The organism is Xanthomonas sp. LMG 8993, assembly GCF_009835065.2.
Lineage (GTDB): Bacteria > Pseudomonadota > Gammaproteobacteria > Xanthomonadales > Xanthomonadaceae > Xanthomonas > Xanthomonas arboricola.
This window is the reverse complement of the sequence record NZ_QVIF02000002.1, coordinates 461,372-519,042: the sequence shown is the minus strand read 5'-3', so window position 1 is coordinate 519,042 and position 57,671 is coordinate 461,372. Positions and strand designations below refer to the sequence as shown.

The 57,671-nt window shown below is 65.5% G+C and carries 45 protein-coding genes and 1 riboswitch (2 of these 46 running past the window's edge); of the genes, 24 read left to right on the top strand and 21 right to left on the bottom strand.

The window, feature by feature from the left end; translation table 11 throughout:
* On the bottom strand, window positions 1-267 hold the 5' portion of the coding sequence (locus tag DYQ94_RS05305; protein ID WP_126966165.1) for a hybrid sensor histidine kinase/response regulator. It extends 3,300 nt beyond the left edge of the window; only the first 267 of its 3,567 coding nucleotides appear in the window; its start codon is at window positions 265-267; its stop codon lies beyond the left edge, outside the window.
* 96 nt (window positions 268-363) lie between these two features.
* Between DYQ94_RS05305 and DYQ94_RS05300 the strand changes: the two genes are divergently transcribed.
* From DYQ94_RS05300 to DYQ94_RS05285, 4 genes are all read left to right on the top strand, one after another.
* Window positions 364-1,020 (top strand): YceI family protein, encoded by a 657-nt coding sequence (locus DYQ94_RS05300; RefSeq protein WP_126966166.1) that lies wholly within the window; start codon window positions 364-366, stop codon window positions 1,018-1,020.
* A gap of 2 nt (window positions 1,021-1,022) precedes the next feature.
* Window positions 1,023-1,586: a cytochrome b gene (locus DYQ94_RS05295; protein WP_046343717.1), complete on the top strand. Its 564-nt coding sequence runs from the start codon at window positions 1,023-1,025 to the stop codon at window positions 1,584-1,586.
* A 10-nt stretch (window positions 1,587-1,596) separates the two neighbouring features.
* The gene (locus DYQ94_RS05290) at window positions 1,597-2,166 is read left to right on the top strand and encodes a YceI family protein (RefSeq protein WP_126966167.1); all 570 of its coding nucleotides are present in this window, start codon (window positions 1,597-1,599) and stop codon (window positions 2,164-2,166) included.
* A 150-nt stretch (window positions 2,167-2,316) separates the two neighbouring features.
* Complete coding sequence (locus tag DYQ94_RS05285) at window positions 2,317-2,955, top strand: cold shock domain-containing protein (protein ID WP_311542034.1); 639 nt, start codon at window positions 2,317-2,319, stop codon at window positions 2,953-2,955.
* A 415-nt stretch (window positions 2,956-3,370) separates the two neighbouring features.
* Here DYQ94_RS05285 and DYQ94_RS05280 read toward each other — a convergent pair whose 3' ends face one another.
* Window positions 3,371-3,604, bottom strand: a complete 234-nt coding sequence (locus DYQ94_RS05280) for a glutaredoxin family protein (RefSeq protein WP_102256090.1) — start codon at window positions 3,602-3,604, stop codon at window positions 3,371-3,373.
* 85 nt (window positions 3,605-3,689) lie between these two features.
* On the opposite strand from DYQ94_RS05280, the gene DYQ94_RS05275 reads away from it, so the two are divergent.
* Together DYQ94_RS05275 and DYQ94_RS05270 are read left to right on the top strand one after the other, a co-directional pair.
* Window positions 3,690-5,072 carry an L-serine ammonia-lyase gene (locus DYQ94_RS05275; protein ID WP_047126978.1) on the top strand — a complete coding sequence of 461 codons (1,383 nt, stop codon included), beginning with the start codon at window positions 3,690-3,692 and terminating at the stop codon, window positions 5,070-5,072.
* A gap of 171 nt (window positions 5,073-5,243) precedes the next feature.
* Entirely contained in the window at window positions 5,244-6,239 is a 996-nt protein-coding gene (locus DYQ94_RS05270) for an alpha/beta fold hydrolase (RefSeq protein WP_104609311.1), read from the top strand.
* Window positions 6,240-6,439: 200 nt separating this feature from the next.
* On the opposite strand, the gene DYQ94_RS05265 is transcribed toward DYQ94_RS05270, so the two are convergent.
* The 3 genes from DYQ94_RS05265 to metX are packed head-to-tail and all read right to left on the bottom strand — an operon-like array spanning window position 6,440 to window position 9,770.
* Complete coding sequence (locus DYQ94_RS05265) at window positions 6,440-7,528, bottom strand: homoserine dehydrogenase family protein (RefSeq protein ID WP_160954746.1); 1,089 nt, start codon at window positions 7,526-7,528, stop codon at window positions 6,440-6,442.
* Window positions 7,525-8,742: an O-succinylhomoserine (thiol)-lyase gene (locus DYQ94_RS05260; protein ID WP_039519681.1), complete on the bottom strand. Its 1,218-nt coding sequence runs from the start codon at window positions 8,740-8,742 to the stop codon at window positions 7,525-7,527. Before DYQ94_RS05260 ends, DYQ94_RS05265 begins: the two co-directional genes overlap by 4 nt.
* Window positions 8,739-9,770: a homoserine O-succinyltransferase MetX gene (gene metX / locus DYQ94_RS05255; RefSeq protein ID WP_126966169.1), complete on the bottom strand. Its 1,032-nt coding sequence runs from the start codon at window positions 9,768-9,770 to the stop codon at window positions 8,739-8,741. Before metX ends, DYQ94_RS05260 begins: the two co-directional genes overlap by 4 nt.
* Before the next feature lie 71 nt (window positions 9,771-9,841).
* Window positions 9,842-9,962, bottom strand: a riboswitch (SAM riboswitch).
* Window positions 9,963-10,090: 128 nt separating this feature from the next.
* Between metX and DYQ94_RS05250 the strand changes: the two genes are divergently transcribed.
* The 4 genes from DYQ94_RS05250 (at window position 10,091) to DYQ94_RS05235 (ending at window position 15,485) form a co-directional block, all read left to right on the top strand.
* Complete coding sequence (locus DYQ94_RS05250) at window positions 10,091-11,011, top strand: M23 family metallopeptidase (RefSeq protein ID WP_126966170.1); 921 nt, start codon at window positions 10,091-10,093, stop codon at window positions 11,009-11,011.
* 135 nt (window positions 11,012-11,146) lie between these two features.
* Window positions 11,147-12,751 carry a peptide chain release factor 3 gene (locus DYQ94_RS05245; protein WP_024939243.1) on the top strand — a complete coding sequence of 535 codons (1,605 nt, stop codon included), beginning with the start codon at window positions 11,147-11,149 and terminating at the stop codon, window positions 12,749-12,751.
* 75 nt (window positions 12,752-12,826) lie between these two features.
* Window positions 12,827-13,471: a PAQR family membrane homeostasis protein TrhA gene (gene trhA / locus DYQ94_RS05240; protein ID WP_024939244.1), complete on the top strand. Its 645-nt coding sequence runs from the start codon at window positions 12,827-12,829 to the stop codon at window positions 13,469-13,471.
* Between the two features lie 49 nt (window positions 13,472-13,520).
* Window positions 13,521-15,485 carry an AsmA family protein gene (locus DYQ94_RS05235; protein WP_126966171.1) on the top strand — a complete coding sequence of 655 codons (1,965 nt, stop codon included), beginning with the start codon at window positions 13,521-13,523 and terminating at the stop codon, window positions 15,483-15,485.
* A 437-nt stretch (window positions 15,486-15,922) separates the two neighbouring features.
* On the opposite strand, the gene DYQ94_RS05230 is transcribed toward DYQ94_RS05235, so the two are convergent.
* From DYQ94_RS05230 to mtgA, 3 genes are read right to left on the bottom strand one after another with little or no spacing between them, the layout of a single operon-like run.
* Window positions 15,923-16,351, bottom strand: coding sequence for a CBS domain-containing protein (locus tag DYQ94_RS05230; protein WP_126966172.1), 429 nt, complete (start codon window positions 16,349-16,351; stop codon window positions 15,923-15,925).
* On the bottom strand, window positions 16,311-17,357 hold the full coding sequence (locus DYQ94_RS05225; RefSeq protein WP_102251543.1) for a glycosyltransferase family 2 protein: 1,047 nt from the start codon (window positions 17,355-17,357) through the stop codon (window positions 16,311-16,313). Before DYQ94_RS05225 ends, DYQ94_RS05230 begins: the two co-directional genes overlap by 41 nt.
* A gap of 2 nt (window positions 17,358-17,359) precedes the next feature.
* Window positions 17,360-18,100: a monofunctional biosynthetic peptidoglycan transglycosylase gene (gene mtgA, locus DYQ94_RS05220; RefSeq protein ID WP_126966173.1), complete on the bottom strand. Its 741-nt coding sequence runs from the start codon at window positions 18,098-18,100 to the stop codon at window positions 17,360-17,362.
* A 74-nt stretch (window positions 18,101-18,174) separates the two neighbouring features.
* Between mtgA and hslO the strand changes: the two genes are divergently transcribed.
* From hslO to DYQ94_RS05205, 3 genes are all read left to right on the top strand, one after another.
* Window positions 18,175-19,065, top strand: a complete 891-nt coding sequence (gene hslO, locus DYQ94_RS05215) for an Hsp33 family molecular chaperone HslO (protein WP_024939249.1) — start codon at window positions 18,175-18,177, stop codon at window positions 19,063-19,065.
* Window positions 19,066-19,218: 153 nt separating this feature from the next.
* Entirely contained in the window at window positions 19,219-20,052 is an 834-nt protein-coding gene (locus DYQ94_RS05210) for an XOO1806 family protein (RefSeq protein ID WP_024939250.1), read from the top strand.
* A gap of 240 nt (window positions 20,053-20,292) precedes the next feature.
* Window positions 20,293-23,064, top strand: a complete 2,772-nt coding sequence (locus DYQ94_RS05205; protein WP_160954747.1) for a TonB-dependent receptor — start codon at window positions 20,293-20,295, stop codon at window positions 23,062-23,064.
* 100 nt (window positions 23,065-23,164) lie between these two features.
* Here DYQ94_RS05205 and DYQ94_RS05200 read toward each other — a convergent pair whose 3' ends face one another.
* A complete protein-coding gene (locus DYQ94_RS05200) occupies window positions 23,165-23,773 on the bottom strand; it encodes a TetR/AcrR family transcriptional regulator (protein ID WP_016902764.1) in 609 nt (202 codons plus the stop codon).
* Between the two features lie 137 nt (window positions 23,774-23,910).
* Between DYQ94_RS05200 and DYQ94_RS05195 the strand changes: the two genes are divergently transcribed.
* Both DYQ94_RS05195 and DYQ94_RS05190 read left to right on the top strand, forming a co-directional pair.
* The gene (locus DYQ94_RS05195) at window positions 23,911-24,834 is read left to right on the top strand and encodes an alpha/beta fold hydrolase (RefSeq protein WP_160954748.1); all 924 of its coding nucleotides are present in this window, start codon (window positions 23,911-23,913) and stop codon (window positions 24,832-24,834) included.
* Window positions 24,831-27,305, top strand: a complete 2,475-nt coding sequence (locus DYQ94_RS05190) for an acyl-CoA dehydrogenase (RefSeq protein ID WP_024939254.1) — start codon at window positions 24,831-24,833, stop codon at window positions 27,303-27,305. The genes DYQ94_RS05195 and DYQ94_RS05190 overlap by 4 nt, the downstream gene beginning before the upstream one ends.
* Before the next feature lie 243 nt (window positions 27,306-27,548).
* On the opposite strand, the gene DYQ94_RS05185 is transcribed toward DYQ94_RS05190, so the two are convergent.
* The gene (locus tag DYQ94_RS05185; protein ID WP_126966175.1) at window positions 27,549-27,902 is read right to left on the bottom strand and encodes a DUF1304 domain-containing protein; all 354 of its coding nucleotides are present in this window, start codon (window positions 27,900-27,902) and stop codon (window positions 27,549-27,551) included.
* A 418-nt stretch (window positions 27,903-28,320) separates the two neighbouring features.
* Window positions 28,321-29,682 (bottom strand): NTP/NDP exchange transporter, encoded by a 1,362-nt coding sequence (locus tag DYQ94_RS05180; protein ID WP_024939257.1) that lies wholly within the window; start codon window positions 29,680-29,682, stop codon window positions 28,321-28,323.
* Between the two features lie 333 nt (window positions 29,683-30,015).
* On the opposite strand from DYQ94_RS05180, the gene DYQ94_RS05175 reads away from it, so the two are divergent.
* Entirely contained in the window at window positions 30,016-31,395 is a 1,380-nt protein-coding gene (locus DYQ94_RS05175; protein WP_039813429.1) for a serine hydrolase domain-containing protein, read from the top strand.
* A gap of 593 nt (window positions 31,396-31,988) precedes the next feature.
* Here DYQ94_RS05175 and DYQ94_RS05170 read toward each other — a convergent pair.
* From DYQ94_RS05170 to nudE, 9 genes are all read right to left on the bottom strand, one after another.
* Window positions 31,989-32,468, bottom strand: coding sequence for a hypothetical protein (locus DYQ94_RS05170; protein WP_039519650.1), 480 nt, complete (start codon window positions 32,466-32,468; stop codon window positions 31,989-31,991).
* A gap of 1,013 nt (window positions 32,469-33,481) precedes the next feature.
* The gene (gcvH, locus tag DYQ94_RS05165) at window positions 33,482-33,877 is read right to left on the bottom strand and encodes a glycine cleavage system protein GcvH (protein ID WP_024939260.1); all 396 of its coding nucleotides are present in this window, start codon (window positions 33,875-33,877) and stop codon (window positions 33,482-33,484) included.
* Window positions 33,878-34,022: 145 nt separating this feature from the next.
* A complete protein-coding gene (gene gcvT / locus DYQ94_RS05160) occupies window positions 34,023-35,132 on the bottom strand; it encodes a glycine cleavage system aminomethyltransferase GcvT (RefSeq protein ID WP_039526065.1) in 1,110 nt (369 codons plus the stop codon).
* Window positions 35,133-35,294: 162 nt separating this feature from the next.
* Window positions 35,295-35,729, bottom strand: a complete 435-nt coding sequence (locus DYQ94_RS05155) for an NfeD family protein (protein ID WP_039526063.1) — start codon at window positions 35,727-35,729, stop codon at window positions 35,295-35,297.
* 3 nt (window positions 35,730-35,732) lie between these two features.
* Entirely contained in the window at window positions 35,733-36,698 is a 966-nt protein-coding gene (locus DYQ94_RS05150) for an SPFH domain-containing protein (protein ID WP_024939263.1), read from the bottom strand.
* A gap of 214 nt (window positions 36,699-36,912) precedes the next feature.
* Window positions 36,913-37,248: a YnfA family protein gene (locus DYQ94_RS05145; RefSeq protein WP_024939264.1), complete on the bottom strand. Its 336-nt coding sequence runs from the start codon at window positions 37,246-37,248 to the stop codon at window positions 36,913-36,915.
* Complete coding sequence (mazG, locus tag DYQ94_RS05140; protein ID WP_126966177.1) at window positions 37,245-38,201, bottom strand: nucleoside triphosphate pyrophosphohydrolase; 957 nt, start codon at window positions 38,199-38,201, stop codon at window positions 37,245-37,247. Before mazG ends, DYQ94_RS05145 begins: the two co-directional genes overlap by 4 nt.
* 177 nt (window positions 38,202-38,378) lie before the next feature.
* Window positions 38,379-39,179 carry a 3'(2'),5'-bisphosphate nucleotidase CysQ gene (gene cysQ / locus DYQ94_RS05135; RefSeq protein WP_102251532.1) on the bottom strand — a complete coding sequence of 267 codons (801 nt, stop codon included), beginning with the start codon at window positions 39,177-39,179 and terminating at the stop codon, window positions 38,379-38,381.
* The gene (gene nudE, locus DYQ94_RS05130) at window positions 39,176-39,724 is read right to left on the bottom strand and encodes an ADP compounds hydrolase NudE (protein WP_016905001.1); all 549 of its coding nucleotides are present in this window, start codon (window positions 39,722-39,724) and stop codon (window positions 39,176-39,178) included. The genes cysQ and nudE overlap by 4 nt, the downstream gene beginning before the upstream one ends.
* 41 nt (window positions 39,725-39,765) lie before the next feature.
* Between nudE and bioA the strand changes: the two genes are divergently transcribed.
* Entirely contained in the window at window positions 39,766-41,184 is a 1,419-nt protein-coding gene (gene bioA, locus DYQ94_RS05125; protein ID WP_126966178.1) for an adenosylmethionine--8-amino-7-oxononanoate transaminase, read from the top strand.
* Entirely contained in the window at window positions 41,175-41,909 is a 735-nt protein-coding gene (locus tag DYQ94_RS05120; protein WP_126966179.1) for a 16S rRNA (uracil(1498)-N(3))-methyltransferase, read from the top strand. Before bioA ends, DYQ94_RS05120 begins: the two co-directional genes overlap by 10 nt.
* A 683-nt stretch (window positions 41,910-42,592) precedes the next feature.
* Here the strand turns inward: DYQ94_RS05120 and DYQ94_RS05115 are convergent.
* Entirely contained in the window at window positions 42,593-43,591 is a 999-nt protein-coding gene (locus DYQ94_RS05115) for a glucokinase family protein (RefSeq protein ID WP_024940219.1), read from the bottom strand.
* A gap of 717 nt (window positions 43,592-44,308) precedes the next feature.
* On the opposite strand from DYQ94_RS05115, the gene DYQ94_RS05110 reads away from it, so the two are divergent.
* From DYQ94_RS05110 to DYQ94_RS05085, 6 genes are all read left to right on the top strand, one after another.
* Window positions 44,309-46,969 carry a TonB-dependent receptor gene (locus DYQ94_RS05110; protein ID WP_054590992.1) on the top strand — a complete coding sequence of 887 codons (2,661 nt, stop codon included), beginning with the start codon at window positions 44,309-44,311 and terminating at the stop codon, window positions 46,967-46,969.
* 208 nt (window positions 46,970-47,177) lie between these two features.
* Entirely contained in the window at window positions 47,178-48,860 is a 1,683-nt protein-coding gene (locus DYQ94_RS05105) for an alpha-L-fucosidase (protein WP_126966180.1), read from the top strand.
* Between the two features lie 14 nt (window positions 48,861-48,874).
* Complete coding sequence (locus DYQ94_RS05100) at window positions 48,875-49,930, top strand: glycosyl hydrolase family 18 protein (protein ID WP_016903894.1); 1,056 nt, start codon at window positions 48,875-48,877, stop codon at window positions 49,928-49,930.
* 247 nt (window positions 49,931-50,177) lie between these two features.
* Window positions 50,178-52,664: a family 20 glycosylhydrolase gene (locus DYQ94_RS05095; protein WP_160954749.1), complete on the top strand. Its 2,487-nt coding sequence runs from the start codon at window positions 50,178-50,180 to the stop codon at window positions 52,662-52,664.
* Window positions 52,665-52,685: 21 nt separating this feature from the next.
* On the top strand, window positions 52,686-55,367 hold the full coding sequence (locus DYQ94_RS05090; RefSeq protein ID WP_160954750.1) for a beta-mannosidase: 2,682 nt from the start codon (window positions 52,686-52,688) through the stop codon (window positions 55,365-55,367).
* A 237-nt stretch (window positions 55,368-55,604) separates the two neighbouring features.
* On the top strand, window positions 55,605-57,671 hold the 5' portion of the coding sequence (locus DYQ94_RS05085; protein WP_126966182.1) for a glycoside hydrolase family 3 C-terminal domain-containing protein. 603 nt of this gene lie beyond the right edge of the window; 2,067 of the gene's 2,670 nt are visible here — the first part of the coding sequence; it begins with the start codon at window positions 55,605-55,607; its stop codon lies beyond the right edge, outside the window.

The window sequence follows — 57,671 nt, the reverse complement described above, 5'->3', positions numbered from 1 at the left end:
CAGCGCCTGGATCGCGTTGCAGGGCAACGATGTCGGGTCGGAAGGATCATGTCGCCAGGTCCTGAATCCTGCGCCGTCGTACCGCACCAAACCATCCAGGGTGCCAAGCCACAGATAGCCGGCGCGGTCCTGGTGGATCGCAACCACCATGGTCGATGGGAGTCCGTCGCTGGGACCCACGATCCGGAAACGCGGAATCTCCGGAATCTTCGCCACACAGGGCATTGCGCCCAGCAGCAAGACCAACAAAACAGCAAGCGCACGCATGTGGGCATCCTTTCCACGTCCAGCCCGCATGCTCGCAACGGATCGTTGCGAGCGCAAGCCAAGCGCGGTGCAGCGGGATATGTCTAGAATCCGCCCATGACAACCCTCGCCCGCCTGTTGCTGCTTCCCGCCCTGGTCGTGACCAGCCTTGCCGCGACCGCCGCGCCGGTGCGTTACGCGCTGGATCCGGTGCACACGCGGGTGCTGTTCGCGGTCGAACATGCCGGCTTTTCCAAGGCGTTGGGCACCGTTTCCGGGACCAGCGGCACGCTGGTGTTCGACCCGGACGACTGGGCCTCGGCACGGCTAGACGTGACCGTGCCGCTGCACCGCGCCGACCTGGGCGACGCCAAGTGGAACGAGGCCACCCTGGCACGCAACCTACTCGACGCCAAGCGCTTTCCCGACGCGCATTTCGTCTCCACGCAGGTGGAAGCCAGCGGCGAGAACCACGCCAAGGTCACCGGCAACCTGACCCTGCACGGGGTCACCCGCCCGGTCACCCTGGACGTCACCCTCAATGCGCTCAAGCGCCATCCATTGCCGCCGTTCCGCCGCACCGCCGGGTTCTCCGCCACTGCCACGCTGAGCCGTGCGGAGTTCGGCATCGACGCGTGGAAATCGATGATCGGCGATACGGTGGAACTGCGCATCGAAGCCGAAGCCGTGCGCGACGGCCGCGCCGACGACGACACGCCGCAACCCCAAAACGCACCCGCCGCCCCTGACGCTGCGCCCAGCCCGGAATCCTGAGCATGACCCTGAAGAACATCGAACGCTGGGGCGGTGTCAGCCAGACCCTGCACTGGCTGATCGCACTACTGATCCTGGTGCTGGGCATCGTCGGCCTGACCATGGGCGAATTGCCCAAGACGCCGAAATACTTCTGGGTCTACACCGCGCACAAGTCGGTGGGCCTGACCGTGTTGGCACTGGTGATCGTCCGGCTGGCCTGGCGCCTCTATGCGGGCGCGCCGCCGCCGGTGGCCGGCACCCCACGCTGGCAGGAACGCATCGCCGGGCTGACCCACTGGCTGCTGTACGCAATGATCTTTGCGATGCCGCTGTCGGGCTGGTTGTACGACTCCACCAGCGGCCTGCGCCCGTTCCGCTGGTTTGGCCTGTTCGCCGTGCCCAAGCTCAGCCCGCCGGACGAACAATTGCGTGCGGTTGCGCACTTCATCCACGAGTGGGGCTTCTGGCTGTTGATTGCCGTGGTGCTGGCGCATGCCGGCGCTGCGCTCTACCACCACCTGTTCCAGCGTGACGCCACCTTGGTGCGGATGTTGCCGCGCGGCTGGCTCTCTTCCAAACCCTAAAGGATTCCCCATGTCGTCCAGGTTGTTCGCCTCTCCCCTGCTGGTCGCCGCCTCGCTGGTGGCCACGTTCGCCACCGCCCCGGTCCTCGCTGCCGACTACGTGCAGGCGCCCGGCTCGTCGCTGGTGTTTGCCAGCAAGTACGACGGCGAAGTGTTTACCGGCAAGTTCCCCGGTTTCGACACCACGCTGAGTTTCGACCCGGCCAATCTTGCCGGCGCCAAGCTCGATGTGCGCATCCCGCTGGCCAGTGCCATCAGCGGCAACAACGACCGTGACTCGACCCTGCAGGGGCCGGACTTCTTCAATGTCGCCAAGTTCGCCACCGCGCGCTACCGCGCCGACAAGTTCCGCGCACTCGGCGGCAACCAGTACGCGGCCGACGGCACGCTGGAACTGCGCGGCGTCAGCAAGCCGGTCACGCTGACCTTCACCTGGACACCCGGCACGCAGCCGGTGCTGGCCGGCAAGGCGGTGGTCAAGCGACTGGACTTCGGCGTCGGCGGCGGCGACTGGGCCGACACCAAGACTATTCCCAACGAAACCGCGATCAGCACCAAGGTCGTGTTCAAGGCGAAGTAACGCCACCGGCCGCAACCGGACGCGGCCATTGAACGGCGGACTACCTCGTCGGGTCCGCCGTTTTTTTGTGCCTGACGGCCGGATGACACCGCGCGACAGCTAGACTCGGCATCCATCCCAGGGACGCCGCCGATGCGCACACATGGAATCTTGACCCGCTGGAATACCAATCGCGGCTTCGGCTTCATCACGCCGGCGCAGCCGGGGGATGATTTGTTCGTGCACATTTCAGCGTTTCCCCGCGGCTTTGAAACGCCACGCATCGGCGAGCTGATTTCCTTTGAGATCGAACCGGGCAAGGATGGGCGACGGCAGGCAGTGCGCGTGATGCGCGCTGGCGCGCAGTCAGCCGGACGTGGCGCACGCCGGCAGCATGCGGCAGCGCGATCACCATCGCCCCATCGCTCGCTCGGGCTGGGCAAGGTCATGTTGCTGCTGCTTGTGGCAGGTGCTGGCGGCTATGCGTATCTCAGTCGGGACGCGCTGCTGCCAGCCCCCGCCCCCACTGAAACTGCGTCAGCAGCACCGGCACCGGCAACGGCAACGGCAACCAGGACGCTGCCAGACCGCGCAGCGCTCCAGAGCTCGCCAGCGATAACGCCAGCTGCAGCAGCAGGCACAACGTCGGCCACAACCGCACCCACACCGCACTACAGCTGCGGCGGCCGCAAACACTGCTCGCAGATGACCTCCTGCGACGATGCCACCTGGGTGTTGCGCAACTGCCCCGACACAACGATGGACGGCGACCACGATGGCGTGCCCTGCGAGCAGCAGTGGTGCCATTGAATCAATACGGCTGACACCTTGAACGGGCGGCCGACACGATTCGTTCGTCAGCCCCATCGTGTTGGATGCAGTCAAAAGCCGAGGTCAAACGCTGAGTCGGTCGAGGGCGCGGTGCCCTCACCAGACAGATGCCGGTTGTGTTGTTGAAAACCCTACACAACGACCAGCTCGACGGGTCCTTGTCCGCCCACCGTCGCGGGACCTTACGCGGCCTCGATGCCGCGTAAGCGCCTACACGGACATACGTGCGGCGTGTCCCGCGAAGGTGAGCGGGCAAGCGCCCGGCAGCCAAGCAGCAGATCGGCCGCCTTGCAGCGAAGGCCCAGATCATCCGCTCCGCACCAGACGGGCACGAAGCCGTTTTCAGCCACTCCAGATCCAAAATCTGGCGCGCACCGGAGGCGAACACGCCGCTTCATCGCGTACCGGCATTCAACCACTCGCGCAACCGCCGGCTGTCGAATGGCCAATCCAGCTCGCGCCCGTGCGTATCGCCCACCACCGGCACACGCTCCCCGTAAGCGGCCTCAAGCGCCGCATCGCCGTCGATGAAGACACTGCCGAACTCGCCTGCGCGTGCCTGCGCCAGCACTTCCACGGCCTGGTCGCACAGGTGGCAGTCGTCGCGCTGGTACAGGATCAAGGCCATCGGGAACTCCCATGCTGCGCTGCAGCCGTGCCGCAAGCGCCGAGCGACTAGAATAGCCGCCTTTACGCTCACCTCTCCGGCAAGCATGGCTGTCAGCACGTTCGACCTGTTCAAGATCGGCATCGGTCCGAGTTCCTCCCACACCGTGGGGCCGATGCGCGCGGCCGAGCGCTTCGTGCATCGTTGGCTGCTGGATGCCGGCCGCCTGCAGGATGTGGTGCGCATCCGCGCCGAGGTCTTTGGCTCGCTGGCCCTGACCGGCCGCGGCCACGGCACCGACAAGGCCGTGCTGCTCGGCCTGGAAGGCCACCGCCCCAACCTGATCGACCCGGACATCATCCCGGCCACGCTGGAGCGCATCCGCACCAGCAAGCGCATCAGCCTGATGGGCCAGCACGTCGTCGCTTTCGACGAAAAGCGCGACCTGCCGATGAACAAGCGGCAGAAGCTGCCCTACCACACCAACGGCATGCGCTTTACCGCCTACGATGCCGATGAAGCGGTGATCGCCACGCGCGACTACTACTCGGTCGGTGGCGGCTTCGTGGTCAACCAGGACGATGCCGCCGACGACCGCATCGTGGCCGACGAAACGCCGCTGCCCTACCCCTTCCTCAGCGGCGACGAACTGCTCGCGCAATGCGCACGCAGCGGCCTGAGCATCGCCGCGCTGATGTTCGAAAACGAAAAGAGCTGGCGCAGCGAGGACGAGATTCGCGCTGGTCTGCGCGAGCTGTGGGCGGCAATGCAGTCCTGCGTGGAGCGCGGCATCCGCCAGGAAGGTACGCTGCCGGGCGGCCTGAACGTCTCGCGGCGCGCGCCGGCGTTGTATCGCGAGCTGTCGTCCAAACCGGAAGCGGCAATGCGCGATCCGCTGACCACACTGGACTGGGTCAATCTCTACGCACTGGCCGTCAACGAGGAAAACGCGGCCGGTGGTCGCGTGGTCACTGCACCCACCAATGGCGCAGCCGGCATCATTCCGGCGGTGCTGCATTACTTCGACCGCTTCTGCCCCGGCGCATCCGAGCAGCGCATCTTCGACTTCCTGCTCACCGCTGCGGCCATCGGGATCCTCTACAAGGAAAATGCCTCCATTTCCGGCGCCGAGGTCGGCTGCCAGGGTGAAGTGGGCGTGGCCTGTTCGATGGCCGCCGGCGGTCTGGTCGCCGCGCTGGGCGGCAATCCGGGGCAGATCGAAAACGCCGCCGAAATCGGCATGGAGCACAACCTGGGCCTGACCTGCGACCCGATCGGCGGCCTGGTGCAGATCCCCTGCATCGAACGCAATGCAATGGGCGCGGTCAAGGCGATCAACGCCAGCCGCATGGCCATGCGCGGCGACGGCAAGCACAAGGTGTCGCTGGACAAGGTCATCAAGACCATGCGCGACACCGGCCGCGACATGCAGGACAAGTACAAGGAAACCAGCCGCGGCGGCCTGGCGGTCAACGTTATCGAATGCTGAGCCGGGCGCGGCCCCGGGCCGCGCCATGTATTGCAGTCACTCTCCAGGCATCGCGAAACTGGGCAATGCATCCAACGGCAGCGCCCGCCGATGCAGTCGCATGCCAGCGCTGTACGTCCCCACCACATGCCGCCATGTACCGTCTGACGCTGGATTCCGACGGAGATCGCGATGCGACAGCTTGCCTGCACTCTCGCCCTGGCCCTGGCCTGCGGCCCTCTGATGGCACAGGAAGCCAGCTACGGCCCGCGCCTGGAAGGCTTCGATTACCCGTATCCGGTCAAGACCTTTGCGTTCACCTCGCAACGGCAGCCGCTGGAAATGGCGTACCTGGATGTCGCGCCCACCGGCAAACCCAACGGACACACCGCCGTGCTGCTGCATGGCAAGAACTTCTGCGCCGCCACCTGGGAACAGACCATTGCCGCGTTGAGCACCGCCGGCTACCGCGTCATTGCGCCTGACCAGGTGGGCTTCTGCAAATCCAGCAAGCCGGCCGCCTATCAGTTTTCCTTCGCGCAACTGGCCGACAACACCCAGGCGCTGCTGAAGAAGCTGGGTATCGAACGTGCGGTGGTGGTCGGCCATTCGATGGGCGGCATGCTCGCCATCCGTTACGCGCTGATGTATCCGCAGGCCACCGAGCACCTGGCCTTGGTCGACCCGATCGGCCTGGAAGACTGGAAGGCCGAAGGCATTCCGTGGCGCAGCGTCGATGCCTGGTACGACAACGAACTGAAGATCAGCTTCGAGCGCATCAAGAAGTATCAGATGGAGGTCTATTACGCCGGCCAGTGGAAGCCCGAGTTCGAGCGCTGGGCGCGCATGCAGGCCGGCATGTCGCTGGGCAACGGCAGGCAGGCAGTTGCCTGGAACCAGGCGCTGACCTACGACATGGTGTTCAACCAACCGGTGGTCTACGAACTACCCAAACTCAGCGTGCCGACCACGCTGTTCATTGGTCTCAAGGACCGCACCGCGATCGGCAAGGACACCGCACCGCCCGAGGTCAAGGCGCGTGTCGGCGATTACACCAAGCTGGGCAAGCGTGCGGCCGCGGCGATTCCGAACGCGAAGCTCGTCGAGTTCGCCGATCTCGGACATTCGCCGCAGGTGCAGGACCCGACACGGTTCAATGCCGCGTTACTGAAGGCGATTGCGCCGTAAGCAATGCCAGCGGCGGTGCGATTGGCATGACCAACGCATCCTCCGAAGCTGCAGCTTGCGCAAGGGCGAGCTGCAGCTGAGCCGTTTGCAAGGTGCAGAGCAGTCGGCAGGCCATCAACACGCGTGGCGATCCAATCGACAGCGCGCGCCCCCACAGCCGCGCTCAAAGAGCGCCGGCGCCTTTCCATGTCCTTAGCCGGCTACCCAGCCACAATCCGCAACACATCATCCAGCAACGCCGCCGCCGTGACCTCGGCACCCGCGCCCGGCCCCTGGATCAGCAATGGCTGCTGGCGATAGCGATCGCTGCTGATGGCGACACGGTTATCGGTGCCGGCGCCGCCGGCCAGCGGGTGATCCAGCGCCAACTCGCGCAAGCCGACGCTGGCACCATGTGCGTCCACACGGCCGACGAAGCGCAGGCAACGCCCCGCGGCACGTGCCTGCTGCCAGCGCGCGCCGACCACCGCATCCAGTGCGCCCAGCTGCGCATTCAAGGCATCAAGCGGCAGCCGCGCAATGCTTGCCGGCACCAGCGATTCCACATGCACCTGTTCGGCTTCCAGCTGCCAGCCCGCCGCGCGCGCCAGGATCAGCAACTTGCGCCGCACGTCCTCGCCCGACAGATCGATGCGCGGATCCGGCTCGGTATAGCCGGCCGCCATCGCCTCACGCACGCAATCGGAAAATGCGCCGGTACCGTCGTAGCGATGAAACAGCCACGCCAGCGATCCGGACAACACCCCTTCGATCGAATGGATATGGTCGCCACCCGCCACCAGTGCGCGCACGCTGCTCAGCACCGGCAGCCCCGCCCCCACGGTGGCGCTGTCGCCGTAGTGCGCACCGCTGGCGTGACGCGCCGCGTGCACGGCCTGCGCGCGCGACAACGCGGTGCCCTGGCCTAGCTTGTTGGCAGTGACCACGTGTACGCCACGCAGCAGCCATTCCGCATGCCAGTCGGCAACGACCTCGCTGGCGGTCGCATCCACCAGCACATCGCCGGCACGTAACGCCGTGGTTTCCGCCCACGGCTGCAGCACGGCCTGGCCCCGCGGCGCGGCATTGGCCTGGTGCAGGGCCTGTGCGGCGCTGGTGCCGCAATCTTGGGCAATACGCGAGTTGGCCAACCAGTCAAAGCGCGGCAACTGCAGCTGGCGCTCCTGCAGCGCGGTGTAGCGCGCCACGAACGCGCGCCCCACCGTCCCGGTGCCCAGCAAGGCCAGCCGTGGTGTCGGCGTCACCGCTGCCGCCGAAGCGCGGCGCGAAACAGGCAGCACGGTACTCACGCGTCGACCTGTTTGCGGCTTGCGCTGGTCAGCGTCGCTTCGGCACGCGCCAGGCCGGCGCGCAGATCGATCAACAGGTCTTCTGCCGATTCGATACCGATCGACAGCCGCAGCAGGCCATCGGAAATCCCGGCGGCAGCGCGGGCTTCGGCGGTCATCGCCGCATGCGTCATCGAGGCCGGATGCGCGATCAGGCTTTCCACACCGCCCAGCGACTCGGCCAGGGTGAAATAACGCAGACCATCGACAAACGCGCGCACCGCAGCCTCGCCACCGTCGAGCTCGAAACTCATCATCGCGCCAAAGCCCTTCTGCTGGCGCGCAGCCAGTGCATGACCCGGGTGCGACGCCAGGCCGGGGAAATACACCTGGTTGACCACCGCATGCCCGTCCAGCAGCTCGGCGATGGCGTCGGCGTTTTCCTGATGCACGCGCAGGCGCGCATCCAGCGTGCGCAGACCGCGCAAGGTGAGGAAGGCATCGAACGGCGAACCGGTCAGCCCCAGCGCATTGGCCCACCACACCAGCTGCTGATGCAGTTCGGCATCGCGCGCGACCACCGCACCGCCCACCACATCGCTGTGGCCGTTGATGTACTTGGTGGTGGAGTGCAGCACCAGGTCCGCCCCGAACTCCAGCGGCTTCTGCAGCGCCGGCGACAGGAAGGTGTTGTCCACCACGGTCAACGCGCCAGCCTTCTTTGCCGCCTCGATGACGAAGCGCAGATCGGTGATGCGCAACAGCGGGTTGGACGGGGTTTCGATCAGCACCAGCTTGGGCGACTGCGCCAAAGCATCTGCCAGCGAACGCGGGTCGGTGAGGTCGGCGGTGATCAGCGCGAAGTGGCCCTTCTTGGCCAGCGCGTTGAACAGGCGCCAGCTGCCGCCATAGGCATCGTGCGGCACCACCAGGGTATCGCCCGGCTGCAGCAACGCATTGAGCACCAGATTGATCGCGCCCATGCCGGTGGAGGTGATCACCCCGCCCGCACCGCCTTCCAGCTCGGCCAGTGCTTCGCCGAGCAGATCGCGGGTCGGGTTGCCGCTGCGCGTGTAGTCGTACTGGCGCTTGTTGCCGAAACCATCGAAGGAGAAGTTCGACGACAGCACGATCGGCGGCGTCACCGCACCATAGGCAGTGTCGCGATCGATACCGGCGCGGACGGCGGCGGTGGCGGCAGTACAGGGGGCGTCGGCGGGGTCACGAAAGCTCATGCGGTTTCTCCGGTGATGCGAAGGGCAGTGGCGAGGATCGCGTCGATGCGATCGATTTCTTTCAGGAAGGCGTCGTGGCCATACGGCGAGCGCAGCACGCGCAGACTGCCGCGCGGCCCCAACCCTTCGACCAGGCTGACCAGGTCGGCCAGCGGCACCAGGCGGTCGCCCTCCACCGCAACGACGACGGTGGGCACGCGCACCTGCGCCGGGTCGATGCGATGCAGGTCGATGGATTCGGACAGCCGCAAGTAGGCGGTCACCGGCGTGCGCGCGACGTACTGCGCGCCGGCGGCATCCAGATAGTCTTCGGCGGCCACGCGCACGCGGCCATTGATCACTTCCGGCGGCGCGTCGAAGCGCTCGCTGAATTCTTCCGGGGTGCGGTAGCTGAGCATGGCGAACTGCCGTGCCAGCGCCAGCCCATGGTTTTCGGCACATTGCAGCTGGCCCAGCGCCACCGCGCGGCGCTGCAATGCACGCCAGGCGGCGGCATAGGGATGGGCGCGATGCGCGCCACTGACCGCAACCAGGGTACCGACACGGGCGGCATGGCGGGTCGCGAACTGCAAGCCGACCAGCGCACCGTACGAATAGCCGACAAAGCCGTGCAAACGCGCGATACCCAGCGCATCCAGCAAGGCGGCGATCGCATCGGCCTGGTCGGCGGTATCGATCGGCGCATCCAGCGTGCCGTCGGCACCGAGAAAGTCGAACGCCAGCAGGCGGCGCGATGCCGGATCCAGCGCGCGGCCGGCACCCACCAGGCCATCCACCCAACCCTTCTCGGGGAACAGGTCGCTGGCGGCCAGATGGCGATGCGCGGAAATCCCGCCGGCCACGAACACCACCGGCGCATTGGCGGCGCCGATCAGTTCATAGCGCAGCCGCAGCTCGCGCATGCCGGCATGGCGCATCGGCAAGGCAATGACAAGCTCGCCGCGTACGGCAATCAAGCCGTCATCGGTGGTGGCGGGTGTCTCGGCGTAATCGGTCGGTGATGGCGATGCTGTATTCACGAGGCTCATGGCGATATCCGGGGTGGATCGGCCATCGAGCTTCGCGGGAGCTCGCGTTCGACGTGCGCAAGGCACGATTCGAACCATCTTTCGGCGGACGCGGAGGTCCCCGCAGGATTTGGCACCAAACGCGGGCGCTTGCGCGCTCCGCTGGCTGCCCCGGCATCAAAGGGCCTGTCCCTCCGCCGGTCTCGATGGTGAAGCCAAGATGCCACCACTTTTTTGCGGTGTCAATCTCTTCATGCGGATGGAAAGATATATTTTCATCCGATACCACTGCGGCCTGTGATGGACCGCATACTTGAGGTCCCTCCGTTCGAGCCGATCGCGTGCCCCACCACGTGCCTCGCAGCACCCTGCCCGCCCTCGCCTGGCCTTTCTTGCTCGCGGTTCTGGCGTGTGCCGCACCCGCCAACGCGCAGCAACGCTGGCATTGGCCCGGTGCCGCAAACACGGCTGCGAGCTCGCCATCAGTCGCAGCGGCACAGACGGCGCCCGCATCGCCCGGCACCGGCCCCTCATTGCAACTGGAATGGCAGGCGCCGGCCTACCTGGCCTGGGTCAGCAACCCGCTGGCCGGGCCCGCACAGGTTCAACTGAGCGCACCGCCCAGCGAGGATTACCGCGCCGTGCCGCAGTTGCCGTTGACGGTGCAACTGGCTGCGCACGAGCGACGCCTGCTCGCCCGGCTGTATCCGGTCAGTAACCAGCGCAGCCTGGGTGGGCTTGGACTCAAGCTCGACCTGGTGCCCGGCGATCCGCAGGCCCGCCCGCAGCAGCAAGTGCGCTACCAGCTCCCGTTCCGCGATGCGCCGGTCCAAGTGGACCAGGGCTTTGGCGGGGCCTTCAGCCATACCGATGCGCCCAACTGGTACGCGGTGGACTTCGCGCTGCCGCAGGGCACGCCGGTGCTGGCGGCGCGCGCGGGCACGGTCATGGAGGTGCGGCGCGATGTGAGCGAAGGCGGCCCGCATGACCAGGCCGCCGGCGCCGGCAACCTGGTGCGGGTGCTGCACGCCGACGGCAGCATGGCCATCTATGCCCACCTGGCGCCCGATGGCGTGGCGGTACGCCCGGGCCAGGTGGTGCGCACCGGCGAGCGCCTGGGCACCTCGGGCAGTACCGGCTTCAGCACGGCCCCGCACCTGCATTTTTCGCTCCAGCGCAACGCGGGCATGCGCCTGATCTCGTTGCCATTCCGGATGCTGGGCCCGCAGGGCGAGTTGCAGTTCCCCTCGCCGGCACCGTAAGTGGCGGCACCCAGGAGCGCCAACCTGCGGCCCGGAGAGCCCCTGACCGGCGCTACAGAGGCCGGCTGCGGCGAAGCCGCTATAATCTCCGGCTTCCTCAGTTTCCGCAGGCGTCCGACCGGGCGCGCTCAGCCCATGTCCGACGTCTCCAACGAAGCCGCGCGCCGCCGCACCTTCGCCATCATTTCCCACCCCGATGCGGGCAAGACCACGCTGACCGAAAAGCTGCTGCTGTTCGGCGGTGCGATCCAGATGGCCGGCTCGGTGAAGGGCCGCAAGGCCGCCCGTCACGCCACCTCGGACTGGATGGCGCTGGAAAAGGAACGCGGCATCTCGGTCACCTCCTCGGTGATGCAGTTCCCGTACGAGGGCAAGATCGTCAACCTGCTCGACACCCCCGGCCACGCCGACTTCGGCGAGGACACCTATCGGGTGCTGACTGCGGTGGACTCGGCGCTGATGGTCATCGACGTCGCCAAGGGCGTGGAAGAACGCACCATCAAGCTGATGGAGGTCTGCCGCCTGCGCGACACCCCCATCATGACCTTCATCAACAAGCTCGATCGCGAGGGCAAGAACCCGATCGATCTGCTGGATGAAGTCGAGACCGTGCTCGGCATCCAGTGCGCGCCGGTGACCTGGCCGATCGGCATGGGCCAGCGCCTGAAGGGCGTGGTGCACCTGATCACCGGCGAGGTGCACCTGTACGAACAGGGCCGCAACTTCACCCGCCAGGATTCGACCATCTTCCCGTCGCTGGATGCGCCCGGCCTTGCCGAAAAGATCGGCACGCAGATGCTGGCCGAGCTGCGCGACGAGCTGGAACTGGTGCAGGGTGCCAGCAATCCATTCGATCTGGACGCCTATCGCGCCGGCCAGCAGACCCCGGTGTTCTTCGGCTCGGGCGTCAACAACTTCGGCGTGCAACCGCTGCTGGACTTCTTCGTCGAACATGCACCGCCGCCGCAGGCGCGCGACACCACCGGCCGCCGGGTCGAGGCGACCGAAGCCAAGCTCAGCGGCTTCGTCTTCAAGATCCAGGCCAACATGGACCCGCAGCATCGCGACCGCGTGGCCTTCATGCGCGTGTGCTCGGGCAAGTTCACCGCCGGCATGAAGGCCCTGCATGTGCGCAGCGGCAAGGACGTCAAGCTGGCCAACGCGCTGACCTTCATGGCCTCCGACCGCGAAATCGCCGCCGAAGCCTGGCCGGGCGACGTGATCGGTATCCACAACCACGGCACCATCTCCATCGGCGACACCTTCACCGAAGGCGAATCGCTGTCGTTCACCGGCATTCCCAACTTTGCACCGGAGCTTTTCCGTCGGGCACGCCTGCGCGACCCGCTCAAGCTCAAGCAGCTGCAAAAGGGCCTGGCGCAGCTGTCCGAGGAAGGCGCCACGCAGTTCTTCCGGCCGTTGATGAGCAACGATCTGATCCTCGGCGCGGTAGGCGTGCTGCAGTTCGACGTGGTGGCCTACCGACTCAAGGACGAATACGGCGTGGATGCGATCTTCGAGCCGGTCAGCGTCACCACCGCACGCTGGGTACATTGCGACAACGCCAGGAAGCTGGAGGAGTTCCGCGAGAAAAACGCTGGCAACCTGGGCATCGACGCGGCCGGCCAGCTGGTGTATCTCGCACCGACGCGTGTGAATCTGCAGCTGGCGCAGGAACGTGCGCCGGACGTGCGCTTCTCTGCCACGCGCGAACACGCGCATGCCAAGGCGATCGATTGACCGCGGCTTGAACCGGCGCCTGCGACCGCACTTGCCGGCGATGCGAATTGCTCGCAATTGCGGTACCTTTTTGGCATGAACGCAGACGCCTCCCCCTCGACCGACCTGCGCGACGAGATAGCCAGCGCCGTGACCCACGGCCTGGGTGCCATTGCCGCACTGGCCGGTGGCTCGGTGCTGATCACGCTGGCCGCCGTCTATGGCGACGGCTGGCAACTGGCCACCTCGATCGTGTTCAGCGCCACCCTGGTGTTGCTATACGTCGCCTCCACGCTGTTTCATGCCATCCCGCACCCGGGCGCCAAGGCGCGCCTGCAGGTGCTCGATCACTGCGCGATCTATCTGTTGATCGCCGGTACCTACACCCCGTTTACGCTGATCAATCTGCGCGACTCCTGGGGCTGGGGATTGTTCGCCGCGATCTGGACGATCGCCGCCGCCGGAGTGGTCTTCAAGCTGTTTTTCACCGGTCGTTTCCGCCTGCTGTCGACGGTGCTGTATCTGGCGATGGGCTGGCTGATCGTGGTGGCGATCCAGCCCTTGCTGCGCTCGGTCGATACCTGGTCTCTGTGCTGGCTACTGGCCGGCGGACTCTTCTATACCCTTGGCACGTATTTCTACCAACGCGACACCCAGCGCTATTTCCACGCGATCTGGCATCTGTTCGTACTGGCCGGCAGTGCCTGTCACTTCGTTGCGGTGATTGCGCAGGTGATGTGAGACGCGATCTGCGGCACGTTCGCGCGCCGTGCACGAGGCATCGCCAACCATGGCCCGCGTGAACAACGTGACCGACACCTCAGCTGCACCATCGCCCCCCAGCCCACGTCGTCGACGCTGGCTGGTCGGGCTTGCCATCGTCTCCGCCGCCGTGGTGATCTTCGTGCTGCTGTTCCAGTGGAACTGGCTGCGCGGTCCGGTCGAGCGCGTGGTCAGCGCCAAGACCGGTCGCCAGTTCCATCTCGGCTATCTGGACGTGAAGCTGGGCCGCACGACCACCGTGCGCGGCAATCGGCTGAGCCTGGCGAACGCAGCATGGTCCAAGCGCGGGCCGATGGCCGAGCTCAACTCGGCCGAGATCGATGTCGAGTTGTGGCCACTGCTGCGCGGCAAAGTGCGTCTACCGGAAATCCGCCTGGATCACCCAACCCTCTTGCTGGAAGCCGGCGACGACACCCATCCCGGCAACTGGGTATTCGATCAGGACAGTGGCGATGGCACCATGCCGCGCCTTGGCCGCCTGCTGGTGAACAACGGGCGCCTGCAATACATCGATGCAGCCAATCGCTCTAACGTGGATGTGGCAATCAACAGCCTCGCACCACCGAGCAGCGACCAACGTGCAGCGCCGATCGGCATCGACGGCAAGGGCCGCTGGAAGGGCTATCCCTTTACGCTCAAGGGCAATACTGCCTCGCCGCTGGAACTGAGCCAGAGCGAGCACCCATTCCGCATCGATCTGCGCGGCAGCGCCGGCGCCACCCGCACCCACGTGCGCGGCACCTTGACCAACCCGTTCCAGTTCCAGGTCTTCGATCTGCAAATGGCGCTCAGCGGCCAGGACATGCAGGACCTGTATCCGCTGACCGGCGTGGCCATGCCGTCGACGCCGCCATACAAGCTAGACGGTCATTTGCGCCGCAACGGCCAGCTCTGGCGCTACGAAAAGTTCACCGGTACCGCCGGCGACAGCGATCTGTCGGGCACTGCAGAAGTGGACCTGCGCAACAAGCGTCCGTTCCTGCGTGCCGATCTAGCGTCCAAACGCCTGGACTTCGACGACCTGGCGGGCTTCGTCGGCGCGCCACCGAAGACCGGCGCGAACGAGTCGGCAAATGCAGAACAGAAAAAACAGGCGGCACAGCTCGCAGCCAGTGCACGCGTGCTCCCCAGCACCCCGTACGACTTGTCGAAGCTACGCGCGATGGATGCGCAGGTACGCTGGCGCGCGCAGCGCATCAATGCGCCATCGTGGCCGCTGGACGACATGGATGCCTCGCTGACATTGAAGGACGGCTTGCTGCAGCTGGACCCGCTGAACTTCGGCGTTGCCGGTGGCGATATCCGCTCCATCATCCGCATGGATGCGCGCAGCGAGGTGATCACCACGCACCTCAAGGCAGGTCTTCGCGGCATCCGGCTGGATCAACTCTTCCCCGATACCGCCCTCGCCAAGCAGGCCTCGGGTGCCATCGGTGGCGAATTCGATTTGCGTGGACGCGGCAACTCGATCGGCGCGATGCTCGGTACCGCCGACGGCACGATCGGCGTGGGCATGGGCCGCGGCCATGTCGGCAATCTGATCATGGAGCTGGCCGGGCTGGATATCGCCGAGTCGCTCAAGTATCTGGTCACCAAGGACCGACAGATTCCGGTGCGCTGCATCTTCGGCGACTTCGGCGTGCAGGACGGCCTGATGCAATCGCGTGCGCTGGCCTTCGACAGCACCGACACCATCATCATTGGCGAAGGCAGCATCAGCTTGAAGGACGAGACGCTGGACCTGCTGCTGCGCCCACGCCCGAAAGATCGCAGCATCCTGAGCCTGCGCTCGCCATTGCGGATTGGCGGCAGTTTCAAGGACCCGACCTTCCGTCCGGACTTCAAGGCATTGGGTCTGCGCGGCGCGCTTGCGGTCGGCCTGGGCATGATCGCTCCACCCGCCGCCTTGCTCGCAACCTTCGAACCGGGCCCCGGCAAGGACAGCGACTGCGGCGGCAAGTTCGCAAAGTAAGTGCACTACAGCACTTTGGGCCGCCAGCAGACCTGTCCAGCGCTGTAGCGATGTTGGCAAGGTGTCGATCACACGCAAGTGCATTGACGGATGCAGTGACCCCAAAACTGCAGTAATGGCCAGGATCGAAAGGAACTGATCAAACCGCAGTCCTCGAACGACTGCGCGGCCTGCACTGCTTGCACCATGCAGACCGCCCCTCTCGACAGGTCCTTGCCCGCTCACCGTCGCGGGACCTTACGCGGCATGGATGCCGCGTAAGAGCCTACAAGGACGTACTTGCGGCGTGTCCTGCGATGGTGGGCGGGCAAGGACCTTGCGACCAGGCCACAGATCAAACGCTCCAAAGCTGATCTATCGGCTCGCCACACTCCTCAAGCTATTGCGAGCAGCAGCGTCGTTCAAGACAAGACGCAGGGAACGTCGCCGGCACGGCCTTAGCTGGCGATGTAACGCTGCAACTGATCGATATCGCGCTGCTGGTTCTCAATCACCGCCTTGACCAGATCGCCGATGGAAATCACGCCCTGCACGCGGCCGTTGTCGACCACCGGCAGATGCCGGAAGCGTCCGTCGGTCATCAACTGCATGCAGCGCTCCACCGTGTCCGACGGCGACACTGTCACCACCTCGGTACTCATGATGTCGGCAACGCTGGTGGTCGATGAGGCGCGATCGCGCAGCACCACCTTGCGCGCGTAATCGCGCTCGGACACGATGCCGACCAGGCGTGGCCCGTCCATCACCAACACCGCGCCGATGCCCTTCTCGGCCATCAGGCGGATCGCCTCGATCACTGCAGCGTCTGCCGCTACCGCGAATACCTCAACCTGTTTGGTCCCCAACAGCTGTCGTACGGTCTGCATGGCCCGCTCCGCGCTTGGTCTGGTGGTCGCAGCCTACTCCCACCGCGCCGCAGTGGGTATCGACCAGGTAGAGCGGACGCTGCTTGGCCTCGTCGTACAAGCGGCCCAGGTATTCGCCGATCAGGCCCAGGGCGATCAGCTGGATGCCGCCCAGGAACAGGATCACCGACATCATGGTCGGCCAGCCGGCCACCGGGTCGCCCATCAGCGCCGCCTTGATCACCACCCAGCCACCGAACAGGAATGCCACCAGCGCGGTGAGCAAACCCAGATAGGTCGCCACGCGCAGCGGCACGGTGGAAAAACTGGTGATGCCATCCAGCGCGAAGTTCCACAGCCGCCACACGGTGAATTTGCTGCGCCCCGACAGCCGTGGCGCACGCCGGTACGGCAATGCCACCTGGCGAAACCCAACCCAACCGAACAGCCCCTTCATGAAACGGTGGCGCTCGCGCAGCTGCTGCAAGGCCTCCACCACCCGCGGCGACAACAGCCTGAAATCTCCGGTATCGGCCGGAATCGGTGTGCGCGACAACTGCCGGATCACCCGGTAGAACGCATGCGCCGCACTGCGCTTCAGCCAGCTCTCGCCCTCGCGGAAAATCCGCGTGCCGAAGATGTTGTCGTAACCGGCACGCCATAGTGCGACGAACTCGGGGATCAACTCCGGCGGGTCCTGTCCATCGGCATCGAGCAGCACCACCGCACCGGGCAGCACATGGTCCAGGCCTGCAGAAATCGCGACCTCCTTGCCGAAGTTACGCGACAGCCGCACCGCACTCACCTGCGCATCGGCATCAGCAAGTGCCTGCAACACGCTCCAGGTGCCATCGCTGCTGCCATCGTCGACATACAGCACATGCGTCTGCACCCCACTCAGGCCCGCCAGCACTGCGCACAGGCGCGGGTGCAGCTGTGGAATGCTGGTCTCCTCGTTGTAGGCTGCAATCACCACCGTCAGGCGGTCTCCTGCCACCGGCAGCTGCACGGGTCCGGACGTGCGCATGCTCACGGCGCCTGCAGATACGCAGGGCCACCCAGCTGGCGTGCCTGCCGCTGGATCCATGCCGTCCGCCGTTGCACATAGGCGCCGGGCCGACGCGCGTCATAACGGCGTGGCGAGGGCAGCACCGCCGCCAGGCGCGCCGACTCGGTCGGTGACAACCCAGCCGCATCCTTGCTCCAGAATTGCCGGGCAGCGGCCTGCGCGCCATACACCCCGTCACCGAACTCGGCCACGTTGAGATACATCTCCAGAATGCGCTGCTTCGGCCACAGCAACTCGATCAGCACCGTGTACCAGGCCTCCAGGCCCTTGCGTACCCAACTGCGGCCCTGCCACAGGAACACGTTCTTGGCGACCTGCTGACTGATCGTGCTGGCCCCGCGCACGCGCCCACCGCGCGCATTGTGATCGCGCGCCTTTTCGATCGCCTGCAGGTCGAAGCCGTGATGCACCGGAAACTGCTGATCCTCCGCAGCCACCACCGAAATCGGCAGGCTGGCGGCGATCCCGTCGTAGTCGCGCCATTGCTGGTGCAGCGAAAAATCCCAATCGCCCTCGCCCCAGGCTTCCAGATAACGCCCCACCATCATGCTGCTGATCGGCGGATCGACCACCCGCAGCACCAGCACCTGCAGCACGCTCGCGGCGGCAAACAGCAGCGGCGCTGCCAACAGCCAACGCAGCCAGCGACCCGCGCGCCGCGGTGGCGCCACCTGCTTGCCATCCAATGCATCCGTCCCCATTGTTCGCTACGACCTTTCATCCCGATGCTCGTTGCATTATCCGGCAACCGGCGTCCCTTACGTCCGATGTTCCCATGACCGATCACGATCAGCTTTCCCGTTTCCTGCTGCCTGCTGCCGGCGTGCGCGGCGTCCATGTCCGCCTGACCCAGGCCTGGCACGACATCCAGGGGGCCGCCGACTACCCGCCCGCCGCACGCCAGTTGCTCGGCGAGGCGGCGGTGGCCGCCGCCCTGTTCACCGGCCACACCAAGGTCGACGGGCGTCTGTCGGTGCAGCTGCGCGGCAACCAGACGCTACGCACCCTGTTCGCCGAATGCACCGCGGCCGGCACCTTGCGCGGCATCGTGCAGCTGGCCGACGGCGCCGATGCGCCCGCCGACCTGCGCGAACTGGGTGAGGCCGCGCTGCTGGCCATCACCATCGAGAACCCCGGCCTGGACCCGCGCGAACCGCAGCGCTACCAGAGCCTGGTCGGCATGCAGGCGCCGGATCTGGCCGAAGCGTTCGAAACTTATTTCCAGCAGTCCGAGCAACTGCCGACCCGCCTGCTGCTGGCCGCCGGCCCGGATCAGGCCGCTGGCCTGTTGCTGCAAAAGCTGCCAGGCGACGAGGGCGACACCGATGGCTGGACCCGCATCGGCGCGCTGTTCGACACTCTGGGCGCACCGGAATTGCTCTCGGTCGCCAGCGAGGACCTGCTGCACCGGTTGTTCCACGAGGAAGACACCCAATTACTGGGCAGCAAGCCGCTCAGCTTCGGCTGCTCGTGCTCGCGCGAGCGGGTCGCCTCGATGCTGCAGTCCCTGGGCGAAGACGAGGCCCGTGCCGCTGCCGAGGCGACCGGCGAGGTCGAGGTCCGCTGCGAGTTCTGTGGGCGTGAGTATCACTTTCCGTTGACCGCACTGGACGTACTTTTCAGCGAGGCGCGCCCCCTGCAGGAGGCGCCGGAACGGTTGCAGTAGAAAGGTTTGACAGGTGCGATCCGGGGATCGTGAGTACTTGTTAAATAATCATAAACACCCTAGCATTCCGACTGCCCGCTTCCGGGAACTTAACAACTGCCGCTGGGTCTGAACTCTGGTATGCGACACCTACTGCGCCTTCCGCTTGCTCTGATGGTTGCCCTTGCGGCGGCTACGGGTGTGCATGCGCAGTCGACCCAGCAGGTACGTGAAAGCACCATCCTGCCGGTGTGGAACAAAGGCAGCGGCAAGGTCGAAGCCTTTCTGTACCTGGAGCCCACCGGCGAGCAGAGGGCCGGTGCACGCTGGCACTTCGGCCGCAACTCGCTGGACGCGGCATTCGGCCTGACCTCCGGCGACTCGCTGGGCCTGATTTGCAACAGCAGCCGCGGCACCAACATCAACGGACTCGCCAGCCACTGCCTGCTCGCAGGCATCGGCGATGACGAAGAAGACAGCGCCGCCGCATCGCGCCGCGTGTCGGCAACCCTGGGCTTCAACCGTGGCGGCGCACGCGCCGGCGTCACTGCCGGTACCGGCCGCGATACCCTGCCGGCCTGGTTGATCGGCGCCGGCAAGGCACCGCTGACCCGCGTCGAACAGAACGACCTGACCGTGTTCGGGCAGAAGAACATCGGCCGCGAAGGCTTCGTTTCGATCGGCGGCACCTATGCGCGCGCGCGCCTGGTACCGCTGGCCGACGTTTCGCCGGCGATCGCCGATCAGTGGGACAGCAAGACCCTGAGCGTCGGAGGCGGCTACGGTGCCTTCAGCGCCAACGTCATCGGCCGCGTCGTCGACGTCCCCGGCCAGCCGGAAAAGTGGGAAGGTCTGGGCCTGGGTCTGACTTGGCGCACCCCCTGGAGCGGCCAGCTGACCGTCGGCGCAGAGAACGTCATCTCCCGCGGCAAGAACCCGTTTGCGCCGAGCAACGAGAGCAACAGCGACGGTACGATCCCGTACGTTCGGTATGAGCAAGACCTCTAAGTAATTGATTTTAAATTATTTTACCTAACGCCACCGGCTTGCAGCCGGTGGCGTTTTGCGTTCCAGCACCCGGCCTGCGGCAGCCTTTCACGTCTTTCTTCTTTTTCGTTAACGGGACTTTAATTTCTCGCATAACGCATATACCATCGGTTCACCCTGACGTTTTGGATCCGCTTCTTTCGGACCCCCGACAGGCAAACAACCCTTGGCAGTACCCAAGATCACTTGGAGAGAGAGCTAATGAATTGCAAGTCCAACAAGCTGCGCGATGCAGTCGTCCTCGCGCTTGTCGTGGGCGTCGGCGGTACCGGTACCGCCATCGCTCAGGAAGCCGGCACCACCAACCTCGACAAGATCGAAGTGACCGGTTCGCGCATCAAGAGCGCAGACGTTGAAACGTCGCAGCCCGTTCTGACGCTGACCCGTCAGGACATCGACAAGCAGGGCGTCACCTCTGTTGCCGATGTGTTGCAGCGCGTGGCAGCCAACGGCGCGGCGCTGAACCGCACCTTCAATAACGGCGGCGACGGTAGCTCAGGCATCGCGCTGCGCAACCTCGGCAGCGCACGTACCCTGGTGCTGGTCAACGGCCGCCGCTGGACCACGGGTCTGGACGGCAGCGTCGACCTCAACACCATTCCGACTGCGATGGTTGAGCGCATCGACATCCTGAAGGATGGCGCGTCGACGATTTACGGCTCCGATGCCATTGCCGGCGTGGTGAATATCATCACCCGCAAGAACTTCGACGGTGCCGAGGCAGGCGTCAACATTGGCCAGTACAGCGATGGCGATGGCCAGCGCCAGGCCTACGACTTCACGATCGGCACCACCACCGATCGCGCAAGCCTGCTGCTGGGCGCTTCGTACGTGCAGGAAGAGTCCGTCATGGCGGGCGATCGGCAGATCTCCGCTGGCGGTCCTCCGTTCTTCAGCGGCCAGAGCGGCACCGGATTCCCGGGTTCGTATGTGCGCAATGGTGCGCGCCGCATCCTGATCAATGGCGTCGAAACGCCTTACGTGGCCAATGTCCACGGTTACAACACCGCGCCGGACAACTATCTGCTGACCCCGCAGGAACGCACCTCGCTGTTCGCTCAAGGTACTTTCAACTTCACCGACAACGTGACGTTCCGCACCGAGGCGATGTACAACGAGCGCAAGTCGGAGCAGTTGCTGGCGGCAATGCCGGTCACCGGCCTGACCTTGAGCGCCGACAGCCTCTACAACCCCTTCGACCAGAACCTGACCAGCGTCAACCGCCGCTTTATCGAAACCGGTGGCCGCTCGTTCAATCAGAACGTCAAGAACTGGCACTTCTACGGTGGCCTGGAAGGTTTCTTCGAATTTGCCGACCACAGCTTCGACTGGGATGTGGGCTATCGCTACGACAAGTCCGATCAGAACGATCTGACCTACGGCCTGTTCAACCTTGCCAACCTCAACAACGCCTACGGCCCCTCCGAGCTGCGTGGCGGCGTGCCGGTCTGCGTCACCGCACCCGGTGGCGATGTGATTCCCGGATGCGTCCCGGTCAATCCGCTGGGCCCGCGCGGCTCGATCAGCCAGGCGGCGCTGGATTACACCGGTTTCACCGCGCACGACTCGTCCTCGGTTGAATCCAAGGGCTACACCGCAAATCTCAGCGGCGACATCGTCGACCTGCCGGCTGGCCCGCTGGCCTTCGCGGCTGGCTACGAATACCGCAAGGAAAGCGGCCAGTTCGATCCGGACGCCTTCATTGCGGCGGGCCTCAGCACCGGCAACGGCGCACGCCCGACTGCAGGCTCCTACAGCCTGGACGAGTTCTATCTGGAACTGTCGGTCCCGGTGCTGGCCGATCTGCCGGGCGCCCAGCTGCTGGACTTCAGCCTCGCGACGCGTTACTCGGACTACAGCAACTTCGGCGACACCGTGAACAACAAGTTCGGCTTCCGCTGGAAGCCCATTCAGGACTTGATGATCCGCGGCAACTACAGCGAAGGCTTCCGCGCGCCCAGCATCAACAACCTGTTTGCCGGTAACGCCGACTCGTTCGAAACCTACGCCGATCCCTGCTCGATCCAGGCTGGTCAGCTCAGCAACCCGGTCGTGGCACAGAACTGCACCGCAGCCGGCGTGCCTGCCAATTTTGTGCAGCCCGGTGCAGGCACCGGCGCCAAGCAGACGCTGGAGCCGTTCACCTACACCTCCAACGAGCAGTTGCAGCCGGAAACCTCGACCAGCCGCACCCTGGGCCTGGTGTTCAGCCCCAGCTTCGCGCAGGGCTTGAATGTCACCTTGGACTGGTGGCAGATCGAGATCGAAAACGCGATCACGCGTCCGGCAGCACAGTTCATCCTCGACAAGTGCTACGGCGGCAGTGCCGGCGAACAGGCTCAGTACTGCGCGCTTGTCACGCGTGATCCGACCTACGCCGATGGCGCCTACACCATCACCAACATCAACATGCCGCTGTTGAATCTGGCGTCGTACAAGGTGGAAGGCTGGGATCTGGGTATCAACTACCGCTTGCCGGAGACGGCGTTCGGCCAGTTCACCATCAGCTGGGATTCGACCTACCTGTCGAGCTGGGAAACCAAGGCGACTGCCGATTCCGAACTGGAGCAGTTCCAGGGCCGTTACCTGAATCAGGATCCGTACTGGCGCATTCGTTCCAATCTTTATGTCGATTGGTCCCTCGGCGATTTCGGCATCAACTGGGGCATTCGCTACAAGTCCGGCATGGAAGAAGTCTGCCCGCTGTCTGCAGCGCTGGCCCAGGCGTATTGCTCGGAGCCTGATCGCGTCACCGCCGACGGCGCATCGCCGCGTAACCACATCGGCGCGACGACGTATCACGACATCCAGGTGCGTTACAACACGCCTTGGAATGCAACCGTGTCGGTCGGCCTGAACAACGCGTTCGACAAGGATCCGCCGGTCGCGTACAGCACGTCCTACAACATGTTCGATCCGCAATACGATCTGCCGGGCCGCTACATGTACATGCAGTACCGCCAGCGCTTCTGATAGAGCCTGCGGCGTAAAACAACTACGGCCCCGAATGGGGCCGTAGTTGCGTCTGGAGTTTTAAAACCGGGAACCGGACGCGGCATCCATCGCGTGCTGGTCACCCCGGAATCAAGGTCTGGATCACATGCTCGACATAGGCCTCGAAGTCCTCGCGGGCTTGCTTGGGCTGCTGCAGTTGCAGCGAGAGCTGCAGGAAACCGACGTAGGCGGCGTAGGCCAGGCGGGCGCGGTGTTGGGCATCGGTGCGGCTCAGGCCGGCCTGGCGGAACGAGGCGATCAGGTAGTCGAGACGGCGCTGCGAGACGCGGTCGATGACCGGGCGCACGGCCGGGTGATCGAGTGCCTTGAGCAGTTCGCTGTAGATGACGTGCGGCTTGACTTCGTGCGCGACCAGTTGAAACAGCGCGCGCAGGCGTGCGCTGGGGTCCGGGACGTCTTCCAGGCTGCCGAATACTTCCTTCTGTTCGAAGATTTCCCAGCGTTCCAGGGCTGCCTGCAGCAAGGCATCGCGCGAGGGAAAATGCCAGTAGAAGCTGCCCTTGGTCACCCCGAGACGGCGTGCCAGTGGCTCCACCGCGACGGCGCCCACCCCTTGTTCGGCGATCAGGTCCAGTGCGGCCTGCGCCCAATCGTCCGCGCTGAGGCGGTTGCCGCGACCGGAGGTGGCGCGGGGCGTGGTGAGGCTTGGGTCGGTGATGTCATTCATTGCCGCGATTTAACCATACGCTTGAGTCAGTTGCAGTATGCATCACAAAAAGGACATACAACTGCCACGATTCAATGGCTTAACCGTCCATACGAAGGAGTATTGACAGCCGCATAGGCAGATCCATACCATGAGGTATGGTCACCTCTTCTCCTAGCCTCGCCCATAGTGCGTCTACCTCGCGCATCGACGCTGGCGAGACGTCGCTTGCGGTGTCGGTGCGGGGCGCGGACCACACGCCGACGGTGCTGCTGGCACATGGCTTTGGACAAACCCAGCACGCGTGGGAAAGCACTGCGGTCCAACTGGCCGAAGCTGGCTACCGGGCGCTGGCCTACGATGCGCGCGGCCATGGCGATTCCGGTTTCAACGACGCAGACCTGCCCTACTCGGCCACGCAGTTCACCGATGACCTGATCGTGCTGGCAGGCGAGCAGGCCGAGCCACCGGTGCTGGTTGCCGCATCGATGGGCGGCTTGTTCGGCCTGCTTGCCGAGGCGCGCTGGCCAGGTCTGTTTCGCGCGATCGTGCTGGTCGACATCACGCCGCGCTGGGACACCGCGGGCGTGGAGCGCATCCTGCGTTTCATGACCGCACATCCAGATGGCTTTGCATCGCTGGATGCCGCCGCAGATGTGATTGCCGCCTATTTGCCACAGCGCCCACGCAAGACGGCCGAGCAATTGCAGGCCTTGCTGAGGCAGCGCGCAGACGGGCGCTGGCACTGGCACTGGGATCCGCGGCTGGTCGATGAACTGGCGGGACAGGATCCGCACGCACAACAACAGACCTTGCTGGACGCCGCCGCGCGGGCGCGTTGCCCGATGTTGCTGATCAGCGGCGGTCGCAGCGACCTGGTCACGCCAGACACCATCAAGGAATTCCTGTCGATCGCGCCGCATGCGCAGCACGTGCATCTGCCCGATGCCACGCACATGCTGGCCGGCGACGACAACACCACGTTTACCGCAACCGTGTTGCATTATCTGGACGCACTGCCCCCGGTTGGCACCATCGCAGCGTCCAACATTACCGAGCATGTCACTGGAGCAAGACCATGAGCATCGTTGCACCGTTCCTCCTCGTCATCCTGGCGGCGGGCATCGCTGCCTATCACCGCATGCGCCTTGCCACCTGGGTCGCGCTGAGCGCCTGTGTGCTGGTGGCCTGCTGGTTGCTGGGTGCCAATCTCACCGCAACCATCGTCGCTGCCGTGCTGGTGGTGCTGGTTTCCGCGCCAGTGCTGTTGCCGTTCCTGCGCAAGCCGCTGCTGACCACGCCGCTGATGGGCTTCTTCCGCAAGGTGCTGCCGCCGCTGTCGCAGACCGAGCGCATCGCGCTGGAAACGGGCTCGGTGGGCTTTGAAGGCGAACTGTTCACCGGCGACCCGGATTGGCAGAAGCTGCTCAACTATCCCAAGCCGCAACTGAGCGCCGAAGAGCAGGCCTTCCTGGATGGCCCGGTCGAAGAGCTGTGCAGGATGGTCAACGACTGGGAGATCACCCACGTCCACGCCGACCTGCCGCCGGAGCTGTGGGAATACATCAAGAAGAACAAGTTCTTCGGCATGATCATTCCCAAGCAGTACGGCGGGCTTGGCTTCAGTGCGCTTGCGCATCACAAGGTGATCCAGAAGCTGTCCTCGATCTCCAGCGTGGTCAGCTCCACTGTCGGCGTGCCCAACTCGCTCGGGCCGGGCGAGCTGCTGCTGCATTACGGCACGCCGGAACAGAAGGATTACTATCTGCCGCGCCTGGCGGTCGGCGCAGAAGTGCCGTGTTTCGGCCTGACCGGTCCGTTCGCCGGTTCCGATGCGACCTCGATCCCCGACTACGGCATCGTCTGCAAGGGCGAGTGGAATGGCGCCAACGTGCTCGGCGTCAAGCTGACCTTCGACAAGCGCTATATCACCCTGGCGCCGGTGGCCTCGCTGATCGGCCTGGCATTCCGCGCCTACGATCCGGATGGCCTGATCGGCGACAAGAAGGACATCGGCATCACCCTGGCCCTGTTGCCGCGCGAGACCCCCGGCGTGGAAATCGGCCGTCGCCATTTCCCGCTCAATTCGCCGTTCCAGAATGGCCCGATCCACGGCGAGGAAGTGTTCATCCCGCTGAGCCAGCTGATCGGCGGCGTGGAGATGGTCGGTAAGGGCTGGAACATGCTCAACGAGTGCCTGGCGGTGGGCCGTTCCATCACCCTGCCCTCCACGGCCAGCGGTGGCAGCAAGTATGCCGCCGTGGTCACCGGCGCGTATGCGCGTATTCGCAAGCAGTTCGGCCTGTCGGTCGGACGCTTCGAGGGCGTCGAAGAAGCGCTCGCGCGGATCGGCGGCAAGGCCTATGCCATCAGCGCGCTGTCGCAGGCCACCGCTGCGGCGGTGGACCGTGGCGATGTGCCATCGGTGCCGTCGGCGATCGCCAAGTATCACTGCACCACCATGGGCCGCGAAGTGGTCAGCGACATGATGGATGTGATCGGTGGCAAGGGCATCATCCTGGGGCCGCGCAACTTTGCCGGCCGTGCCTGGCAGGCGGCGCCGATCGGCGTGACCGTGGAAGGCGCCAACATCATGACCCGCAGCCTGCTGATCTTCGGGCAGGGCGCAATCCTGTGCCATCCGTGGGTGATGAAGGAAATGCAGGCGGCGCAGGATCCGGACACGCGTCGTGGCCTGGAAGAGTTCGACCAGAGTCTGTTCGGGCATATCCGCTTCGGCATCTCCAATGCGGTGCGTTCGTTCTGGTTCGGGCTGACCGGTGCGCGCATCGGGGCAGCGCCGGGCGATGCGTACACGCGGCGCTTCTTCCGCAAGCTGGATCGTTATTCCGCCAACCTGGCGCTGATGGCCGACGTGTCGATGCTGATGCTCGGCGGCAAGCTCAAGTTCAAGGAATCGCTGTCCGGACGTCTGGGCGACGTGCTGAGCCACATCTACCTGACCAGCGCGATGCTCAAGCGCTATCACGACGAAGGCGCGCCGGCGACCGATCAGCCGCTGCTGGCCTGGGCGTTCCATGACAGCGTGCACAAGATCGAAACCGCGCTGTCTGCGGCGCTGCGCAACTTCCCGATCCGTCCGGTGGGCTGGCTGATGTGGGTGCTGATCTTCCCGCTGGGCCGTCGTGCCGAAGCACCGGGCGACCGGCTGGGACACCGCGTGGCATCGATCCTGATGACACCGAACGAAGCGCGTGACCGTCTGGGCCAGGGCGTGTTTCTGACCCCCTGCGCCAACAATCCGGGCGGACGTATCGCCAGCTATCTGGCCAAGGCCGTGCTGGCCGAGCCGGTGGAGCGCAAGTTCCTCAAGGCGCTCAAGACCAAGGGCATCGAGGCGCTGGATTTCACCGCGCAGCTGGACGAAGCCGTGGCCGAAGGCGTGATCACCGGCGACGAGCGCAGGCAGCTGGAAGAGTTGCGCGAGATGATGATGGACACCATCACCGTGGACGATTTCGACCCGCACGAACTGCGTGCGGCCAGCTACTACGACAAGCCGCAAGCCCAGCAGCCGCGCGAAGCGGCATAAGGCGCAGGCCAAGTGACGGCAGACGACGGCGGGCTTCGGCCCGCCGTCGTCGTTTGTGGAGACTGGCTGTGGTGGAGGCCGAGCATTCGCAACCGCGCTGCCTGCCGCCAGCGTCTTCGATCAGTTCCCAGCAACTGCAATCCCTGTAGACACCTGGTAGGAGCGGGCTTGCCCGCGATGAAGCTCTACCGGTAACGCCCCATCGCGGGCAGGCCCGCTCCTACAGGAAGCGAGCACACGGCCTCAGCGCGGCAACAACAGCAACGCCAGGGCAATCAGCGCGGGCAAGGCCTGCACGAAAAAAATGCGGCGGTTGACGCTGTAGGCACCATAGCAGCCTGCCACGACGACACAGCCCAGAAAGAAGCTCAGCACATCCGCGCGTGCCTGCAACGCGCCCCAGAACAGGCCCGCTGCCAGGAAGCCGTTGTACAAGCCCTGATTGGCCGCGAGCACGCGCGTGGCTTGCGCCTTCTCGGGAGTATTGCGGAAGGTCTTCAGGCCCAGCGGCCGCGTCCACAACGCCATCTCCAAGACCAGGATGTAAACGTGCAGCAGAGCGACGCACAGGCCGGCAATGATGGCAAACAGGGACATGGCGGATCGGCGTGATGGATGTGGCGACCAGCATAGCTGCGATTGCGGCCCTGCTGCTCGGAACAGGCGACGGAACCCGGCGCGCCGGCAAGAGACGGGGGATGTGCAGGACCTGCATACATGATCGGAGCGTCGCGATTGCGGACATCGGCGGCGTGTCCTGCAATGGCCTGATCTATCTGCTCGCCACGCTCTCCCAAAGGCAAAAGCGGCTAGTCCAAACAGCGGCATCGCTAATACATGTCATGCCCTGCTTGCCGGTGCACACCGACCATCTCGACCGGTGCTTGCCCGCTCACCCTCGCGGGACCTCACGCGGCATGGATGTCGCGTAAGAGCCTACAAGGACGTACTTGCGGCGTGTCCCGCGAGGGTGGGCGGGCAAGGGCCCTGCAACCAGGCCATTTGTTGACCGCTCCTAGTCGGAGACCTGATTGCCAGTCTCCGCATCGCGCTCTGCGGGCAGTTTGCGCGCCTCGCGCAGCAGGCCGAACGCGCCAAGGGTCATGCCCGATGCCACCAGCAGACCGACGCCGAACACCGCGCTGGAGCCGAATGCCGACACCAGCTTGTGCACCCAGACGAAGGTGAGATCGCCACCGCGGTAGATCACGGTGTCGATCGCAGCGCCGGCCTTGTAACGCCATTCCCGATCCACCCGCGTGTACAAGGTCTCGCGCGCCGGCTTGGCCAGTGCGAACTCGCTGGAGCGGGTGATCACCTGCACGATCGCAAGCATCATCGGCAGCGGCGAGGCCGTCAGCACGGCATAGCCCAGCGTGATCGCCACGCCCGGAATCAGCAGCGCCGGTGCGATGCCGAAACGCGACAGCAGCGCGCGCGTCACCAGCAGCTGCAACACCAGGGTAAGCGCGTTGATCGCCAGGTCGATGCTGGCGTAATAGGCGGTGGCCGCCGCTGCGTCCGTGTAGAGCCGGCGTACCAGCGCTGCCTGCTCGTTGTAGAGCAAGGTGCCGACGCCCACGCCGAACAGCACCATGAAAGCCAGCCAGCGTAGCAACGGCTCGCGCACGATCAGCTTGAGCCCGCCCAGCACATCGCCGCCCATCGGCACCTCGCCGGAGCCCAGCTGTCGCTCCTGCTCGCGCGCAACCGCCCACAGGCGCAGACGCAGCACGCAGACCACGCACACGGTCAGAAACCCGGCCGAGACCAACATCAGATGCGCGATGCCGATGCGCTCGACCAGCGTGCGGGTGAGGATCGGCCCGAGAAACGCGCCCAGCGTGCCGGCCGCACCGATGTAACCGTAGTAGCTGCGCGCTTCGGCATTGCTGAAGACGTCGGCCATGAAGCTCCAGAACACCGCCACCGCAAACAGGTTGAAGACGGTCACCCACAGGAAGAACGCCAGGCCGCGCCCGGGTACGCCGCTGTCGAACAATACGTAGAACAGCAACAGGGTTGCGATGAAGAAGCCATACACCGCCGGCAGGAACACCCGGCGCGGGTAGCGACTGACCAGCGCGCCGTAGACAGGCTGCAGCAACACCATGATCAGGAAGGTGCAGGTAAACAGCACCTGCAGGGTGAAGTCCTTGAGCGGTATGCCATGCGTGGCAAAGAAGGCGATCATGCCGGTGGGGAAAATCGCTTCCACATCCGCCGACGCGCTCATCGCCTCGCGCACCGGGCGCAGCACGTAGTAGCCGCTGAGCAGGCAGAAGAAATACAGGAACGACCACGCCAGCGGCGGCGAGCTGCGCAATGCCACGCTCAGACGGCCAGCCGCAGAGCGCGGCGAAGACAGGCTGGTCATCGGGTAAGGCTCGCTCGCATCGACGAGCGCGACAGCAAGGACATGGCAGCGGCAACACCCGCGAAACAAGCGCGCAAGTTAGCCGATGCCGCGCTGCATCACCAGCAGCAGCGGGCGGCACCGACTAAATCGATTGCCTGCGGAGACGGCACGCCGCTTGCAGCTGTCTCCGCACAGGCTCCCGATTGAGTTGCAGAGGGTCCTGGCAGTTCGATTTATGAACCTAAAATCATCAATAGGATCAACACGATGCCCATTCATCTTCCGGCAGTTTGTGCTATTGCAAAGCGCGGCGCTAGAATCGTCGGAGGCAGTGGAACAGGCGGGACAACCATGACTCAAATGCGCAGGCGCCGACGGTTCCGACCGTTGGCCATCGGGCTGCTCGGGGCGTTACTGCCTCTGGCCCTCTCTTCTACCGCGCAGACACCCGCGCCGGCTGCTTCTGCGCTGCAGCCGGCCACCGTCGTGCAGTCACCCACCGCCCCGCTGCAATACCGTGCATCGCTTCCGGCCAGCCAGGTGCTGGCCCCGGCGGCCGGGTTCGATGTGGCCGCGTTCGAATCGATGGCCAACCAGTTGACCTACGGCAATCGCCTGCCCGGAATGGCGATGGCGATCGTGCAGGGCGGCAAGGTGCTGAGCGCGCGCGGCTATGGTGTCACCGACGTCAATCACCCGCAGCCGGTCGACGCGCATACCGTGTTCCGTCTGGCATCGCTGTCCAAGGCCTTCGCCGGCACCATGGCCGGGTTGCTGGTCAACGACGGCGTGCTGCGTTGGGACAGCAAGGTAGTGGACTACGTGCCCGGGTTCCAGCTCAGCAATGACGTCGCCACCCGGCAGCTCACCGTCGCCGAGGTGCTGAGCCACCGCGTCGGGCTGACCCGCAATGCCTACGACAACGATATCGAATCCAACGTCGACTATTACTCGCTCAGCCACAAGCTTGCCGCCGCACCGTTGCGCTGCGCGCCCGGCGATTGCTATGCGTACCAGAACGTGGCCTTCAGCCTGGTCGGCGATGTGGTGTTCGCTGCGTCCGGCAGCTTCTACGAGCAGTCGGTGGAGCGCCGCATCTTCAAGCCGCTGGGCATGAACGATGCGAGCATGGGTCTGGCCGGTATCCAGGCCAGCCCGCGCTGGGCGCGCCCGCATGTGCGCAGCCGCAATGGCTGGGTGTCGTTGACGCCCAAGCCGACCTACTACCGTCTGGCCCCCGCTGCCGGCGTCAATGCCAGCGCCAGCGACATGGCGCAGTGGCTGCTCGCGCACACCGGCCACCGCACCGACGTGCTGCCTGCGCCGCTGCTGGCGACGCTGCACGCGCCGCTGATCTCCACGCCAGGGGAGATGCGCTCGGGTTGGCGCCACGAGCGTGTTGACGCTGCCAGCTACGCGCTGGGCTGGCGCGTGTTCGACTACGCCGGCCATCAGGTCGTCTTCCATGCCGGCGCAGTGCAAGGCTATCGCGGCCTGGTCGCGCTGCTGCCCGAACGTGATCTCGGCATCGCGATCATGTGGAACGGCGAGAGCGGCCTGCCCTCCGGCATGCTGCCCACCATTCTGGATCGGGCGCTGGGTCTGCCCGCCAAGCGTTGGCTGGATATCGATGTGGATGGCGACTTCGGCAGCGAGAACATGCTGGCCGAGCGCCCCGATCCTGCCGGCAAGGGCGCCTCGTCGGGCAAGTCGGTGGCATCGCCGCGCTGAGTTGGCGTTGCGGCGACCTCGCACACAGGCGGCTTCGGCCGCCTGTGTCGTTTCCGGCCTGCAGGATCGAGTCGGGCGTGTCGACATCGGTGGCCGGGAGCCGGGCATCGCTCCATGCCATGCCATGCGATGACGGTCATGGCAGGCGCAGGTCTGAGTCACCTTGTCGAGTAAGCGCGCCAGACCTGACTGAAAAGCGAGAGCGTGGCTGCCCACGATGCGGCCCAATGCATCTACTCCCGCTTGGCACGACCAACACACCGCACCGCTACGCCAATCGATGGCGGCACGACCGATCGGGACAGACGATGGTCAGTTGGGCGGGCGGCGCAGCGGCCCAGCCCACTGCTAGCGTTGGACCGGAGAAAGCGGGTGGCGGGTGGCAAGCGGCGATAGTGCGGCGATAGCTACAACGTCCCGGCCTGACATCCCGTCACGCACAGCGCAACGCATCCGGCGGCGATAGCTTCGGCTGCCTGCGTGCGACCGGGACTCCCCCATCACGGATGCGCTGGATCCGCCAATAAAAAAGCTCCCTCCCCGCTGGGCGTCGGGGAGAGAGCTCGATGTTTACGGCGATCGGGTAGTGCGGATCAGATCAGCGGCGCCGGGGTTGCGGGCAGCGCGACCGGAGCGGCCTTCTTCTTGCGAACGGCCGGCTTCTTTTTGGCGACCTTCTTCACAGCAGGCTTCTTGGCGGCAGTCTTCTTGGTGGCGGACTTCTTGGTCGCCTTCTTGGCAACTGCCTTCTTGGCGGTCTTCTTTACCGCTTTCTTGGCGGTCTTCTTGACGGCCTTCTTGGCGGCGGTCTTCTTGGTCGCCTTCTTTGCAGTCTTCTTCACTGCCTTCTTGGCGGCAGTCTTCTTGGTTGCCTTCTTTGCAGTCTTCTTCACTGCCTTCTTGGCGGTTGCCTTCTTTGCAGTCTTCTTGACGGCCTTCTTCGCAGCAGTCTTCTTCACTGCCTTCTTGGCGGTTGCCTTTTTGGCGACCTTCTTGACTGCCTTCTTGGCGGCAGTCTTCTTCACTGCCTTCTTGGCAGTGGGTTTCTTTTTCGCAGCTTTTGCAGTGGCCATGTAATTGGCTCCTCGTCAGTGAACTATGGAGGTGAAACGCCCAGTTGAAGCAAACCCCGCAACGGCATGCCGTCGTCGGGAACCGTCCGCAGGTGATGCGCGACGGGACGGATACAGAAACACCCGCATCGAACAGCGACGCGGGTGCGTGATCGGAGCGACTGCTGCTTTTCTGGAGAGAAGCGGACCCAACTCCACCGTGGATAGCGCTTCGGTGGACATCGGGAACAAGCGTGTCGGCTTGATGTCGATTCTGCTCACTCTCTTTCGCAGCAACGTCTGCTGGGCGAAACCTAATCACGCTTTTTTTTACTGTCAACACTCTTTTGCATTTTTTTTTCAACGCCTCGTCGCGATGCGTCCCGTCGAGCGGGTCCAAAGACGCCGTGCGATGGCGCGCGTCGCTGCCCTTGGCATGCAGCGGCGCAACGACGTTTTCAAAAAAGCACTTCTTTTGTGCTGTTTTTTTTTTAGCGATGCAGACGCGCACGCTGTTGTCCACTGCAGCGACACAACAGCGCACGCCCGCTTGCCGCGGTACGCGCCGCCTGTCCGCCAGCTGAAAATTTTTTATCGACCAAGCTTGCCCAAGGCCTCGCACAAGCAAAAATGCGCAAACTTATTGCGCGTTTTTCGACCCATGCGTGTATCCGCGTGCACTGCCAACGGCATCCGTTGCGCACCGTGTCCAAGGTTGGATGCAGGCGACGCTGCAAATATTTTTCACCGGCTGCACGCCATCTCCTCACGACCGGCTCACGTCGGAAATCCGACACCACGACGGTCGCAACGCAGTCGACGATGTCGCGCGCGCATGCCGCTGGCGAGTGCACGGTCGTCGAACATCGGCGCAGGCTTCGACTGCGAGCGACAGCCGGCACCAGCCGGACGCGCGCAGCGCGGCAGGACGTACGCCATCGGCAGGCGGGATCGGCGCGCGGCCATCGCCACGCAGACAAAAAAATGGCCGCTCCAACGAGCGGCCATCCGGGTGTGCGACGGGCGAGGCGCGGTCAGTGCGCGTCGTCTTCCAGCAGCTCGGCGTAGTCGTCCGGCGACAGCAGGTCGTTGAGCTCTTCCTTGTCGTCGAGTTCGACCACGAAGATCCAGCCTTCGCCGTAGGCGTCTTCATTGATGGTTTCCGGCTTGTCGCTGAGTGCGCTGTTGACCTCGACGACGGTGCCGCTGACCGGGCTGTAGACGTCGGAGGCGGCCTTGACCGACTCCACCACCGCCGCGCCGGTACCGACCTGCACGGTGTCGCCGACGCCGGGCAGTTCGACGTAGACCAAGTCGCCCAGCAAGCCCTGCGCGTGGTCGGAGATGCCGACGGTCACGCGGCCGCTGCTTTCGACGCGGGCCCACTCGTGGGATTTGAGGAACTTGAGGTCGCCAGGGATCTCGCTCATGGGTGTGCTCCGGGGAAACTGATGGGTTGGGGACAGGTGGCTAGTTTAGACCGCACGACAACACAGGTGCACGCGCGTGTCGGCCGGTGGGTGGCGATGGATGTCGCACGCTGCCGGACGTTTGCACGCCCGGCAGAGGTCTGACTCATTCGCCAAGGACGCCGGGCTGCGCCTGGCCGTCGCGCACGAACGGAAACTTCACCGCGCGCAACGGCACCTGCTTGCCACGGATGTCCACGCGCAGCGCGTCGATGCTGCCGGCCGGCACGCGCGCGAACGCGATCGCCTTGCCGAGCGTGGGCGAGAAGGTGCCGGACAGGATCTCGCCTTCGCCGCTGGCGCTAAGCACGGTCTGGCCATGCCGCAGCACGCCCTTCTCGTCCATCACCACACCGATCAGCTGACGCGGTGCGCCCTGCGCCTTTTGCGACTCGAGCACGGCGCGACCGATGAAGTCGCGGCCGTCGTCCAGGGCGATCGTCCAGGCCAGCGCGGCCTCGTACGGACTGACCGTGTCGTCCATGTCCTGACCGTAGAGATTCATGCCGGCTTCCAGACGCAAGGTGTCGCGTGCGCCCAGACCGGCCGGCTTGACGCCCTGCGCGAGCAGCGCGTTCCAGAACGCCACTGCTGCCTCCTGCGGCAACACGATTTCGAAACCGTCTTCGCCGGTGTAGCCGGTGCGCGCAAGGAACAGTTCCACGCCATCGCGCGAACGCGTCTGCAGCGCAGCGAAACGGCCGAGCTTGCTCGCCGCTACGGTATCGGCCGGATCCACCAGTTCGATCACCTTGGCGCGCGCGTTGGGCCCTTGCACGGCGATCATCGCAAAGTCGCCGCGCTCTTCCACGCGCACCTGGAAGGCTGCGGCCTGTTCGCCGATCCACTGCAGGTCCTTTTCGCGGGTGGCGGCGTTGACCACCAGGCGGAAGAAGTCCTCGCGCAGGAAGTAGACGATCAGATCATCGATCACCCCGCCCTGCGGGTTGAGCATGCAGGTGTACAGCGCCTTGCCGGAGACCTTGAGCTTGTCCACCGAGTTGGCCAGCAGATAGCGCAAGAACTCGCGCACGCGCGGACCGTGCAGGTCGACCACGGTCATGTGGCTGACATCGAACATGCCGGCGTCGCGACGCACCTGGTGGTGCTCGTCCAGCTGCGAGCCGTAATGGATCGGCATGTCCCAACCGCCGAAGTCGACCATCTTGGCGCCGAGCGCACGATGGGTGTCGTTGAGGATGGTCTTCTGGGTCATGCGCACCGGTCCAAGGGAAAGAGCACCATTATCGCCGCCTGGCCGTGCCTGGGGAAACGGCGCAGGCGATGCGGCAACGCGCCGCCGACACCTGGACCTGGCCGCGCCCTATCGCGCCGCGCTGCAGCCTCGCTGCATGGGCACGACGCGTGCCCTGCCCGATCAACCGGCCGCCTGCACCTGCAAGGTCATGCCATCGACACCGACGATACGCACCGGCGTGCCGGCCGGAAGGTCCGGGCCGCTGACCACCCAGAACGCATCGTCGACCTTGGCACGGCCGCGTCCCTCGTGGATCGCCTGGTCGAGCACCACGCAGCGACCGATCAACTGCTCGGCACGTCGGTTGAGCAGAGGCCGATCACTCTGCCGGCCCTTGCCGCGAAACCAGCTGCGATACACCTGCACCGAGACGAAACTCAGCAGCACGAAGGCGACGATCTGCAGCAGCAGCGACATGCCCGGCAACGCGAGCACCAGCACGCACACCGCTGCGGCGGCAATGCCCATCCACAGCAGGAACGCGCCGGGCACCAGCGTCTCGGCAGCAATCAACAGCAACGCCAGCACCGCCCAGGCCACCACGTCCCAACGCATGGCTCAGCCTCCCACGCGCGGCGGCATCGGCGGCACGCGCACATGGCTCGCGTCGGGTTTGTTCAGCGCTTCCTTGGCCAGCTCGGCAATGCCGGCGATCGAGCCGATGACGCCGCTGGATTCCATCGGCATCAGCACGAACTTCTGGTTGGGCGCGGTGGCCAGCGCCTTGAACGCCTCCACATACTTCTGTGCGACGAAGTAATTGATCGCCTGCACGCTGCCGTTGGCGATCGCATCGGAGACCATCTGGGTGGCCTTGGCTTCGGCCTCGGCCAGACGCTCGCGCGCCTCGGCATCGCGGAACGCGGCTTCCTTGCGGCCTTCGGCTTCGAGCACGGCGGCCTGCTTCTCGCCTTCGGCGCGCAGGATTTCCGACTGGCGCGAGCCCTCGGCTTCGAGGATCTGCGCGCGCTTCTCGCGCTCGGCCTTCATCTGCCGCGCCATCGAGTCGATCAGGTCGCGCGGCGGCTGGATGTCGCGGATCTCGATGCGGGTGACCTTGATGCCCCAGGGATTGGTGGCCTGGTCGACCACGCTGAGCAGCTGCGCATTGATGGTCTCGCGCTGGCTCAGCGATTCGTCCAGATCCATCGAGCCGATCACGGTACGGATGTTGGTCTGCACCAGCGCGATCGAAGCGATCTCCAGGTTGGAGACCTCATAGGCGGCCTTGGCGGCATCGAGCACCTGGAAGAACACCACGCCATCCACCCGCACCACCGCGTTGTCCTTGGTGATGACGTCCTGGCTGGGGACGTCGAGCACCTGCTCCATCATGTTGATCTTGCGCCCCACGCCGTAGACCACCGGCACCAGAAAGTGCAGACCCGGACTCATGGTGTGGGTGTAGCGGCCGAAGCGCTCCACCGTCCACTGAAAGCCCTGCGGCACCATGCGCACGGTCTTGAACAGCACGATGACGCCAGCGACCAGAACGGCGATGGCCAAGAAAGAAGTCGGAAACATGAGCAGCCCCTTGCGATGACGAGTCGATCCTTGGCTTGAGTATGCCCTAGCGCCACCTGTCCCCATTGCGCGCCCTACCTCGGCAACGGCGGCCGCGACCCTGCATGCGGCGCTGTGGCTGACCACCTCGGGCAGCGTGTCGGCGTTGCGCAGCACGCCGCAACGCGCAGGCGACCGCGCTTTGTAAAGTGCAGACGGTGCTGCGAAGGCGCGCTCAGGCGCCGCGCGGCGAGAACATGATGATCGCCATGCCGAGCAGGCAGCAGGCCGCGCCCAGCAGATCCCAACGCGTCGGCGTCACCCCGTCCACCCACCACAGCCACAGCAGCGCACTGGCGATATAGACCCCGCCATAGGCGGCATACACGCGGCCGCTGGCATCGGGATGCAGGCTCAACAACCAGACGAAGACGGCCAGGCTCAGCGCCGTCGGCAGCAACAACCAGATGCTGCCGCCCTTGCGCAGCCACAGATACGGCAGGTAGCAACCGACCAGTTCGGCAACGGCGGTGGCCGCGAACAGCAACAGCGTGGTCGGTGCAGCAGTCATGCGCGGCCGGGCTTGTCGACGCCTTGCTTGCCAACGTCGGCCTGCTGCAGCTCCGCAGTGTCGCGCACCTGATCACCGGCCGCGGGCGCGTCAGTGACAGGCGTCGCGGCAGCCTGACCGAGAGCGGACGGATCACCGCCGCGTTCGCCGCGCTTGACCTGTTGCCACAGCGCCTCCTGCTGCTGCAGCGACAGCGCGGCCAGAGAGGTGCCGTCCGCCTGCGCCTGCGCTTCCATCGCGCGAAAGCGGCGCTCGAACTTGAGATTGGCATGGCGCAGCGCCGCACCCACGTCGACCCTGGCATGACGCGCCAGGTTGGCGCAAACGAACAACACATCACCGAGCTCGTCTTCCAGCCGCGCCTGGTTGTCGGCGACCGGGCCACGCGCGAACTCCACGCGCAGTTCCTCGATTTCTTCCTGCAGCTTTTCCAGCACCGGGGCCGGGCCGGGCCAATCGAAGCCGACCCGCGCCGCACGCGCCTGCAGCTTGGTGGAGCGCTGCCATTCCGGCAGGCCGCGTGCGATGCCGGCAAGTGCGGAGTCGTCCTGATGGCCGGCCGCGCGACGTTCGTCGCGCTTGATCTGCTCCCAGTTGGCGCTTACCGCCTGCGCATCGTCGGCACGTTGCTCGGCAAACACGTGCGGGTGGCGACGCACCAGCTTGTCGCTGAGCGTGGCGACCACGTCGGCGAATCCGAACGCGCCCTGCTCGGCGGCCATCTGCGCATGGAAGACCACTTGCAGGAGAAGGTCGCCCAGCTCGTCGCGCAGAGCCGGCAGGTCGTTGCGATCGATGGCGTCGGCAACTTCGTAGGCTTCTTCGATGGTGTACGGCGCGATGCTGGCGAAGGTCTGCTCCACATCCCACGGACAGCCGTGCTCACGATCGCGCAGGCGCGCCATCAGCTGCAGCAGGCGCTGGAGGTCGCCGGTCGGCGGGGACTGAGACATGGTGTGTTCCTGGCAGGTGTGGTGCAGTGGAGTGGCGTGCCCGGGCGATGCCGCAGGCACGTGCCGCGTCACCTGGCGGCAGGCGATGGGCAGGGACCGCATTGGACATGACTGCATCGGGAGTGCGCGCAACTGCCGGATCCAATCGGCGAGTGCGCAAGCGGCGGTCGGCCGTGCTCACACCAGCCAGCTGCGCCACGGCAGATTGGGATCGCCCAGCGCGATGAAATCGCCATTGAGCAAGGTGTCGCGGCGGTTGTAACGGAACGGTTTGCCGGTGCCGCCGGCCAGCAGCACGCCGCCTGCGGCGTGCAGCACGCACTGGCCGGCTGCGGTGTCCCACTCGGAGGTGGGGCCGAAGCGCGGATACACGTCCAGGTCGCCTTCGGCGATGCGGCAGAACTTCAACGACGAGCCTTGCGCGACCACATCGATCTCGCCCATGCGCTCCAGCGCGGCAGCAGTGCGCGCATCGCGATGCGAGCGACTGGCGGCGACCCGCAGCGGCGTGGCCGCCGGCGTGCGCGTGTGCAGCATCTCGTCGCGGTCGCCATCGCGGCGGTAAGCGTTCTCGCCCCGTGCGGCGTACCAGACCCTGCCATCAACCGGCGCCTGCACCACGCCGAGCACCGGTGCGCCCATATGGATCAGTGCGATGTTGACGCTGAACTCGCCGTTGCGCTTGACGAACTCGCGGGTACCGTCGAGCGGGTCAACCAGCCAGTAGCTGGTCCAGAACTGGCGGTCTTCCCAGGCCACGTGCGCGGATTCTTCCGACAGCACCGGCACGTCCGGGGTGACCCGGCGCAAGCCTTCGACGATGACACGGTTGGCGGCAAGGTCGGCCTGGGTCAGCGGGCTGGCGTCGTCCTTAAGCTCCACCGCGAAATCCTGCGCATAGACATCCATGATCGCCGCTCCCGCCTCGCGAGCGATGGCGATCACGGTTTCGCGCAGTTCCATCGGAATGCGGATCATGGGTTGCGCTCCAGCCACTCGCGCGCAATGAACAAGGCGGCCAGCGAGCGGCCTTCGGAAAAATCTTCGCGCAGCATCAATTCGTCCAGACGGGCGATCGGCCAGGGCACCACCTCCATCTCTTCCGGCTCGTCGCCCACCAGGCGCTCGGGATAGAGGTCGCGTGCCAGCACCAACCAGGATTGGTGACTCATATAAGTAGGAGCGAGCGTCATCGCACGCAGCACCTGCACCTGGCGCGCGCCGTAACCGGCTTCTTCCTTGAGCTCGCGGTCGGCGGCCTGCTCCGGCGTCTCGCCGGCATCGATGCGGCCCTTGACCAGGCCCAGCTCGTAACGATGCACGCCGGCGGCGTACTCGCGCACCAGCAGCACGGTCTGCGCGTCGAGCATCGGCACCACCACCACCGCGCCGTGGCCCTGGCTGAGCTGGCGCTCGTAAAGGCGACGCTCGCCGTTGGAAAATTCCAGATCCAGCTGCTGGCGACGGAACGGCCCGTCACCCAGATCGGTGATCTTGTGGATGGTCGGCAGGCGCGGGCTCATGCGTCGCACGCAGCGGCGGGGCCGACCGATAGAATAGGCGTATGCATCGACATGTTCATGAGCCCGAAATCCTAGCAGACCCGGCAGCCTCCCAAGCTGACGAACATTGGCGGCAACGCGATCTTGCCGTGCTGTGGCACCCCTGCACGCAGATGCGCGAGCACCCGCACACACTTCCGCTGGTACCGATCGCGCGTGGCGACGGTGCGTGGCTGATCGGCCACGACGGTCGCCACTACCTGGACGCGGTCAGCAGTTGGTGGACCAACCTGTTCGGCCATAGCGAACCGCGCATCGGCGCGGCCATCGCGCGCCAGGCTGGCGAACTGGAGCAGGTGATGCTGGCCGGCTTCACCCATGCGCCCGCCGTGCAGCTGGCCGAGCGCCTGTTGGCGATCGCGCCGCGCCAGTCCGGCCGCGCGCCGTTGTCCAAGGTGTTCTATGCCGACAATGGCTCGGCCGGCGTGGAAGTGGCCTTGAAGATGGCCTTCCACTATTTCCATAACCGCGGCGAGCACCGCCGCACGCGTTTCGTCGCGCTGGAAAACGGCTACCACGGCGAGACCATCGGCGCGTTGTCGGTCGGCGACATCCCGCTGTATCGGCGCGTGTATGCGCCGTTGCTGCTGGAGTCGATCTTTGCGCCCTCGCCCGATGCCTACCTGGCCGAGCCCGGACAGAGCGCGGAAGACTACGCATTGCAGGCGGCCGATGCGCTGCAGGCGGTGTTCGAACACTCGCCCGACGAAATCTGCGCGCTGATCCTGGAGCCGCGCGTGCAGTGCGCAGGCGGCATGCGCATGTATCACCCGGCCTATCTGCGCCGCGCACGCGAACTGTGCGACGCGTATGGCGCGTTCCTGATCGCCGACGAGATCGCCACCGGCTTCGGTCGCACCGGCAGCCTGTTCGCCTGCGAACAGGCCGGGATCATGCCCGACCTGTTGTGCCTGTCCAAGGGGCTGACCGGCGGATTTCTGCCGCTGTCGGCAGTGCTGGCCACGCAGCAGTTGTACGCGGCGTTCCTGGACGACTCGCGCGAACGTGCGTTCCTGCATTCGCATAGCTACACCGGCAATCCGCTGGCATGCGCCGCCGCGCTGGCAACCCTGCAGATCTTTGCAGACGACGATGTGATTGCGCGCAACCAGCGCACCGCCGCGCACATGACCACGCTGGCTGCGCAGATCGGCGAACACCCCGCGGTGGCCGACGTGCGCCAGGCCGGCATGATTGTGGCGTTCGAACTCACGCAGGGCGGCGACAAGCGCACGCCGTTTCCGTCTGCGGCGCGGGTGGGCCTGAAGGCCTATCGCGCCGCACTCGACAAGGGCGTGGTGCTGCGCCCGCTCGGCGACGTGCTGTACTGGATGCCGCCGTATTGCGTGGACGACGCGCAACTTGCGCTGCTGGCTGCGACCACCCGCCACGCCATCGAGGAGGCCGTTGCATGCGCCTGACCCGCTCCCATGTCGCACTGCCGCTGCACTGCGACCAGGAGGTGACGCTGCCGGAAGAGTCGGCCAATCACCTGCTGCGTGTGCTGCGACTGCGCGAGGGCGATGCCTGCGTGCTGTTCAACGGCGACGGCAGCGACTACCACGCGCGCATCACCCTGGCCGGCAAACGCGAGGCGCGCGCACTGGTGGAACGTGCCGAGCCGCTGCACAACGAGTCGCCGTTGTCGATCACCCTGATCCAGGGCATCGCGCGCGGCGAGAAGATGGATCTGATCCTGCAGAAGGCCACCGAGCTGGGGGTAACGGCGGTCGTGCCGGTCAACGCCGAGCGCACCGAGGTCAAGCTGGATGCGGCGCGCATGGAAAAACGCCTGGCGCATTGGCGCAGCGTGGTGGTGTCGGCCTGCGAGCAGTCCGGGCGTGCGCGCATTCCCACGGTCGCTGCGCCGCACGGCCTGCAGGATGCGGCGCGGGCCAGCGACCCGCAGGCGTTACGGCTGACGCTGGACCCGCACGGCGCGCATCGCCTGGGTAGCCTGGTGCTGGACGCGCAACCGCATGTGATCGTGGCGATCGGCCCGGAAGGCGGCTGGTCGCCGCGTGATCGCGCCACCCTCGCCGAGGCCGGTTTCAGCGGCCTGCAACTGGGGCCACGCATTCTGCGTACCGAAACCGCGGGCCTGGCGGCAATCGCGGCGCTGCAGTCGCGGTTCGGTGACCTATAGCGCCACGACATCGTAGGAGCGCACCTGGGCGCTGCATGTCGATGGCTCCGTCCACTGCGTCCCGGCCCTAAACCCGCGCCGACTCGTAGGAGCGCACCTGGGCGCGACCTGGCGTTATCGAGAATGCCTTGTCGCGCCCGGGTGCGCTCCTACGGGGGATGTGGAGTTGATCGGCGTTGCGTCGTCCGCTGCATGTCGATGGCTCCGTCCACTGCATCCCGGCCCTAAACCCGCGCCGACTCGTAGGAGCGCACCTGGGCGCGACCGGGCGTTATCGGGAATGCCTCGTCGCGCCCGGGTGCGCTCCTACGGGGGATGTGGAGTTGCCCGGCGTTGCGTCGTCCGCTGCATGTCGATGGCTCCGTCCACTGCGTCCCGGCCCTAAACCCGCGCCGACTCGTAGGAGCGCACCTGGGCGCGACCTGGCGTTATCGGGAATGCCTTGTCGCGCCCGGGTGCGCTCCTACGGGATGTGGAGTTGCCCGGCGTTGCGTTGTCCGCTGCATGTCGATGGCTCCATCCACTGCGTCCCGGCCCAACAGCCGGGCTGGCTCGTAGGAGCGCACCTGGGCGCGACCTGGCGTTATCGAGAATGCCTTGTCGCGCCCGGGTGCGCTCCTACGGGATGTGGAGTTGATCGGTTTGGTGCAGCCAGACTGCTGCACCTGGCGATGCGCGGGCGCTCAGCGGCCGTGCTGCAGGAACCAGCTGGCCGCGCCGATCACACCGAGCTGGCCGTGCTCGACGATGCTGACCGGCACCTGCTCCAGCGCCGGACGCAATGCGCCCTTGTCGAGCAGACGTGCGACGAAATCGCTTGCGGCCACGAATGCGGCGATCTGCGGCAGGAATCCACCCGCCAGATAGACACCGCTGCGCACGCCATAGAGCAGCATCATGTCGCCGACCACGCTGCCCATGAAGCCGCAGAACGCCTGTAGCGCATCGCGCGCCAGCGTGTCCTCGCCAGCCAGTGCGGCGGCAGTGACATCGGCCGGGCTGGCATGCAGCGCCGGCACGCCACGCAGCGCGGCCAGTGCGGTGTACAGATTCAACAGGCCCGGGCCGGAGAGCAGGTGCTCGGTGGCCACATGCGTGCGGGTGCGGCGTAGCTCCTGCAGCAAGGCCACTTCCAGATCGCTGGCGGCAGCAAGCGCGGCGTGGCCGGCCTCGGTCGGCAACACCACCGGGGTGGCGCCGTTTGGAATCCACAACGCCGCGCCCAGGCCGGTGCCAGGGCCCAGGATCAGCGCCGGACCCGGCGCACCCTGCGGCGGGCCGGACAACTGCAGGACCTGATTGCCGACCATGTAATTGGCCGCATGCGCCACCGCTTCGAAATCGTTGACCAGATGCAATGCCTGCATGCCGAGCTGGCGGCGGATCTGCTCGGGCGCCAGCACCCACGGCAAGTTGGCGGTGATCACGCTGCCGTCTTCCAGCGCATACCCGGCACTGGCGATGACACCACGCTGCACCGGCGCGCAGCCCAGCTCCGCAAAGAACGCGGCCATGATCTCGGCCAGGCCCGGGTAGTCGGCACACCGGTACTTGCGGTAGTCCAGCACCGTGACCGGTTGGCGTGGATCGGGGCTTTCGCACACCAGCGCCAGACGCACATGCGTCCCCCCCACGTCTGCGGCAACGAAGGTGTCGGGGCGCGGAAAGGCCACCGCTTCCATTGGACTGCTTGCGCTCACGCATTCTCCTGATAAGTGGCCGCGGGCTGGCGTCATGCCCATTGTCCGACGAACGGTAACGGGGTAGACAACGTTGTCAGTAATCGCCCTGTAACGCAACCGTGGCGATCACGATTTAAACAGGATGCCGCCAATTTCATCATTCACTCAAATTCCACGTTTGCGACAGCGATTTCAGCACAAAACGGCACCCGCCATTTGCACAAGCGCCATTCCCCATAGAAACAGCTGATCAAAACCGTGAGCCGCCGACGGCGCATTGCGCAACGGTATCGGCGCAGTGCATGGCATCGCGGAGAAATGCTGCATTGCAGCGCAATCGCAGCCGCTTCAGAGATCTGTGACGATGTGTTGACAACGCTGTCAACGCTACGCGAGACTCGATCCAAATCGGGGTTCTGGCAGGAGGGGCCATGGACTGTTCGGTACTCAGGAACGGGCTACTCCCTCGCCGGTGCATTCCAGATTCGTGAGCGGGACATCACCCGATGTTCGACTCGCTGAAGTCGCATTCGCTCTACCGCTTCACCACACGGGGGACACCTCCTCTACCACGCGAATCACCCGGGCCCGCCTCTTGCGACGCGTGCCAGTGGGATCACCGCGATCGGTCAGGGCGTGTTGTTTTGCCGGCCACGCCGAGCGCGTGACGCCTTCCAGAGGCGGCGCGCTCACAGCACTAACCAACGAGGTTTAGCCATGCACAGCCGCACCACGACGTTAGCACTCTGTATTACCGCCGCTCTGTACTGCTCCGGCTCTGCAATGGCTGCCGGACAAGAACAACAGGCTCCTGCCGCCACGCCGTCGGCGACCACCGAGCTGGATACCATCACCGTCACCGGTTATCGCGCATCGCTGGAGAAGAGCCAGTCAGTCAAGCGCTCGGCCAACTCGATCGTCGATGCGATCAGCGCCGAAGACATCGGCAAGTTCCCGGACATCAATGCCGCCGAATCGCTGTCGCACCTGCCGGGCATCAGCGTCGACCGCCAGTTCGGCGAAGGCGAAAAGGTCAGCATCAACGGCACCGACCCGGCCTTGAACCGCGTGCTGCTCAATGGCCAGACCATCGCCTCGGGCGATTGGGGCGGCAACCCGACCGACACCAGCGGCCGTACCTTCAACTACACCCTGCTGTCGCCGGAAATCATCGGCCTGATGGAGGTCTACAAGACCCCGGAAGCGCGCATCGACGAAGGCTCGATCGGCGGCACCGTGATCGTGCACACCCGCAAGCCGCTGGACCTGCCCAAGAACACCATCCGCGGCTCGGTCGGCTACAACTACAACGACCGTTCGGAAGAAGGCAATCCGCGCGGCTCGGCGCTGTGGAGCTGGAAGAACGACGACGAGACCTTCGGCGCGTTGATCTCCGCCACGCATGACAAGCAGGACCTGGCACGCGCCGGTATCGAATACTTCGGCTACACCACCGGCGCCAACATTCCCGCCAGCGCCACCATCACCGGCGACGGCAGCGATGTCGCCACCGCCCGTGTACCGGCCGGCATCAACAGCGCATTCTTCCAGCAGACCCGCGAACGCAGCGGCGTGCAGGGCGCGTTGCAGTGGAAGCCGAACGAGCAGAACGAATTCAACCTGACCGGCCTGTACATCAAGGGCAAGTACAACAACTTCAGCGAATCGCGTTACGTCTGCCCGGCGTGCAACAACGACCTGCAGAAGGTCACCAGCGCCAATGTGCAGAACGGCGTGGTCACCTCGGCGACCTTCGGCGATGGCGCCGCGGGGCAGCCGTACGCTCAGCTGGACGCGAACTACCGCGAGAGCACCGTCACCACCAAGAGCCTGAACCTGCGTCACGACTGGTCGGGCGAGAAGTGGGTGTTCACCACCCAGGTCGGCGACACCAAGGCCACCGGCGGCAAGAACCCCGAGTACCTGATGAAGTTCCTGATGACCGACGGCGGCTATAACTACGCCTTCGATGGTCAGAACACCGCGGTGAACTACGACAACGGCGGCGCCTCGAACTGGACGCTGCCCGGTTCGCCGGCCGGCCTGCCCGCCGGTTCGCAGGACTCCAGCGCGATGCAGGCCGGCGGCATCTTCTATCAGAAGAGCACCGACGAAGAGAAATACTTCCAGTGGGATGCGGCCCGCGATCTGGAGCTGGGCCCGTTCACCAAACTGCTGTTCGGCTACAAGTACATCAACCACAACAACGGCGTGGACGCACGCGGCAATCGCATCAATACCACCGATGCGATCTCGCTGACCCAGTTCAACCCGGGCACCACCCCGAGCGGCCTGTACGACGGCCTGGGCGCAAGTGGCGACCTGACCACCTGGCCGACCGCCAGCCTGAACTCGATCCGCAACTATCTGCTGTCGCAGCCGCAGGGTCCGTACCGTCCCGATTACGGCTCCTCGTTCGAAGTGAAGGAGATCACGCAGAACTTCTACACCCAGTTGAATTACGAGACCGGCAAGTGGCGCGGTAACGTCGGCGTGCGCCTGGTCGACACCACCGACAAGTCGCTGTACTGGCAGACCGCCGATGGCGGCACCAACTACTCGCGCGTGGCCGAGACCAACGACTACCGCAAGGCGCTGCCGAGCTTCAACATCGCCTACGACATCACCGACGACGCCGTGCTGCGTTTCTCGGCTGCCAAGGTGATCGCACGTCCACGCTATGGCGATCTGGCCGGCACGTTCAGCATCAACAGTGCGAACGGCAACCTGACCGCCGGTGGCGGTAACCCGGACCTGAAGCCGTACGAGTCCACCAACTACGACCTTGCTGCGGAGTGGTATTTCGCGCCGTCCAGCATGCTGTCCGGTGAAGTGTTCTATCGCGACATCAGCTCCTACATCGTCAACACCACCAGCCAGCAGCAGCTGACCGATCCGATCAGCGGCAATTCCGGTCTCTACACGGTGACCTCGCCGATCAACGTCTCCGATGCCAAGGTCAAGGGCGTGTCGGTGAACTACCAGCAGTCGCTGGGTCTGGGCTTCGGTGTGCAGGCCAACTACACCTTTGCCGAATCCGATTCGAGCTCGGGTCTGAACCTGCCGTACCTGTCGCGCGATACCTACAACATCATCCCGTACTGGGAGCATGGCGACTGGATGGTGCGTGTGAACTACAGCTTCCGTTCCAAGTACTTCACCCAGATCGGCCGCCTCGCCTCGCAGGACTTCGCAGACAGCTACAAGCAGCTGGATCTGACCGCCTCGTATCAGATCACCGATTACATGGGCATCACCTTCGGCGCGACCAACCTGCTGGATTCCACCTACCGGCTGTTCAGCAACACCCGCTCGACCCCCACGGCGTTCTACAAGAACGGCCGCGGTTATCAGGCCCAGTTGAACTTCAAGTTCTGATGTAGCACCGGCGCGCCACCGACCCTCCACGGTGGCGCGCTTTTTTTTGAGCGGTGTGTTGCATGCAGTGCACCGCTCGATGTTGTACCAAGGAGTGGTACTGGCCACGCCCCTTCTCGGTTGAGGGAGCATGGCCAGGCCCGCTTTTGCCATCCACGTGCCGGCTGCGCTGCAACCGACACGTCTCGCTTGAAGGAGTGCAGTTCCCATGACGACCGATAGCCGCCCTGCGGCTCCATCCCGCCGCCACGCCGGAGCTGCACCCAGAACGCGAATGCTCGCGCTCGGTCTGCTGCTCGCGTTGCCTGCTGCCACGCTCAGCGCGCAATCGCCCACCGCGCCCACCGCCACCACGCTCAGCCCGGACCAGATCGACCAGCAGTGGCTCAGCGCCACCGCCAAGTACGCACCCGAGCGCGAGCGCCTGGTGCGCGAAGCCGAGGCCGGCGCACGCAAGGGTCCGTTCCGCCCCGACTGGGCTGCACTCAAGGCCTATCAATCGCCGGCGTGGTACGACAATGCCAAGTTCGGCATCTTCATCCATTGGGGCGTGTTCTCGGTGCCGGCGTTCGGCAGCGAGTGGTATTCGCGCAACATGTACCTGGAGGGATCCAAGGAATTCGCCCATCACGTGGCGACCTATGGCCCGCAGGCGCGCTCCGGCTACAAGGATCTGATTCCCAAGTTCACCGCGCCCAAGTTCGATCCGAATGGCTGGGCCAAGCTGTTCCGGCAATCCGGCGCGCGCTATGTGGTGCCGGTGGCCGAGCACCATGACGGCTTTGCGCTGTACGACTCCCGGTTGTCGGACTGGACTGCGGTCAAGATGGGCCCCAAACGCGATCTGCTGGGCGAGTTGTCCAAGTCGATCCGCGCGCAGGGATTGCACTTTGGGCTGTCCTCGCACCGCGCCGAGCACAACTGGTTCTTCGATGGCGGGCGCAAGTTCGATTCGGACGTCAACGACCCGCGCTATGCCGCGCTGTACGGCCCGGCGCAGGTGCGCCTGCCTGGCAAGGACGATGCCGATGTGGCCAACGACTGGACGCCGGTGTCGCAGGCATGGCTGGACGACTGGCTGGCGCGTACCACCGAGCTGATCGACACCTATCAGCCCGACCTGATCTATTTCGACTGGTGGATTGCCCACCCCACCTTCCGCAGCACCCTGCCGACCATGCTGGCCTACTACTACAACCAGGGCGCGGCGCGCACCGAAGCCGATCGCGGTGTGGTGGTGAACTACAAGCTGGGCGCGTTTCCGGAAGGGGCCGGCACGCTGGACATCGAGCGCGGCCAGCTCACCGGCATCCATCCCACCCATTGGCAGACCGACACTTCGGTGAGCAATGCATCGTGGGGCTACATCGAAAACGACACCTACAAGTCGCCGACCTTCATCATCCACATGCTGGCCGACGTGGTGGCCAAGAACGGCAACCTGATGCTCAACATCGGCCCGCGTGCCGATGGCTCGATCCCGGATACCGAGCGCGGCATCCTGCTGGCGATCGGCAAGTGGCTCAAGACCAACGGCGGCGCGATCTACGACAGCAAGCCGTGGCGCGTGTATGGCGAAGGCCCGACCGAGGTGGTCGGCGGCACCTTCCAGGACGTCAAGACCAAGCCCTACACCGCCGAGGATTTCCGCTTCACCACGCGCGATGGCGCGCTGTATGCGATCGAACTCGGCTGGCCGGCCGGCGGCAAGGCGGTGATCCGCTCGCTCACAGCGGCCGACGGCGTGCGCGACGTGACGCTGCTGGCCAACGGCAAGAAGGTGCCGTTCGAGCAGCAGGCCGACGGCCTGCATCTACGCCTGCCGGCCAAGCCGGTCGGCGAGCACGCCTACGTGCTGCGCATCGATCTTTCTTCTTCCTCCACTCCCTGACGGATGCTGTTTTCATGAGCAAGCGATTGACCTGGATCCTGCTGGCGCTGGCGCTGGTGTGCGCGCCGGCCCTGGCCAAAACCCCCACGGCGTTGTTCTATCTGATGAACACGCAGAAATCGACCAACTCGTTCCTGGCCAATGTCGACAAGATCGACGTGGTGGTGCCGACCTGGTACGGCGTCGACCAGAACGGCCTGGTCAACGGCACACCCAACATGTACCTGTACGACATCGCCAAGCAGAAGAACCTGCGGGTGATGCCGATCCTGTCGATGACCACCGGGCGCGACGGCTTCCACAAGCTGATGCACGACGAAGCCGCCAAGAAGCGCATGATCGAATCGCTGCTGATCCACGGCAAGCAGCACAAGTACTACGGCTTCCAGTTCGATTTCGAGAACATCGCCTGGACCGATCGCGACGCCTACACGCTGATGGTCAAGCAGACCGCCGATGCGCTGCACAAGGCCGGCTTCAAGATGTCGGTGGCGGTGGTGCCCAATGCCCCGGGCCATGCCGAAGGCGGCCAGTTCTCCAAGTGGATGTGGGAATACTGGCGCGGCGCGTACGACCTCAAGGCGCTGGGCCAGGCCGTGGATCTGGTCAGCATCATGACCTACGACCAGCACACCCGCTGGACCACGCCGGGCCCGGTCGACGGCATGGTGTGGATGAAGAAGCACCTGGATTACGCGATCACCCAGGTGCCGAAGGACAAGCTCTCGCTCGGCATCGCCACCTACGGCTACCGCTGGTACACCGGTAATCCGGTCAAGGAAGACGGCACCGAGGCGTCGAACATCTCCGCCACCTATATCGATGCCGACGAATCGTTCCCGCTGGCGATCGAGCAGAACGCCACCGTGCAATGGGATCCGGTCGAGCAGGAATCGTGGTTCTACTTCTACCGCGACGACATGCGCGAGTGGGTGTTCCGCCCGGATGCGCGCAGCTTCAAGGCACGCTACGACCTGGTGAAGCAGTACGGCCTGGAAGGCTTCAGCTGCTGGGTGCTGGGCGCCGAGGACCCGAAGGTGTGGGACGAGTTGCCGACCGCGCAGCGCTGACCGCGTCATCGTACTGCTGCACGACAGGACGGGCGCGGTCGGTGTTCGCATCGGAATGCATCCACTGCAAGCCGATGCGTGCACTGTCCGCGCCCGTTCTGCACCACGCCATGCGGAGCGCGGGCGCTGCGCGACACCACACACCGCGCACCCCGACGAAGCGTGCGCCAGTCCCTGCGCCATCCGGCACGGCTTTGCTACTGTGCGTGGCTGCCGTATCTCCCCCGCCATACCGGGATGTGATTGCATGATGTCGAACTCCGCACCGAGCCTGCGCTCACCGTTATCCTGGCCGCCGTCGCCGCGCAGCCTGTCGTCGCGCCTGCTGTCATCGCACCGACGTTCCTCGCGCCTGCTTGCAATGGCGCTGACGGCAATGGTGCTGGCGGGCTGCGGCCAACGCGATGCAGCGACCGCACCTGCAGCCAACCCCGGCAACACCGCAACACTGCCTGCGACCAACGCACCGCTGCCCCTGATTCCCGCCCCGGCCGAAGCCAGGCGCGGCACCGGCAGTTTCCGCGTCGGCACCGGCACGGTGATCTCCATCCCCACCGGCAACGCCGAAGTGCGACGCAGCGCCGAGTCGCTGGCCAGCCTGTTGCAACGCACCCGCGGCCTGACCCTGGAAGTGCGCACCGAAACCAGCGCCTCGCCGCACAGCATCCGCCTGGAGCGCACAGCGCAGGCGCCGGTGGCACACAAGGAAGGCTATAGCCTGGATGTGGACGGCAACGGCATCCGCATCACCGCGCGCGATGGTGCCGGCCTGTTCTATGGCGCGATCAGCGCCTGGCAATTGATGACGCCGGATGCGCGCAAGGGCGATGTCGCCGTACCGGCGATGGCGATCCGCGACTGGCCGCGCTTTGGCTGGCGCGGCCAGCATCTGGATGTGGCCCGCCACTTCCACGACGTGGACACGGTCAAGCATGTGCTGGACGCGATGGCCGCGCACAAGCTCAATGTGCTGCATTGGCATCTCACCGACGACCAGGGCTGGCGCATCGAAATCAAGCGTTACCCCAAACTCACCGAGGTCGGTGCCTGGCGCACCCCGCCCGGCGCCGGCCAGCACGGCACGCCCGAGCGCTATGGCGGTTTCTATACGCAGCAGCAGATCAGCGAGATCGTCGCCTATGCGGCGCGCCTGCACATCACCGTGCTGCCCGAGCTGGACATGCCCGGGCATGCGCAGGCCGCGGTGGCCGCGTATCCGGAAGAAGTCGGCGTGCCCGGCCAGCGCACGCAGGTGGGTGTGAACTGGGGCGTCAATCCGTACCTGTTCAACACCAGCGAACGCAGCCTGAGCTTCATCACCAACGTGCTGGACGAGGTGCTGACCTTGTTCCCGTCGGCGTATATCCATATCGGTGGCGACGAGGCGGTCAAGGATCAGTGGGAAGCCTCGCCCGCGGTGCGCGCGCAGATGCGCAAGCTCGGGGTCAAGGACGCGCACGCGATGCAGGGCTGGTTCAACGAACAGCTTGCGGCCTACCTCACCCAGCACGGCCGGCGCATGATCGGCTGGGACGAAATTCTCGAAGGCGGCGTGCCGGCCAGTGCCTCGGTGATGTCGTGGCGCGGCACCGACGGTGCGGTGACCGCCGCCAGGCAGGGCCACGATGTGGTGCTGGCGCCAGGCGACTGGCTGTACCTGGACAACCTGCAGACCACCCGCAGCGACGAACCCAACGGCCGCCTGACCGTACTGCCGTTGTCCAAGGTCTACGCCTTCGACCCGGTGCCCGACACACTGACCGCCGAGCAGGCCACGCATGTACTCGGTGCGCAAGGCGCGTTGTGGTCCGAATACATTCCCTCGCGCTGGCATGTGGATCACGCGCTGTTCCCGCGTCTATCCGCCATCGCCGAAGTGAACTGGTCGCCGGTGGCTGCCCGCAACTGGAAGGATTTCCTGGCGCGCCTGCCGGCGCAGCTGCAGCGCTACAAGGCGCTGGGCATCGACTACAGCGACGGCGCCTTCGCCGCCGATATCGCCCTGGAAGGCGGCCCCAACCCGGTGCTCGCTGGCGGCCCGGCCAAGGTGGCACTCGGCACCCAGGCCGGTGCGGGCACGCTGCACTACACCGTCGACGGCAGCGATCCCACGCCGGCATCGCCACGCTATGCGGCGCCGTTTACGATCCAGCTGCCGACCACGGTCAAGGCCACCGCCTTCGATGCCGGCGGCACCGCGCTGGCGGCCACGCGCAGCCGTACTTTCGATCGTGCCGGGCTGTTGCGCGTGGACACCCAGGGCCTGCGCGATTGCGTGGACACCGGTGCGCTCGGCCTGCGCCTGCCGTTGTTGCCGGAGCTGACCGGCGCCGACACGCCGGTCTATAACGTCGACCTGTTCCATGCCTGCCGGCTGTATCCGCAGGCGCGCCTGGATGGCGTCGGCGCGATCCGGATCGAGGCCGCACGCCTGCCGAACAATTTCGGCCTGGCCCACGAACAATCCAAGGTGGTGCAGTACCCCGCCAAGACGCGCCGCGGCGAGCTGGAAGTGCGCCTGGGCTGCCAGGGCGAGCTGATCGCCAGCGTGCAATTGCCCAACAGCGCCACGCTGGGCGAACAATTCACGCTGGAAACCGCACTGCCTGCACGCACCGGCATCCACGATCTATGCCTGCGCTTCACCGCGCCGATTCGCGGCCCGCTGTATGCCATCGGCGCCGTCCAGTTGATTGAAACCACCGCGCAGGCGCCCCCCGCCGCCACGCGCTGATCCATCCAAGGAGAGTCATCCATGCCCCTGTCCCGTCATCGTTGCGTTCCCGCCCCCGCCCGCCTCGGGCTTGCCCTGGCCGTTGCCATCTCGCAGGCCTGGGCCGCGCCGCCCACCGCGACGCCGCTGGACAGCGGCTGGCAGGTGCGGCTGGTGCCGGGCCAGGAGCAGGCCAGGACCTATCCGAAAGCGGCAGCGTGGTTGCCGGCGCAGGTGCCGGGCGCGGTACAGACCGATCTGATCGCCGCCAAGATCGTGCCGGACCCGTTCTATCGCGACAACGAAGGCAAGATCCAGTGGGCGGGCCTGAGCGACTGGCAATACCAGACCCGCTTCAACGTGGATGCGGCCACGCTCAAGCGCGAGCATGTCGAGCTGGTGTTCGACGGTCTGGACACGTTTGCCGAGGTCACCCTCAATGGCAAGCCGCTGCTCAGCGCCGACAACATGTTCCGGCAGTGGCGCGTGGATGCCAAACCCCTGCTCAAGCGCGGCGACAACGTGCTCGAGGTCAAGCTGTTCTCGCCGATCAAGAAGATCCAGCCGTGGCTGGCCAAGCAGCCGTACGCGCTGCCGGGCGCCTACGATTCCGCCTTTGGCGACGAGCCCGAGTCGCGCCACAGCTCCACCTATGTGCGCAAGGCGCCGTACAACTTCGGTTGGGATTGGGGCCCGCGCATGGTCAATGCCGGCATCTGGAAAGACGTGCGCATGGAAGCCTGGGATGCGGTGCGCGTGGACGGGCTGCATATCGCCCAGCAACGCGTGGATGCCGATAGCGCGCAATTGCAGGCGCAGCTGGAACTGCAGGCCGGCCGCAGCGGCCCGGTGCAGGTGACGCTGGACGTGCTCGGCCCGGATGGGCAGAAAGTCGGGCAATTCACCCAGCAGGCAGTGGTCGACCCGGGCCAGAACCGCATCGATCTGCCGGTGCGCATCGCCAAGCCCAAGCGCTGGTTCCCGGCCGGCTACGGCGCGCAGGACCGCTACACCTTCGTGGCCAGCGTGCGCGATGCCGATGGCGACAGCCAGCAGATCAAGCGGGTGACCGGCCTGCGCTCGGTGGAGCTGCGGCGCGAGAAAGATAAGTACGGCAAGAGCATGGAGATCGTGATCAACGGCATCCCGATCTTCGCCAAGGGGGCCAACCTGATCCCGCTGGATGCGTTCCCCGCACGTGTGAGCCCCGAGCGCATGCGCAGCACCTTGCAGGATGCGCGCGATGCCAACATGAACATGCTGCGCATGTGGGGCGGCGGGCATTATCAGGACGACCGCTTCTACGAGGTGGCCGACGAGCTGGGCATCATGATCTGGCAGGACTTCATGTTCGGCGGCGCGGTGCCGCCGTACGACGTGGAGTTCCGCGAGAACACCCGGCAGGAGGCGATCGAACAGGTCAAGCGCCTGCGCGACCATCCCAGCATCGTGCTGTGGTGCGGCAACAACGAAGTGCAGACCGGCTGGGAAAACTGGGGCGACCGGGTCAAGTTCAAGCAGTCGGTGGACCCGGAAGAACGCAGCCGCATCGAGCGCGGCATGACCACCTTGTTCGGCACCGTGTTCCGCGAAGTGGTGGCCACCTACGACAGCGACGTGCCGTATTGGTCCACCTCGCCTGGCACCAACTTCGACGGCGCCGCCGACCAGGCCAACGATGGCGACATGCATTACTGGAAGGTCTGGGGCGGCCCCGCGCTGCCGGTGACCGAATACCTCAACGTCACCCCGCGCTTCATGTCCGAATACGGCCTGCAGTCGTTCCCGGACATGCGCACCGTGCGTGCCTTCGCCGAACCCGGCGACATGGATCCGGAATCGCCGGTGATGCGCGTGCATCAGAAGTTCGACAAGGGCAACGGCAACAAGCGGCTGATGCTGTACATCCGCCGCGAATTCGGCGAGCCCAAGGATTTCGAGAGCTTCGTCTACCTGAGCCAGCTGATGCAGGCCGAAGGCATCAACCTGGCCGCCTCGCATCTGCGCGCCTCGCGCCCGCAATCGATGGGCTCGTTGTACTGGCAGCTCAACGATGTGTGGCCGGGTGCGTCGTGGTCCAGCGTGGACTACTACGGCCGCTGGAAGGCGCTGCACTACCACGCCCGCCGCTTCTACGCGCCGGAGCTGATCGCCGCATTGCGTAACGACAAGGGCCAGACCGAGGTGTCGCTGGTCTCCGACCGCACCACCCCGCTGGCCGCGCGTTGGCGCATGCGGGTGATGAACATGGACGGCAAGCTGCTGAGCAAGCGCGAGGAAAAGGCCACCGTCAAACCGCTCAGCAGCCTGCAGGTGGGCAACTTCAGCGACAAGCAGTTGCTGGGCAGCGCCAACCCCAAGCGCAGCTACGCGGTGTTCGAGTTGTTCGACGGCGACAAGCTGCTGTCGCGCGAGGTGGTGTTCTTCGCGCCGGCCAAGCAGCTGGCGTTGCCGGCCGCCAAGATCGACAGCCAGTGGCGCGCCGATGGCGATGGCTATGCGCTGACGCTGTCCAGCAACACGCTGGCACGCGAGGTCTGGCTATCGTTCGGCGATGTGGATGCCACGCTGTCGGACAACGCGTTCGACCTGCTGCCGGGCGAGCCGTTGACCGTGCATGTGAGCAGCAAGGCGGCGCTGGCGCAGTTGCAGTCCACGCTGCAGGTGCGCGATCTGGCGAGCACGCTGGCCGGTGCACCACCGGAGCCGGCCGAGACGAAGTAAGCCGCGCCGGGAGCAGGCGTCAGGCGATGGCGCAGCGCTCGTCTCAGGGCGCTGCGCCATACGCAAAGCCGGCGCGTGGCGCAGTGACTGCAGTCCCGGGCGCAGGTCGCATCCGATTCGGCGTCCGATCAGCAACCACCACTGCGCCAAGTGTCACCAACCGCTGCCCGCGGTGTCGCTGCGGGCAATCCAAGAACAACGCGTGACGGCCACCCGCCGCCCCGCAGGAGTGAGCAGATGTCGTTGTCCGTGTTTCCATGCCGCCTGGCGGTCGCGCTGAGTCTGGGTCTGGGCCTGCCGCTGGTCGGCGCGCCGGCGTTGGCCGCAACACAACCCGATGCGACGCCGGAGCAACGCGCCGCCGCGCTGGTCGCGCAGATGAGCCGCGAGGAAAAAGTCGCGCAGGCGATGAACGATGCACCGGCGATTCCGCGCCTGCGCATCCCCGCCTACGAATGGTGGAGCGAAGGCCTGCACGGCATCGCACGCAATGGCTACGCCACGGTGTTTCCGCAGTCGATCGGTCTTGCCGCCAGCTGGAATACTGCGTTGATGCAGCAGGTGGGCACGGTGGTGTCGACCGAAGCGCGCGCCAAGTTCAATCAGGCCGGCGCCCCGGGTAAGGACCACAAGCGCTATGCGGGCCTGACCATCTGGTCGCCCAACATCAATATCTTCCGCGACCCGCGCTGGGGCCGTGGCATGGAAACCTACGGCGAGGATCCCTTCCTCACCGGGCAGCTCGCAGTCGGCTTCATTCGCGGGCTGCAGGGCGACGATCTGGATCACCCGCGCACCATCGCCACGCCCAAGCACATCGCCGTGCACAGCGGCCCGGAGCCGGGCCGGCACAGCTTCGATGTGGACGTGTCGCCGCGCGATGTGGAGGCGACCTATACGCCCGCCTTCCGCGCCGCCCTGATCGACGGCCAGGCCGGCTCGGTGATGTGCGCGTACAACTCGCTGCACGGCACGCCGGCCTGCGCGGCCGACTGGTTGCTCAACGGCCGCGTGCGTGGCGACTGGGGCTTCAAGGGCTTTGTGGTGTCCGACTGCGATGCGGTGGACGACATGACCCAGTTCCATTACTTCCGCCCGGACAATGCCGGCTCGTCGGCTGCAGCGCTCAAGGCCGGGCACGATCTCAATTGCGGGCATGCCTATCGCGAACTCGGCACGGCGATCGAACGTGGCGAAGTGGATGAAGCCCTGCTCGACCAATCGCTGGTGCGCCTGTTCGCCGCGCGCTATCGCCTGGGCGAACTGGAAGCGCCGCGCAAGGATCCGTACGCAAAGCTCGGTGCCAGGGATATCGATAACGCCGCCAACCGTGCGCTGGCGCTGAAGGCCGCTGCCGAATCGATCGTATTGCTCAAGAACGAGGCCGGCACCCTACCGTTGAAGGCCGGCACGCGGCTGGCGGTGATCGGGCCGAATGCCGATGCGCTGGCAGCGTTGGAAGCCAACTACCAGGGCACCTCGTCCACGCCGGTCACCCCGCTGCTTGGTTTGCGCGAGCGCTTCGGCGCGCAACAGGTCAGCTATGCGCAAGGTGCGCCGCTGGCTGCGGGTGTGCCGGGCATGATTCCGGAAACCGCGCTGCGCAGCGACGGCAAGCCGGGATTGCGTGGCGAATATTTCGATAATGTCGCGCTGGACGGTGCGCCGCGCGTGGTGCGGCAGGACCGCACGGTGAGTTTCAATTGGGACCAGGTCGCGCCCGCAAAGGGCGTGCCGGCCGATCGCTACGCGGTGCGCTGGAGTGGCGAACTGCTGCCGCCGAGCGCGGGCGACTACACGCTGGCGGTGCGGGTGGCGCGCTGCTTCGACTGCGCCGGCCACGACCCGGTGCGGCTGTACATCGACGACAAGCTGGTGGTCGCCGGCAATGCCGAAGACAAGCACGTGCCGGCCGGCATGCACAACGCCGACGGCCGCAGCGTGGAAACCGTGCTGCACTTCGACGACACCCGCCCGCGCAAAATCCGCCTGGAGATGGAACACCGCGGCCAGGACCAGGGGGTGCGCCTGGAGTGGCTGGCACCGGCGGCCGCGCAACTGGCCGAGGCCGAGCAGGCGGTGGCGCAGGCCGATGCGGTGGTGGCCTTCGTCGGCCTGTCGCCGGATGTGGAAGGCGAGGAACTGCGCATCGATGTGCCCGGCTTCGACGGCGGCGACCGCAACGACATCGCCCTGCCCGCCCCGCAGCAGGCGCTGCTGGAACGGGCCAAGGCCTCCGGCAAGCCGCTGGTGGTAGTGCTGATGAGCGGCAGCGCAGTGGCCTTGAACTGGGCCAAGACGCAT

Coding starts and splice junctions, on each gene's coding strand:
- DYQ94_RS05300 (WP_126966166.1), top strand. CDS start 364: ATGACAACCCTCGCCCGCCTGTTGCTGCTTCCCGCCCTGGTCGTGACC.
- DYQ94_RS05295 (WP_046343717.1), top strand. CDS start 1,023: ATGACCCTGAAGAACATCGAACGCTGGGGCGGTGTCAGCCAGACCCTG.
- DYQ94_RS05290 (WP_126966167.1), top strand. CDS start 1,597: ATGTCGTCCAGGTTGTTCGCCTCTCCCCTGCTGGTCGCCGCCTCGCTG.
- DYQ94_RS05280 (WP_102256090.1), bottom strand. CDS start 3,604: ATGGCCTTGATCCTGTACCAGCGCGACGACTGCCACCTGTGCGACCAG.
- DYQ94_RS05275 (WP_047126978.1), top strand. CDS start 3,690: ATGGCTGTCAGCACGTTCGACCTGTTCAAGATCGGCATCGGTCCGAGT.
- DYQ94_RS05270 (WP_104609311.1), top strand. CDS start 5,244: ATGCGACAGCTTGCCTGCACTCTCGCCCTGGCCCTGGCCTGCGGCCCT.
- DYQ94_RS05260 (WP_039519681.1), bottom strand. CDS start 8,742: ATGAGCTTTCGTGACCCCGCCGACGCCCCCTGTACTGCCGCCACCGCC.
- metX (WP_126966169.1), bottom strand. CDS start 9,770: ATGAGCCTCGTGAATACAGCATCGCCATCACCGACCGATTACGCCGAG.
- DYQ94_RS05245 (WP_024939243.1), top strand. CDS start 11,147: ATGTCCGACGTCTCCAACGAAGCCGCGCGCCGCCGCACCTTCGCCATC.
- trhA (WP_024939244.1), top strand. CDS start 12,827: ATGAACGCAGACGCCTCCCCCTCGACCGACCTGCGCGACGAGATAGCC.
- DYQ94_RS05235 (WP_126966171.1), top strand. CDS start 13,521: ATGGCCCGCGTGAACAACGTGACCGACACCTCAGCTGCACCATCGCCC.
- DYQ94_RS05230 (WP_126966172.1), bottom strand. CDS start 16,351: ATGCAGACCGTACGACAGCTGTTGGGGACCAAACAGGTTGAGGTATTC.
- DYQ94_RS05225 (WP_102251543.1), bottom strand. CDS start 17,357: ATGCGCACGTCCGGACCCGTGCAGCTGCCGGTGGCAGGAGACCGCCTG.
- mtgA (WP_126966173.1), bottom strand. CDS start 18,100: ATGGGGACGGATGCATTGGATGGCAAGCAGGTGGCGCCACCGCGGCGC.
- hslO (WP_024939249.1), top strand. CDS start 18,175: ATGACCGATCACGATCAGCTTTCCCGTTTCCTGCTGCCTGCTGCCGGC.
- DYQ94_RS05210 (WP_024939250.1), top strand. CDS start 19,219: ATGGTTGCCCTTGCGGCGGCTACGGGTGTGCATGCGCAGTCGACCCAG.
- DYQ94_RS05205 (WP_160954747.1), top strand. CDS start 20,293: ATGAATTGCAAGTCCAACAAGCTGCGCGATGCAGTCGTCCTCGCGCTT.
- DYQ94_RS05200 (WP_016902764.1), bottom strand. CDS start 23,773: ATGAATGACATCACCGACCCAAGCCTCACCACGCCCCGCGCCACCTCC.
- DYQ94_RS05195 (WP_160954748.1), top strand. CDS start 23,911: ATGGTCACCTCTTCTCCTAGCCTCGCCCATAGTGCGTCTACCTCGCGC.
- DYQ94_RS05190 (WP_024939254.1), top strand. CDS start 24,831: ATGAGCATCGTTGCACCGTTCCTCCTCGTCATCCTGGCGGCGGGCATC.
- DYQ94_RS05185 (WP_126966175.1), bottom strand. CDS start 27,902: ATGTCCCTGTTTGCCATCATTGCCGGCCTGTGCGTCGCTCTGCTGCAC.
- DYQ94_RS05180 (WP_024939257.1), bottom strand. CDS start 29,682: ATGACCAGCCTGTCTTCGCCGCGCTCTGCGGCTGGCCGTCTGAGCGTG.
- DYQ94_RS05175 (WP_039813429.1), top strand. CDS start 30,016: ATGACTCAAATGCGCAGGCGCCGACGGTTCCGACCGTTGGCCATCGGG.
- DYQ94_RS05170 (WP_039519650.1), bottom strand. CDS start 32,468: ATGGCCACTGCAAAAGCTGCGAAAAAGAAACCCACTGCCAAGAAGGCA.
- gcvH (WP_024939260.1), bottom strand. CDS start 33,877: ATGAGCGAGATCCCTGGCGACCTCAAGTTCCTCAAATCCCACGAGTGG.
- gcvT (WP_039526065.1), bottom strand. CDS start 35,132: ATGACCCAGAAGACCATCCTCAACGACACCCATCGTGCGCTCGGCGCC.
- DYQ94_RS05155 (WP_039526063.1), bottom strand. CDS start 35,729: ATGCGTTGGGACGTGGTGGCCTGGGCGGTGCTGGCGTTGCTGTTGATT.
- DYQ94_RS05150 (WP_024939263.1), bottom strand. CDS start 36,698: ATGTTTCCGACTTCTTTCTTGGCCATCGCCGTTCTGGTCGCTGGCGTC.
- DYQ94_RS05145 (WP_024939264.1), bottom strand. CDS start 37,248: ATGACTGCTGCACCGACCACGCTGTTGCTGTTCGCGGCCACCGCCGTT.
- mazG (WP_126966177.1), bottom strand. CDS start 38,201: ATGTCTCAGTCCCCGCCGACCGGCGACCTCCAGCGCCTGCTGCAGCTG.
- cysQ (WP_102251532.1), bottom strand. CDS start 39,179: ATGATCCGCATTCCGATGGAACTGCGCGAAACCGTGATCGCCATCGCT.
- nudE (WP_016905001.1), bottom strand. CDS start 39,724: ATGAGCCCGCGCCTGCCGACCATCCACAAGATCACCGATCTGGGTGAC.
- bioA (WP_126966178.1), top strand. CDS start 39,766: ATGCATCGACATGTTCATGAGCCCGAAATCCTAGCAGACCCGGCAGCC.
- DYQ94_RS05120 (WP_126966179.1), top strand. CDS start 41,175: ATGCGCCTGACCCGCTCCCATGTCGCACTGCCGCTGCACTGCGACCAG.
- DYQ94_RS05115 (WP_024940219.1), bottom strand. CDS start 43,591: ATGGAAGCGGTGGCCTTTCCGCGCCCCGACACCTTCGTTGCCGCAGAC.
- DYQ94_RS05110 (WP_054590992.1), top strand. CDS start 44,309: ATGCACAGCCGCACCACGACGTTAGCACTCTGTATTACCGCCGCTCTG.
- DYQ94_RS05105 (WP_126966180.1), top strand. CDS start 47,178: ATGACGACCGATAGCCGCCCTGCGGCTCCATCCCGCCGCCACGCCGGA.
- DYQ94_RS05100 (WP_016903894.1), top strand. CDS start 48,875: ATGAGCAAGCGATTGACCTGGATCCTGCTGGCGCTGGCGCTGGTGTGC.
- DYQ94_RS05095 (WP_160954749.1), top strand. CDS start 50,178: ATGATGTCGAACTCCGCACCGAGCCTGCGCTCACCGTTATCCTGGCCG.
- DYQ94_RS05090 (WP_160954750.1), top strand. CDS start 52,686: ATGCCCCTGTCCCGTCATCGTTGCGTTCCCGCCCCCGCCCGCCTCGGG.